The organism is Pseudomonas sp. NPDC086251, assembly GCF_044746405.1.
Classification (GTDB): Bacteria; Pseudomonadota; Gammaproteobacteria; order Pseudomonadales; family Pseudomonadaceae; genus Aquipseudomonas.
On sequence record NZ_JBIVBY010000025.1, the window covers coordinates 62,463 to 105,550 of the forward strand.

General features: G+C 61.6%; 41 protein-coding genes and 1 tRNA gene. 16 read left to right on the top strand and 26 right to left on the bottom strand.

Annotated elements, in window-relative coordinates:
- Positions 1-232: 232 nt before the first annotated feature.
- The 3 genes from uvrA to ACIPL2_RS25345 form a co-directional block, all read right to left on the bottom strand.
- Complete coding sequence (gene uvrA, locus ACIPL2_RS25335) at positions 233-2,857, bottom strand: excinuclease ABC subunit UvrA (protein ID WP_401360920.1); 2,625 nt, start codon at positions 2,855-2,857, stop codon at positions 233-235.
- Positions 2,858-3,017: 160 nt separating this feature from the next.
- Positions 3,018-5,081 (bottom strand): ATP-binding protein, encoded by a 2,064-nt coding sequence (locus tag ACIPL2_RS25340; protein WP_401360997.1) that lies wholly within the window; start codon positions 5,079-5,081, stop codon positions 3,018-3,020.
- A gap of 376 nt (positions 5,082-5,457) precedes the next feature.
- Complete coding sequence (locus tag ACIPL2_RS25345; RefSeq protein ID WP_059405969.1) at positions 5,458-6,147, bottom strand: GntR family transcriptional regulator; 690 nt, start codon at positions 6,145-6,147, stop codon at positions 5,458-5,460.
- A gap of 141 nt (positions 6,148-6,288) precedes the next feature.
- On the opposite strand from ACIPL2_RS25345, the gene ACIPL2_RS25350 reads away from it, so the two are divergent.
- From ACIPL2_RS25350 to ACIPL2_RS25380, 7 genes are all read left to right on the top strand, one after another.
- On the top strand, positions 6,289-7,374 hold the full coding sequence (locus tag ACIPL2_RS25350) for an ABC transporter ATP-binding protein (protein WP_401360922.1): 1,086 nt from the start codon (positions 6,289-6,291) through the stop codon (positions 7,372-7,374).
- 1 nt (position 7,375) lies between these two features.
- Positions 7,376-8,293, top strand: coding sequence for an ABC transporter permease (locus ACIPL2_RS25355; protein WP_401360924.1), 918 nt, complete (start codon positions 7,376-7,378; stop codon positions 8,291-8,293).
- Positions 8,290-9,078 carry an ABC transporter permease gene (locus tag ACIPL2_RS25360; protein WP_128605025.1) on the top strand — a complete coding sequence of 263 codons (789 nt, stop codon included), beginning with the start codon at positions 8,290-8,292 and terminating at the stop codon, positions 9,076-9,078. Before ACIPL2_RS25355 ends, ACIPL2_RS25360 begins: the two co-directional genes overlap by 4 nt.
- Before the next feature lie 14 nt (positions 9,079-9,092).
- Positions 9,093-10,145, top strand: coding sequence for an extracellular solute-binding protein (locus tag ACIPL2_RS25365; RefSeq protein ID WP_401360927.1), 1,053 nt, complete (start codon positions 9,093-9,095; stop codon positions 10,143-10,145).
- 131 nt (positions 10,146-10,276) lie between these two features.
- Entirely contained in the window at positions 10,277-11,473 is a 1,197-nt protein-coding gene (locus ACIPL2_RS25370; protein WP_401360929.1) for an amidohydrolase family protein, read from the top strand.
- Positions 11,470-12,957, top strand: coding sequence for an amidohydrolase family protein (locus ACIPL2_RS25375; protein ID WP_401360931.1), 1,488 nt, complete (start codon positions 11,470-11,472; stop codon positions 12,955-12,957). Before ACIPL2_RS25370 ends, ACIPL2_RS25375 begins: the two co-directional genes overlap by 4 nt.
- 12 nt (positions 12,958-12,969) lie before the next feature.
- On the top strand, positions 12,970-13,632 hold the full coding sequence (locus ACIPL2_RS25380) for a flavin reductase family protein (protein ID WP_401360933.1): 663 nt from the start codon (positions 12,970-12,972) through the stop codon (positions 13,630-13,632).
- 416 nt (positions 13,633-14,048) lie between these two features.
- On the opposite strand, the gene ACIPL2_RS25385 is transcribed toward ACIPL2_RS25380, so the two are convergent.
- The 14 genes from ACIPL2_RS25385 to ACIPL2_RS25450 all read right to left on the bottom strand — a co-directional run bounded on the left by ACIPL2_RS25385 (position 14,049) and on the right by ACIPL2_RS25450 (position 29,455).
- Complete coding sequence (locus ACIPL2_RS25385) at positions 14,049-17,147, bottom strand: error-prone DNA polymerase (RefSeq protein WP_401360935.1); 3,099 nt, start codon at positions 17,145-17,147, stop codon at positions 14,049-14,051.
- The gene (locus tag ACIPL2_RS25390) at positions 17,123-18,538 is read right to left on the bottom strand and encodes a Y-family DNA polymerase (RefSeq protein WP_401360937.1); all 1,416 of its coding nucleotides are present in this window, start codon (positions 18,536-18,538) and stop codon (positions 17,123-17,125) included. The genes ACIPL2_RS25385 and ACIPL2_RS25390 overlap by 25 nt, the downstream gene beginning before the upstream one ends.
- 7 nt (positions 18,539-18,545) lie before the next feature.
- Positions 18,546-19,163, bottom strand: a complete 618-nt coding sequence (imuA, locus tag ACIPL2_RS25395) for a translesion DNA synthesis-associated protein ImuA (protein WP_059405979.1) — start codon at positions 19,161-19,163, stop codon at positions 18,546-18,548.
- A complete protein-coding gene (gene lexA, locus ACIPL2_RS25400) occupies positions 19,163-19,780 on the bottom strand; it encodes a transcriptional repressor LexA (RefSeq protein ID WP_401360939.1) in 618 nt (205 codons plus the stop codon). Before lexA ends, imuA begins: the two co-directional genes overlap by 1 nt.
- Before the next feature lie 155 nt (positions 19,781-19,935).
- A complete protein-coding gene (locus ACIPL2_RS25405; protein WP_401360941.1) occupies positions 19,936-20,211 on the bottom strand; it encodes a DUF971 domain-containing protein in 276 nt (91 codons plus the stop codon).
- Positions 20,208-21,170 carry a HEAT repeat domain-containing protein gene (locus ACIPL2_RS25410; protein WP_401360943.1) on the bottom strand — a complete coding sequence of 321 codons (963 nt, stop codon included), beginning with the start codon at positions 21,168-21,170 and terminating at the stop codon, positions 20,208-20,210. Before ACIPL2_RS25410 ends, ACIPL2_RS25405 begins: the two co-directional genes overlap by 4 nt.
- Complete coding sequence (locus tag ACIPL2_RS25415; protein ID WP_401360945.1) at positions 21,167-22,015, bottom strand: ABC transporter ATP-binding protein; 849 nt, start codon at positions 22,013-22,015, stop codon at positions 21,167-21,169. The genes ACIPL2_RS25410 and ACIPL2_RS25415 overlap by 4 nt, the downstream gene beginning before the upstream one ends.
- Positions 22,015-22,797 carry an ABC transporter permease gene (locus ACIPL2_RS25420; RefSeq protein ID WP_401360947.1) on the bottom strand — a complete coding sequence of 261 codons (783 nt, stop codon included), beginning with the start codon at positions 22,795-22,797 and terminating at the stop codon, positions 22,015-22,017. Before ACIPL2_RS25420 ends, ACIPL2_RS25415 begins: the two co-directional genes overlap by 1 nt.
- Before the next feature lie 137 nt (positions 22,798-22,934).
- Positions 22,935-24,341, bottom strand: a complete 1,407-nt coding sequence (locus tag ACIPL2_RS25425) for an ABC transporter substrate-binding protein (RefSeq protein WP_401360949.1) — start codon at positions 24,339-24,341, stop codon at positions 22,935-22,937.
- 237 nt (positions 24,342-24,578) lie between these two features.
- Complete coding sequence (locus ACIPL2_RS25430; RefSeq protein WP_007946457.1) at positions 24,579-24,824, bottom strand: ferredoxin family protein; 246 nt, start codon at positions 24,822-24,824, stop codon at positions 24,579-24,581.
- 26 nt (positions 24,825-24,850) lie between these two features.
- Positions 24,851-26,581 (bottom strand): fumarate reductase/succinate dehydrogenase flavoprotein subunit, encoded by a 1,731-nt coding sequence (locus ACIPL2_RS25435; RefSeq protein WP_401360951.1) that lies wholly within the window; start codon positions 26,579-26,581, stop codon positions 24,851-24,853.
- Complete coding sequence (locus tag ACIPL2_RS25440; protein WP_401360953.1) at positions 26,578-27,330, bottom strand: GntR family transcriptional regulator; 753 nt, start codon at positions 27,328-27,330, stop codon at positions 26,578-26,580. Before ACIPL2_RS25440 ends, ACIPL2_RS25435 begins: the two co-directional genes overlap by 4 nt.
- Before the next feature lie 255 nt (positions 27,331-27,585).
- Positions 27,586-28,551: a Gfo/Idh/MocA family protein gene (locus ACIPL2_RS25445; protein WP_401360955.1), complete on the bottom strand. Its 966-nt coding sequence runs from the start codon at positions 28,549-28,551 to the stop codon at positions 27,586-27,588.
- Positions 28,552-28,567: 16 nt separating this feature from the next.
- Complete coding sequence (locus ACIPL2_RS25450; RefSeq protein ID WP_401360957.1) at positions 28,568-29,455, bottom strand: Dyp-type peroxidase; 888 nt, start codon at positions 29,453-29,455, stop codon at positions 28,568-28,570.
- 259 nt (positions 29,456-29,714) lie between these two features.
- Between ACIPL2_RS25450 and ACIPL2_RS25455 the strand changes: the two genes are divergently transcribed.
- Positions 29,715-31,340, top strand: a complete 1,626-nt coding sequence (locus tag ACIPL2_RS25455) for an NADP-dependent glyceraldehyde-3-phosphate dehydrogenase (RefSeq protein WP_401360959.1) — start codon at positions 29,715-29,717, stop codon at positions 31,338-31,340.
- Between the two features lie 47 nt (positions 31,341-31,387).
- Entirely contained in the window at positions 31,388-32,428 is a 1,041-nt protein-coding gene (locus ACIPL2_RS25460) for an FUSC family protein (protein WP_401360961.1), read from the top strand.
- Between the two features lie 23 nt (positions 32,429-32,451).
- Here ACIPL2_RS25460 and ACIPL2_RS25465 read toward each other — a convergent pair whose 3' ends face one another.
- Entirely contained in the window at positions 32,452-33,342 is an 891-nt protein-coding gene (locus ACIPL2_RS25465) for a DMT family transporter (RefSeq protein ID WP_401360963.1), read from the bottom strand.
- A 135-nt stretch (positions 33,343-33,477) separates the two neighbouring features.
- Here ACIPL2_RS25465 and ACIPL2_RS25470 point away from each other — a divergent pair, with 135 nt between their 5' ends.
- Positions 33,478-33,915: an Lrp/AsnC family transcriptional regulator gene (locus ACIPL2_RS25470; protein WP_401360965.1), complete on the top strand. Its 438-nt coding sequence runs from the start codon at positions 33,478-33,480 to the stop codon at positions 33,913-33,915.
- 65 nt (positions 33,916-33,980) lie between these two features.
- Here the strand turns inward: ACIPL2_RS25470 and ACIPL2_RS25475 are convergent, their stop codons facing one another.
- Positions 33,981-34,652, bottom strand: a complete 672-nt coding sequence (locus ACIPL2_RS25475; protein ID WP_034147218.1) for a Bax inhibitor-1/YccA family protein — start codon at positions 34,650-34,652, stop codon at positions 33,981-33,983.
- Positions 34,653-34,775: 123 nt separating this feature from the next.
- On the opposite strand from ACIPL2_RS25475, the gene ACIPL2_RS25480 reads away from it, so the two are divergent.
- Together ACIPL2_RS25480 and ACIPL2_RS25485 are read left to right on the top strand one after the other, a co-directional pair.
- Positions 34,776-34,863, top strand: a tRNA-Ser gene (locus ACIPL2_RS25480).
- A gap of 283 nt (positions 34,864-35,146) precedes the next feature.
- The gene (locus ACIPL2_RS25485; protein ID WP_401360967.1) at positions 35,147-35,329 is read left to right on the top strand and encodes a hypothetical protein; all 183 of its coding nucleotides are present in this window, start codon (positions 35,147-35,149) and stop codon (positions 35,327-35,329) included.
- A 98-nt stretch (positions 35,330-35,427) separates the two neighbouring features.
- Here the strand turns inward: ACIPL2_RS25485 and ACIPL2_RS25490 are convergent, their stop codons facing one another.
- From ACIPL2_RS25490 to ACIPL2_RS25515, 6 genes are all read right to left on the bottom strand, one after another.
- Positions 35,428-35,625: a hypothetical protein gene (locus tag ACIPL2_RS25490; RefSeq protein ID WP_401360969.1), complete on the bottom strand. Its 198-nt coding sequence runs from the start codon at positions 35,623-35,625 to the stop codon at positions 35,428-35,430.
- A gap of 128 nt (positions 35,626-35,753) precedes the next feature.
- Entirely contained in the window at positions 35,754-36,536 is a 783-nt protein-coding gene (locus ACIPL2_RS25495; RefSeq protein WP_401360971.1) for an ABC transporter substrate-binding protein, read from the bottom strand.
- 162 nt (positions 36,537-36,698) lie between these two features.
- A complete protein-coding gene (locus ACIPL2_RS25500) occupies positions 36,699-37,052 on the bottom strand; it encodes a RidA family protein (RefSeq protein WP_401360973.1) in 354 nt (117 codons plus the stop codon).
- Positions 37,049-38,449 carry an FAD-dependent oxidoreductase gene (locus tag ACIPL2_RS25505; RefSeq protein ID WP_401360975.1) on the bottom strand — a complete coding sequence of 467 codons (1,401 nt, stop codon included), beginning with the start codon at positions 38,447-38,449 and terminating at the stop codon, positions 37,049-37,051. Before ACIPL2_RS25505 ends, ACIPL2_RS25500 begins: the two co-directional genes overlap by 4 nt.
- Positions 38,442-38,780, bottom strand: a complete 339-nt coding sequence (locus tag ACIPL2_RS25510; protein WP_401360977.1) for a (2Fe-2S)-binding protein — start codon at positions 38,778-38,780, stop codon at positions 38,442-38,444. The genes ACIPL2_RS25505 and ACIPL2_RS25510 overlap by 8 nt, the downstream gene beginning before the upstream one ends.
- The gene (locus ACIPL2_RS25515) at positions 38,770-39,894 is read right to left on the bottom strand and encodes an NAD(P)/FAD-dependent oxidoreductase (RefSeq protein ID WP_401360979.1); all 1,125 of its coding nucleotides are present in this window, start codon (positions 39,892-39,894) and stop codon (positions 38,770-38,772) included. Before ACIPL2_RS25515 ends, ACIPL2_RS25510 begins: the two co-directional genes overlap by 11 nt.
- Before the next feature lie 167 nt (positions 39,895-40,061).
- On the opposite strand from ACIPL2_RS25515, the gene ACIPL2_RS25520 reads away from it, so the two are divergent.
- From ACIPL2_RS25520 to ACIPL2_RS25535, 4 genes are all read left to right on the top strand, one after another.
- Positions 40,062-40,967, top strand: coding sequence for a LysR substrate-binding domain-containing protein (locus ACIPL2_RS25520; protein WP_401360981.1), 906 nt, complete (start codon positions 40,062-40,064; stop codon positions 40,965-40,967).
- 110 nt (positions 40,968-41,077) lie between these two features.
- On the top strand, positions 41,078-41,830 hold the full coding sequence (locus ACIPL2_RS25525; RefSeq protein WP_401360983.1) for a helix-turn-helix transcriptional regulator: 753 nt from the start codon (positions 41,078-41,080) through the stop codon (positions 41,828-41,830).
- A gap of 21 nt (positions 41,831-41,851) precedes the next feature.
- Positions 41,852-42,040, top strand: coding sequence for a hypothetical protein (locus tag ACIPL2_RS25530; RefSeq protein WP_401360985.1), 189 nt, complete (start codon positions 41,852-41,854; stop codon positions 42,038-42,040).
- Positions 42,041-42,126: 86 nt separating this feature from the next.
- Positions 42,127-42,423, top strand: coding sequence for a hypothetical protein (locus ACIPL2_RS25535; RefSeq protein ID WP_401360987.1), 297 nt, complete (start codon positions 42,127-42,129; stop codon positions 42,421-42,423).
- Positions 42,424-42,441: 18 nt separating this feature from the next.
- Here the strand turns inward: ACIPL2_RS25535 and ACIPL2_RS25540 are convergent, their stop codons facing one another.
- The gene (locus ACIPL2_RS25540; protein WP_401360989.1) at positions 42,442-42,663 is read right to left on the bottom strand and encodes a hypothetical protein; all 222 of its coding nucleotides are present in this window, start codon (positions 42,661-42,663) and stop codon (positions 42,442-42,444) included.
- Positions 42,664-43,088: the final 425 nt, after the last annotated feature.

Below are 43,088 nucleotides of genomic sequence, written 5' to 3' on the forward strand. Positions count from 1 at the left end.
TCTTCGTCGTGCACAGATTTTGTGTTCACTGAAGATCAAATGTGGGAGCGGGCTTGCTCGCGAAGAACGTCAACGATGACGCGTTTCAGCAGGATAAACATGGCGCATTCAAGACTTTCGCGAGCAGGCTCGCTCCCACACGGATCTTCGTCGTGCACAGATTTTGTGTTCACTGAAGAACAAATGTGGGAGCGAGCCTGCTCGCGATGGCGCCCGCAGAAACACCGCCCATTCAACCCGAACCAAGCACCCTGGCCAAAAACGCTGCCGTCCGGCTTTTTTTGCTTTTCGCGACTTTCTGCGGCGTTCCACTCACCACAATCCTGCCGCCCTGATCCCCTGCTCCCGGTCCGATATCGATCACCCAGTCACTCTGCGCGACCACGCGCATTTCATGCTCGACGACGATTACCGTGTGCCCCGCCGTGACCAGCGTATTCAATTGTTCGAGCAAGCGGTCGACATCCCGTGGATGCAATCCGGTTGTCGGTTCATCCAACACATAAAGCGTCGCGCCACGCTGGTTGCGTTGCAGCTCCGTGGCCAATTTGATCCGCTGGGCTTCGCCGCCCGACAGCTCGGTCGCCGGTTGGCCGAGGCGCAAGTAGCCCAGGCCGATGTCGCGCAGCACCTCCAGCGAGCGGCGTATTCCCGGTTGCTCAGCGAACACCTCGACCGCTTCATCCACCGTCAGTTGCAACACCTGGGCGATGTTCAAACCTTGCCAGGTGATCGCCAGCGTCTCGGGGTTGTAGCGGGCGCCGTGGCACGTCGGGCATGGCGCGTAGACGCTGGGCATGAACAGCAACTCGACGCTGACAAAGCCCTCGCCTTCGCACGTCGGGCAACGGCCCTTGGCGACGTTGAAGGAGAACTGCCCGGCGTCGTAACCCTCGGCCTGCGCCTGAGGTGTGGCGGCGTAGAGTTTGCGCACGTTGTCGAACAGCCCGGTATAGGTCGCCAGGTTCGAGCGCGGTGTGCGGCCGATGGGTTTCTGATCGACTTGCACCAGGCGTTTGATCGATTCCAGCCCCGCCGTGACCTGACCGCCACTGACCTGCGGCGCATCGTCTTCAAGGCTCAATTCTTCAGCCTCGCTGTCACTCGCCGAACGCCCCAGATGCGCGCCGATCAGCTCCAGCAACGCCTGGCTGACAAGGCTCGATTTACCCGAACCCGACACCCCGGTCACCGCAGTAAAACAACCCAGCGGAAACTCGACGCTCAGGTTGTTCAGGTTGTTACGGGTGATGCCTTCCAGCCGCAACCAGTCCGACGCCTTGCGACTGGCGCGGGGCTGGATGACGTGCTCGGCGAACAGATAGGCGCGCGTCTGCGAATCGCTGACCTGCGCCAAACCTGGCGGCGGTCCACTGTAGAGGATCCGCCCGCCATGCTCGCCCGCCGCCGGCCCGACGTCGATCAGCCAATCGGCGCGGCGCATGGTTTCCAGGTCATGCTCGACCACGAACAGCGTGTTACCAGCCGCCTTCAGCCGTTGCAGTGCTTCGAACAGCGCTTCACCGTCCGCCGGGTGCAGACCGGCCGAGGGTTCATCCAGCACGTAGATCACGCCGAACAATTGCGAACCCAATTGCGTGGCCAGGCGCAGCCGCTGCAACTCACCGGACGACAGCGTTGGCGTGCTGCGTTCCAGCGCAAGGTAACCGAGGCCCAGATCGGTCAAGGTGCTGACCCGCTCCAGCAAATCCTGGGCGATGCGCTGCGCGGCCAGGCGCTTTTCCACCGACAGGTTCGGCGTGTGGCGCACATCCGGCGCGTTGGCGTGGCCACTGGCGCCGTGGGCCACGCGCTGCTCGCGGGCTTCGCGGGTCTGGGTGTGCGTCAACACCTCGCCGGCCTCATCGGCCTGTTCGAGGTAACTGTGGGCCGCCACCGGTTTCAGCACCTGCGCCACTTGCAGCAAGGGCATTTGCGACAGTTCGCCGATGTCGTAACCGGCAAAGGTCACCGACAACGCTTCGCGTTTCAACCGTTTGCCGTCGCACAACGGGCACGGGCTGCCGAGCATGAACTGCGAAACGCGCTTCTTCATCAGCGCGCTTTGCGAGTGTGTGAACGTGTGCAGGATGTAGCGCCGGGCGCCGGTGAAGGTGCCTTGATAACTCGGTTCCATTTTGCGCTTGAGCGCGACTTTGGTTTCTTCCGGCGTGAGCCCGGCATACACCGGAACCGTCGGGGTTTCTTCAGTGAAGAGAATCCAGTCACGCTGCTTTTTCGGCAGATCGCGCCAGGGTTTGTCGACGTCGTAACCCATGGTCACCAGAATGTCGCGCAGGTTCTGCCCCTGCCACGCCGTGGGCCAGGAAGCGACCGCGCGCTGGCGGATGGTCAGGCTCGGGTCCGGGACCATCAATGCTTCAGTGACTTCGTAAACCCGGCCCAAGCCATGGCAGTCGGGGCACGCGCCCTGGGGCGTGTTCGGCGAGAAGTCTTCGGCGTACAGCATCGGTTGCCCCGGCGGGTAACTGCCGGCCCGGGAGTAGAGCATGCGGATCAGGCTCGACAACGTCGTCACGCTGCCCACCGAAGACCGCGTGCTCGGTGTGCCCCGCTGTTGCTGCAAGGCCACGGCGGGTGGCAAGCCTTCGATGGAGTCGACGTCCGGCACGCCGACCTGATCAATCAGGCGCCGCGCATACGGCGCTACGGATTCGAAATAGCGACGTTGCGCCTCGGCGTAGAGGGTCGAGAACGCCAGCGACGACTTCCCTGAACCCGACACGCCGGTGAACACCACCAGGGCATCCCGTGGAATGTCGACATCGATGTTCTTGAGGTTGTGTTCCCGGGCGCCGCGCACCCTGACCATGCCGGAGGAAGGGTTGGAAGTCATGGGCCATGCCTTTATGAGTTAGCGGTAAGAACGATCATGGTGCAGGCACCCCGATCAACTGTGGGAGCGGGCTTGCTCGCGAAAGCGGTCTTTGCGCTGACATCTCTGTCGACTGACACGGCCCCTTCGCGAGCAAGCCCGCTCCCACATTTTGATCGGGTTAGCCATTGAGCACCGTGCGGACCATTTGAGTGAGCGCCTCGGGGCCATAGGGTTTGCTCAGTAAATGAGTGTCAGGGCTGAGCTGATGGTTGCGCGAGATAATGTCACGGGTGTGGCCCGAGGTGAACAGCACGGCCACCGGCGGCGTCTGCACCTTGGCCCAGGCCGCCAGGTCCGAACTCTTGATCAGGCCGGGCATGACCACGTCGGTGAAAATCAGGTCCACCGCCACCCCGTCCAGCAACATCTGCATCGCCACGTCAGCGTTGGCGGCGGTCAGAACCTGATAACCCTCTTCACTGAGTAATTCCACCGCCGACACCCGCACCGCCTCGTTATCCTCGACCACCAGAATGGTTTCGTGTCCGCCCCGCTGCTGCGTGTCCAGATGCGGCGTTTCGCTCGGCATCGCTCGCAGGCTCCGGGGAAAATACAGCTGCACCCGCGTGCCTTCCCCGACGACGCTGGACATCTCGATATGCCCGCCGCTTTGCTTGACGAAACCGAACACCATGCTCAAGCCCAGCCCCGTGCCCTGGCCGTCGGCCTTGGTGGTGAAGAACGGTTCGAACGCCTGGGCCAGCACCTGCGGCGACATGCCAACTCCCGTGTCGGTGACCGATACGCGGATATAGTCGCCCGCCGTTATGCCCTTGCCTGCACAAAATTTGCGATCGAGGACAATGTTCTCGGCGCTGAGGCCAATGGTCCCCTCGCCTTGCATGGCGTCGCGGGCATTGATCGCGAGGTTGAGGATGGCGTTTTCCAGTTGATTGCGGTCGACGTAGATGCGCCAGGAATCTTCCGGTGCACTGACGTTTATCTGGATGGTTTCCCCCAACGCCCGTTGCAGCAATTCAGCCAGGCCGTCGAAAATCTGTCGTGGTTCGCACACCGCTGGCGACAGCGGCTGGCGGCGGGCAAACGCGAGCAATTGCGACGAGAGCTTCGCGCCGCGCTCGACCGCGGCAATCGACGCGCTGACCCGGCGCTGCACATTGACGTTGTCCGGCTCATGCCGCGCCAGCAAGTGCAGGTTGCCAGCGATGACCTGCAACAGGTTATTGAAGTCATGGGCGACGCCACCGGTCAGGCCGCCGATGGCTTCGAGTTTCTGTGATTGACGCAGTTGCTCTTCCGCCGCCAGCCGCGCTTCGACTTCGTCGGCCACGCGCTGCTCCAGGTTACGGGTGAACTTGAGCAAGGATTCTTCGGCGGTCTTGCGTTCGTGGATGTCGATCAATACGCCGGGAAAACGGAATGGCTCGCCTTGTTCGTTGAACTCGCAGCAGCCGCTCGCCTGCACCCATAGGTAACTGCCATCAGGGCGCTGGACCCGGTATTCGGCGTTGAACGGATCGCCGGTTTCCACGGATTTATTGACCTGCTCTTGAACCCAACTGCGGTCGTCGGGATGGATCTGCGCTTCGGCGATGTCCGTCGGCAGGTCGGCCAGGTTTTGTTCGGGCGGATAGGAAAAAGTCCGGGCGAAGCGTTCGTCGCCGGAGAGCACATTGCCCTTGATGTCCCAGACGAACGAGCCGAGCAAGGCACCGGCATTCAGTGCCAGGCGGACTCGCTCGTTGTCGGCGCGATAGGCGTCTTCGGCTTCCTGGCGGCGGCGTTCGGAAATCACGTGTTCAGTGGTTTCAACCACCATCGCCATGACCCCGGCCGGCTTCCCGTCATCATTCGCCACAGGGCTGTAATAGAGGTCCATCCAGACGTCTTCGGGGATCCCGTCCCGCAACAGCACAAGCTCTTTATTGCGATAGGACAACGTGCCGCCCGCCAGGCAGGTATCGACCACATGCCGATTGAACTCGGCAACTTCCGGCCAGCCCATTTCCACCGGAGAACCCAGCAGGTACGGGTGGCGGCCACCGGCGAATACCGAGTAAGCGTCGTTGTAAATCATGTAGCCGAGCCGGCCCCAGAGCATCACCATCGGCAGTGGCGACGCGAGCATCAATTGCACCGCGCTGCACAAGCTTCTGGGCCAGGTGTCGAGGGTTCCCAACTCGGTCCGGCTCCAGTCGAACGCACGGATGCGCCCGGCCATTTCACCGTTCCAGCCGGCACACCCGTGACTATCGTCTAGAAACTGCATCGACTGGCTCTGTGTCCCTGTAAATGACATGGCTTAAGGGATCGCCTCGGCATGACCAACGAGCGCGCCCGTTTGTTTCGAGCATCGCCGTCGTCAATGGTTTCATAGAGGTTAGCTGATTCTTGCCCCGCACATTTTCTGGCACAACGGACAACGTGTAGCAGCTGCCGAGCCTGCGAGGCTGCGTTCGGCGGCGCAGCCGTCGTAAACCCTGAGTGCACGGTCTTCCTGATACACCGCATTGTCTGATTTCACGACGGCTTCGCCGCCGAACGCAGCCTCGCAGGCTCGGCAGCTGCTACAGGTCCCTGCGCCGCCTAACCGACCGTTACACCTCGATCAGGTGCTTGAGCGGGTGGTAGCCGGTTTTGAGGGTGGCGGCGACGTCGAGGATGGCTTTCTCGATGCCGTTCAAATGCATGCAGGTCAGCTCGATCGCGGCGCTCTGATTGCCGGCTTCGATGTACTCGATCAACCGCAGGTGTTCGTTGTCGCGACAGGCTTCGTGGCTGTCGTCATCCAGCGCGGCGGCGTACAGCGAGGCGCGGGAGATCAGTTTGCGGAACCAGTCCAGCAACACCGGGTTGTTCAGGCTTTGCGCGAGTTTGATGTGGAACTCGCCGAGCAAATGAATCAGCCGTTCATGGTCGCCGCTCTTCGCCGCTTCATCCTCCAGCAACAGGTGATCGCGCAGGTCCTGGGTCACCGCCGTATCGCGGCGACGACAGAGTTCGCTGACGATGCCGATCTCGATCAGGCGCCGGGTTTCGAACAGCGAGCGGATCTCCTCGTCACTCGGCAGCGACACCGACGCCCCTTTGTTGGGCTCGGTGGTGACCAGGCCGTCGGCCTCCAATTGCTTGAGCGCGGCACGAACCGACGTCCGGCTGACATTAAACAACTCGGCCAACGATGCCTCACCGAGCTTCATCCCCGGCCGCAACGTGTGTTTGCTGATCGCCTCGTAAACCCCTTGGTAGACGCGGTCGACCGTGGTTTCCAGTTTCTTTTCCGCCATTCGAACACTCCTTTCGCGCCAGGCAACCAACCCCTGGCGGGTGAACAGCCATTGAAAAAGGGGGTTGCACAAGCAGATTAATCCGGTTATTTCTAGATTGCATCCAGATATTGCATACAATAATTAGAGGAATGCACCATTATGGGTCATCCAGTAGCGATTGAAGTGCGTAACGTCTCCAAGCGGTATTCCGACGATCCGGGGCTGGCTCCAGCCCTCGACAACGTTTCAGTCGACATTGCCGACAACGAATTCTTCACCCTGCTCGGCCCTTCCGGCTGCGGCAAAACCACTTTACTGCGGACCATCGCCGGCTTCGAGCATGTCAGCGACGGCGAGATCCGTCTCGCCGGCGAAGCGGTCAATGACCTGCCGCCATTCAAACGTCGGGTCAACACGGTGTTCCAGAGTTACGCGCTGTTTCCGCACATGAGTGTCGCGCAGAATATCGCCTTCGGCCTCGAGATGCAGGGTCTTGATCGCGAGCAGATTGCGCAGCGTGTCGATGAGATGCTGGCGCTGGTGCAAATGCAACACCTGGCCCAGCGCAAACCCGCCGAGTTGTCCGGCGGTCAACAGCAGCGCGTGGCACTGGCACGGGCCTTGGCGCCGAAACCCAAAGTGTTGTTACTGGATGAACCGCTGTCGGCACTCGACCTCAAGCTGCGCAAGGAAATGCAGGTCGAACTCAAGCGCGTGCAGAAGGAAGCCGGGATCACCTTCATTTTCGTCACCCACGATCAGGAAGAAGCGCTGACCCTGTCCGATCGCATCGCGGTGATGTCCGCCGGCAAGATCCTGCAGATCGGCACGCCCAACGAGATCTACGAACGGCCCAAGCATCAGTTTGTCGCGCAGTTCATCGGCGACATCAACTTTCTCCCCGGCCACCTCAAGCGCGGCCAGCAAAACGAAAAACTCTTCGTGCCGAGCGGCATGCCAGTGGAAATCCCCTGCCCGGCCCAAGGCTTCGACGGCGCCAAGGTGCAGCTGGCGTTCCGCCCGGAGCGTTCGCAACTGGTCGACCTTGAGCAACCGCATCACCTGCGCGGCGTCATCGAAGCGGTGTTGTACGTCGGCACCGCGACCCTCTACCAGTGCCGCTTGAACAACGACATCAAAGTCATGCTGCGCGAAAACAATGAAGGCCTGAACCGTGGCCGGGTGGTCGGTGATCGCGTTGCGGTCCATCTGCCGCCCCACGCCTGCCTGTTGATGGAGGCCTGAGATGAGCGTCAGCAGCACTTCTCCCGCCCTCAGCCGCGCGCTGTTGCTCAGCCCGGTGGTTCTGACTCTGCTGGCCCTGATCGCCATTCCGTTGGGCATCATGGGCTACATCAGCCTGTTGCCGCGCAACGTCTATGGTGGTGTCGACTGGCAGGCCAACTGGCAATTGCAAAGCTATGTGCAGCTGTTTTTCCAGGAAGGTTTCGACGGTGAACTGGAGCTGAACTGGGTCTACGCCCAGGCGCTGTTGCGCTCGGTGTTCCAGGCCGGGGGCACCACGGTGTTGTGTTTCCTGTTCGGTTTTCCGGTGGCGCTGTGGATGTCGAGCCTGACGCCACGGCGGCGCAACCTCATGGTGTTGCTGATCACTATTCCGTTCTGGACCAACCTGCTGATCCGCAACTACGCCTGGCTGATCATCCTGCGCGAGCACGGTTGGGTCGCCCAGAGCCTCAACGCGCTGTTCCCCCAGGCCGGTGGCATCACCCTGCTCTACAACGACTTCGCGGTCAGCGTCGGGCTGGTCTACAGCTTCCTGCCATTCATGATTCTGCCGATTTATTCGACCCTGGAAAAACTCGACTGGCGTCTGGTGGAAGCGGCCTACGACCTGGGTGCCAATCGCTGGCATGCGTTGCGGCGGATCATCCTGCCGCTGTCGATGCCGGGGGTGATTGCCGGTGCGTTGCTGGTGTTCGTGCCGAGCCTCGGCGCGTTCATCACGCCGGCGATCCTCGGCGGCGGCAAGACGTTGATGATCGGCAACCTGATCCAGCAACAGTTCGGCACCGCGCGCAACTGGCCGCTGGGCAGCTCGCTGTCGTTTCTGCTGCTGGGGATTCTGCTGCTGTCCCTGGTGCTTTACGCGCTCTATAGCCGCAACGCCGCCAAAACTCTTCGCCGGGGAGCCACCGCATGATCGCCCTGCACCTGAAAAAACTGCCGATGACCCGGGAAGTCAGCCTGCTGATCCTGGCCTATCTGTACCTGCCAATTTTCGTGCTGATTGCCTACAGCTTCAACGCCAACCGCTCGGCGACGGTCTGGACCGAGTTCTCGTTCGCCTGGTACGGACGGATTCTGGCCAACCCGTCGATCCAGACGGCAGCGCTGAACTCGATCATCGTCGCCAGCATCGCCACGGTCTGCGCCACGGCCATCGCGTTGCTCGCGGCGCTGGCCACGTACCGGCCGTTCTACGGACAGAAAATGGTTGAGGGCGGGATCAACCTGCCTTTGATCCTGCCGGAGATCGTCACCGCCGTGGCCACCCTGCTGCTGTTCATGGCGCTGGGGATCAAGCTCGGTTTACTGACGGTGATCGTCGCGCACATCGGCTTCTGCATTCCCTTCGCTTACTTGCCGATCCGTGCGCGGCTCAATGATCTGGACAAGAGCTTGCTGGAAGCGGCGAACGATCTGTACGCGAATCCGTGGCAAGTGTTCCGCCGGGTGACGTTGCCGCTGTTGTGGCCGGCGGTGTTGTCCGGGTCGGTGCTGGCGTTCGTGGTCAGCCTCGACGATTTCATCATGACCTTCTTCGTTGCCGGCCCCGGCTCGACGACGTTGCCGGTGTACATCTTCTCGGCGATCAAGGCCGGCGTGACACCGGAGATCAACGCGATCTCGACCCTGATGCTGGTGATTTCCATCGTGCTGGTGGTGCTGGCCTTCTGGCTGGGACAGCGCGGCAAAAACCAATGAACCTGGAGCGCTCCATGAACAATAAAAACATGCGTTACGGCATCGCCGGTCTGGCCCTCAGTTGCTTCGCTGTTTTCACCGTCCAAGCCGCCGAGCCCAAGGAATTGTTCTTCTATAACTGGACCGATTACTACCCGGTCGACTTGCTGGCCAAGTTCGAAAAGGAGACCGGGATCAAGGTCACCATGGACGGCTACGACAGCAACGAAACCCTGCTGGCCAAGTTGCAGGCCGGTGGCGCCGCGTATGACGTGATCGTGCCGTCGCAGTCGATCATGCGCACCTTGATCAACCAGAATTTGCTGCTGCAAATCGACGCCTCGACCCTGCCCAACTTCCAGTACGTCAAACCGGCGTTCCGCGACCCGAGCTTCGACCCCGGCCGCAAGTTCTCCGCCCCGTACCTGTGGGGCAGCACCGGGTTTTCCTATGACAGTGCGCGAGTGCCGGGCGGCAAGCTCGACGACTCATGGAAAGAGTTCTTCGAACCGCGCAAGGAACTGCAAGGCCAACTCGCCGCCCTCGACACCTCAAGCAGTGTGATCAACGCGGCAAGCCATTACCTGAACGTCGACGAATGCAGCGAAAACCCGCAGGACGCCAAGCGCATTCTGGAGCTGCTGCAAAAACAGAAGCCGTTCCTGAAGATGTACAGCTCGGACAACACCGTCGACCGCATGGCCTCCGGTGAAGTGATCATGATGCAGAACTGGAACGGCTCCACCGCGCGAGCCACGTTGCAGAAGAGCACGATCAAATACGTGTACCCGAAGGAAGGCCTGGCGATGTTCCAGGACAACTTCGCCGTACCGAAAAGCGCACCGCACCCTGGCAACGCGAAGATCTTCATCGACTGGATGATGAAGCCGGAAAACGCCGCGGCCGTCTCCAATGCCATCGCCTACGCCAACGGCATCCAGAGCGACACGCTGATTGACGCCAAATGGCGGGTGATGGATGCGATCAACATGCCCGACGAATTCGCCTCGCGCCTGCGCCCGGAAAAAGAATGCAGCAACAAGGCGCGTGAACTGCAGGACCGGATCTGGGCGAAGCTCAAGGGCTGATTGCCTGGCTTGAGACCGAGGCGCGGCCTTCGCGGGCAAGCCTCGCTCCTACAGGGGAACGCGCATCCTTGTAGGAGCGAGGCTTGCCCGCGAAGAGGCCCTCCCACACAACACAGAATTTGAGGTTCCTGATGACCCAACCCCACTGGCTGCGCAACGTGCGCCCCTACGGCGCCCCCGCCGAAGACTTTCTGATCGAAAACGGCCTGTTCAAACAACGCCGTCCTGCCTCATCGGCGGAGTTGGCCGCCACCGACATCGACGGCCAACACCAGCTCCTCACCCCCACCCTGGTGGAAAGCCACGTCCACCTCGACAAAACCCTCTGGGGTCAACCCTGGCGCCCGAACAGCGCGGGCCCGACGCTCAAGGATTACATCGCCAACGAGCGCCGCGTGCTGCGTGAAGTCGAATCGCCGATCGCCCAACGCGCCGGCGCGCTGCTGGAAAACTGCATCGCCCGTGGCTCGTTGACCCTGCGCTGTCACGTCGACATCGACCCGGACTTCGGCCTGCGCCACGTCGAAGCCATGCAACAGCTGCGCGAGAACTACCGCGACTTGATCGACCTGCAACTGGTGGTGTTCCCGCAAACCGGCCTGATCAGCCGCCCCGGCACCGCCGAACTGATGCGCGAAGCCATGGGCCTGGGCGTGGAAAACGTCGGTGGACTCGACCCCTGCGGTATCGACAACGACCCCATCGCCCAGCTCGATGTCGTGTTCAAACTGGCCAGCGAATTCGACCGTGGCGTGGATATTCACCTGCACGACAAGGGCGAATTGGGCCTGTGGCAGATCGCGCTGATCGCTGACTATACCGAGCGTTTCGGGCGTCAAGGGCGGGTGATGATCAGCCACGCGTATAGCCTGGGCATGTTGCCGTGGCGTCAGGTCAAACCCGTGGCCGAACGTCTGGCCGCATTGGGTATTTCGCTGATGAGTTCGGCACCGGCCGATTGTGCGGTGCCGCCGTTCCTGGCGCTGCGCGAGGCAGGGGTTAATGTCTGCCTCGGTTCGGATGGCATTCGTGATGCCTGGTCGCCCATGGGCAACGGCGACATGCTGGAACGGGCGATGCTGCTGGCGTTCCGGTTTGACTTGAACAAGGACGACGAACTGGCGGCGGCGTTTGAGGCAGCGACGGTGAATGGTGCCCGGGCGTTGGGTTGTGAGGGTTATGGTCTGGAGATCGGCCGGCCAGCGGATTTCCTGTTGATGCCGGTGCAAACCTTGGGTGAGGCCATCGTCTCGCGGCCGGTGCGACAGGTGTATCGCGCTGGTGAGTTGATCGCCGCCGGTGGCCGACTGTTGGAAAGCCGTTTGTGAAGCGCATCGGCCTGAAAAGCAGCTGCGTGGTCGGCTTCGACGGCATGCAGCATGTGCTGTGGCGTGACGGCGAAGTGGTGTTCGAAGGCTCGCGCATTGTGTTTGTCGGGCGCGGTTTTCCGGGGCCGGTGGATCAGTGGGTCGACTACGGTAATGCGCTGATCGGGCCGGGTTTCATTGATCTGGATGCGCTTGGGGATCTTGATTCCACAGTGCTGACGCTGGACAACGGCGACGAACGCGACATGGGCCGGATGTGGTCGGAGGACTATCTGGCCGCCGGTCCACGGGAGAGTTACAGCGCGCAAGAAGAAGTTTTCAAATACCGCTACGCCTTTACTCAGTTGATCCGCAATGGCATCACCACGGCAATGCCGATCACCTCGATGTACTACCGCGAGTGGGCCGAGACTTACGACGAATTTGCGGCGGTGGCCGGTGTGGCGGGCGAGTTGGGGCTGCGCACTTACCTCGGCCCTTGCTACATGAGCGGCATGAGTTACTGGCGCGCCGATGGCCGCCTCGGGCATTACTGGGATGAAGCGCGGGGCATGGCCGGGCTCGATGCGGCTGAACGGTTTTTCCAGGATTTCGACGGTTCACAGGGCGGGCTGATTCGCGGCGCGCTGCTGCCTGACCGCATCCAGACCTGCACCCCGGCGCTGTTGCAACGCACCGCCGCGCTGAGTCGCGAGCTCAACGCGCCGATGCGTTTGCATTGCTGTCAGGGGCTGGGTGAAGTGGCGATGGTTGAACAACTTCGCGGGTGTTCGCCGCTGGGCTGGTTGGAGGAATTGGACCTGCTGACGCCGCGCAGCCTGCTGCCTCACGGCATCTACACCGACGGTGATGACGACCTGCAACGGGTGGTGGATGGCGGCGCCAGTCTGGTGCATTGCCCGGTGGTGTTTGCCCGGGATGGCGAGGCACTGAATTCGTTCGGTCGCTACCGCGCCAAGGGCATCAACTTCGCCCTGGGCACCGACACCTGGCCGGCCGACTTGCTGGAGAACATGCGTCAGGGTCTGAACATCGCTCGACTGACGGAGGGCGGCAGTTCTTTGACCACCACACTGGACTTTTACAACGCCGCCACCCTCGGCGGCGCCAAGGCCCTGGGCCGTGACGACATCGGCCGTTTGGCGCCTGGAGCCAAGGCCGACATCACGGTGTTCAGCCTTCGTGGCCTGCACTTGGGGCCCTTATTCGACCCACTGAAAAACCTGGTACTGGCCGGGCGCGGTGACGATTGCATTGCCAGCTACATCGATGGCCGCTGCGTGATGCTGGACGGTCAGGTTAAAGGCGTCGATTACCCCGATTTGCAACGCCAGGCCCAACGACAATTCGAAAAACTGATGCGCAGCCACGGCGACCGGGCCTTCGGTCAACCGGACTGGAAAAGCCTGTTCAAACCGGCCATCCCGTTCGCCGACGACTACAGCGCACTCGCGCCGCTGAGCGCGATTGATCCACTTCTTTAGAGATGCCTGCCCATGCAAAGCTTCGACTTCAGCCAACTGAGCCCGCGAGACAAGTACAAGATTCTGATCGGCAGCGTGGTGCCACGGCCGATTGCCCTGGTCACCACCATCGACGGCGAAGGCCGGATCAACGCGGCGCCGTTCAGCTTTTTCAATGCGCTGTCGGCTGATCCGCCGATCCTTGCGCTGGGCGTGGAAAACTACGGCGACCAGAGCCCCAAGGACACCACGCGCAACATCCAGCTCAATCAGGAATTCACCGTGAACATCGTCAGCGATGCGCTGGTGGAAGCGATGAACGTCTGCGCCGTGCCCTTCGCCCCCGGTTTCGACGAACTGACCGCCGCCGGCCTCACCGCCATCCCCGGCACCACGGTCAAATGCCCACGGATCGGCGAAGCACCGGTGGCCCTGGAATGCAGACGGATGATGGCGCTGTCCATCGGGCAATCACGGGAGATTATCTTCGGCGAAGTGCTGATGGCGCATGTGCGGGATGAACTGATCGACCCGAAAACCCTGTACATCGATCAACTGGGCCTCGACGCGATCGGGCGGATGGGCGGGCATGGGTATGCCCGTACGCGGGACTATTTCGACTTGCCGACACGGTCGCTGCAAGCGTGGACGGACGCGCCCGGGGGTGGGGAGCGGTTTTGGCCGGAGGCCAAATAATCAACCGTCACCCATTACCTGTGTGGGAGCGAGCCTGCTCGCGATGGACGTCTGGGCGCCGATGTTCGTCAGGTATCCCGCGTTATCGTTGACGTTTTTCGCGAGCAGGCTCGCTCCTACAGTTGATCGTGGTTGTTCACGCAATCCCGGAGCACCCTATAACCCTGTGGGAGCGAGCCTGCTCGCGATGGACGTCGGGACGCCGCTGTTCGTCAGGCATCCCGCGTTATCGTTGACGTTTTTCGCGAGCAGGCTCGCTCCTACAGTTGATCGTGGTTGTTCACGCAATCCCGGGGCACCCTGTAACCCTGTGGGAGCGAGCCTGCTCACGATGGACGTCGGGACGCCGCTGTTTGTCAGGCGTCCGCGTTATCGTTGGCGTTTTTCGCGAGCGAGCTCGCTCCTACAGGGGTATTTCAGCGGAAATCCCGGCTGCGTACGCTGATGCCGTCGAGCAACGGGCTCAGGTCGCTCAGGCGGCCGGCGATCAGGTGTCGCACTTCGCCTTCTTTTTCCCAGCGCCCGTCGACCTTGAGCAATTGTGAGCCGACCAGGACCTGGCGCTGCCGGTCGGCCAGGTCGCGCCAGACGATGACGTTGACGTTGCCGAACTCGTCTTCCAGGGTGACGAAGGTCACGCCACTGGCGGTGCCCGGACGTTGTCGGCCGGTCACCAGCCCGGCGACGCTGACGGGACGGCCATGTTCGACGTCGAGCAATTCCTTCGAGCTACGGCAACGCCGGGCTTTCAATTCACCCCGCAGCAAGGCCAGCGGATGCGGACCGAGGGTGGTGCCGACGCTGTTGTAATCGGCCAGCAGGTCCTCGCCCACGGTGGGGTTGGGTAACGCCACCGCGCCCTCCTCCTGACTCGGCAACCCCGCGAACAAACCCAGCTGCTTCTGCACCCCCGCCACTTCCCAGCGCGCCCGATGACGGTGACCGGCCAACCCGCGCAGCGCCCCGGCATCGGCCAGTTGCTCTTGAGCACGGGCATCGAGTCGCGCCCGTTCGCCGAGGTCGGTCACGTCGACAAACGTCCCCTTCGCCCGCGTCGCCTCAATGCGCCGGGCATCGTCCTCGCGAAAACCCTTGATCATCCGCAACCCCATGCGAATCGCCGGTTGCGCGCCGGTGATCGGTTCAAGGCTGCAATCCCAGTCGCTGGCCCGCACGTCCACCGGGCGAATCTGCAAGTGATGGCGACGCGCGTCCTGCAGAATCTGGTCCGGGCTGTAGAAGCCCATGGGCCAGCTGTTGATCAGCGCACAGGCGAACGCCGCCGGCTCGTGGCATTTGAGCCAGCAACTGGCGTAGGTCAGCAAGGCGAAACTGGCGGCGTGGGACTCGGGAAAACCGTAACTGCCGAAGCCTTTGATCTGCTCGAAAATCTGCGCGGCGAACTCGGCCGTGTAGCCGTTTTTCTTCATCCCGGCCGCCAGTCGATCCTTGTGCGGCTCAAGCCCGCCGTGGCGTTTCCACGCGGCCATGGAGCGGCGCAACTGATCGGCCTCGCCGGGGCTGTAGTCGGCGGCGACGATGGCGATCTGCATCACCTGCTCCTGAAACAGCGGCACACCCAGGGTGCGCTTGAGCACGGCTTCCAGTGCCGGAGACGGATAGACCTCGGGTTCTTCCTTGTTTCGGCGCCGCAGGTACGGATGCACCATGCCGCCCTGAATCGGTCCCGGGCGGACGATGGCTACCTCGATCACCAGATCGTAAAACGTGCGGGGTTTGAGCCTCGGCAGCATCGACATCTGCGCCCGGGACTCGATCTGAAACACGCCGATGGTGTCCGCACGGCCAATCATGTCGTAGGTGAGCGCGTCTTCGGACGGGATCGTCGCCAGGCTGAGATCGAGGTCGCGATGCCGACGCAGCAGGTCGAAACAGCGGCGGATGGCGCTGAGCATGCCCAACGCCAGAATATCCACCTTGAGCAGCCCCACCGCGTCCAGATCGTCCTTGTCCCACTGGATGATGGTGCGCTCGGCCATGGCGGCGTTTTCCACCGGCACCAGACTGTCCAGGGGCTGCTCGGAAATCACGAAGCCGCCAGGGTGCTGGGACAGGTGACGAGGAAAACCGATCAGTTGCCCGGTCAGGCTCAGCACCCGGCGCAGCACCGGGCTCTCGGGATCGAACCCACCTTCAAGCAGGCGCTCCACGGGCGGCGTTGCATCACTCCAGTGACCGCAGCAATCGGCCAGGGCATTGATCTGATCCGGCGGCAAACCCAAGGCCTTGGCCACGTCGCGCACCGCGCCAGCCGCGTGATAGGTGCTGACCACAGCTGTCAGCGCGGCGCGGGTCCGCCCGTAGCGCTGGAACACATACTGCAAGACTTCTTCACGCCGCTCGTGCTCGAAATCGACGTCGATGTCCGGCGGCTCATTACGCTCTTTGGAGAGAAAGCGTTCAAACAGCAGCGTGGTGCGATCCGGATCGATCTCCGTGATGCCCAAGGCAAAACACACCGCCGAGTTGGCCGCCGAACCACGGCCCTGACAGAGAATGTGCTGATCACGAGCGAATCGCACAATGTCGTGGACCGTCAGGAAGTAGCTTTCGTAGCCCAACTCGGCAATCAGCTCCAGCTCCTTGTCGATCTGCTTCAGCACCTTGGCTTGCGGACCTTTTGGCCAGCGCCACTGGATGCCCTTTGCAGTCAGCACCCGCAGCCATGAGGTGGCCGTGTGACCGTCCGGCACCAACTCGCGCGGGTATTGATAACGCAACTGGCCGAGGTCGAACGTGCAACGCCGGGCGATGTTCAGCGTCTCGTCGAGCAAGGCCTTGGGATAAAGACCCGATACCATGTCGAGGCTGCGCAAATGCCGCTCGCCATTGGGGTGCAGGCGCAACCCGGCATCGGCCACCGGCAGGTGATGACGAATCGCGGTCATGGTGTCCTGCAAGGCGCGCCGACCACGGGCGTGCATGTGCACATCGCCGCTGGCCACCGCCGGGATTCGCAGCTCCCCCGCCAGGGTCAGCAGCGCGGCCAGTCGCCGGGTATCGTCCTGGCCGCGATGCAACTGGACCGCCAGCCACAAACGCTCGGCGAAGACCTGTTTCAGCCAGTGGCCCTGCTCAAAGGCGTCGACAGCGTCCGGCACCCACAACGCCAACAGCCCCGGCAACGGTTCGCTGAAGTCTTCCCGGAGCACTTGGTACTGGCCTTTCTGCGTTCGGCGGCGGGCTCGGGTAATCAGTCGGCAGAGGTTCTGATAGCCCTCGAGGTTTTCCACCAGCAGCACCAGTTTCGGGCCGTTCTCGATGCGTATTTCGCTGCCGATGATCAGCGGCAGCTCCACGGATTTGGCCGCTTGCCAGGCGCGAACAATGCCGGCCAACGTGCATTCGTCGGTGATCGCCAGGGCTTGATAGCCCTGCTTTTTCGCCCGCTGAAAAAGCTCAAGCGCACTGGAAGCACCGCGCTGGAAACTGAAGTTCGACAGGCAGTGCAGTTCGGCATATTCGGCGCTCATGCGAACCAGCCTTGCAGCCACAACGGGCCGTCTTCGCCCACCGCACGATAGGCCCAGCCCTGCTGGCCGGAGCGGGTTTCGATCAAGTAGTAATCGCGGCGCACGTCGGCGCCGTCCCACCAGCCGGACTCGATGCGCTCCGGGCCCATGAGAATGCGCGTCGAACATTCGTGTACCGCCAACGGTTCAGTCAGCAGCCAGCCCGGCCGTTGCACGCCTGCCAGCCCGCTGCACAGTTGATGGTCGACGCTGGCCTGCCACGCACACTCGGGCCGATGATCGGCCTGGAACCGCAAGCCATGCACCGCGTCATCCCCCAGCCGTGCGCGCAGGCGTTCGCGCAATTGCTCCCAGGGCAAGGACTGCTGCGGGCGGTCGTCGAACAGTTCCTGATACTGGGGAACGAAGGCCGGCAAATCTTCGGCGCGCAAACGAAAACCGCGCACCGGGGCTGCGACCTGGACCTGTTCCAGCCGCCCCCGGGCCAGTTCGAAAAGCATCGCCGGATCGCGCTCGGCACTGAGCAGGCCGACCTTGATCACAGAATCCGGCAACCCGGCGTGCTCCAGGTGCAGGTCAAAGCGCTGCACGCCGCTGTCGCGACCGCAGAGAAAGGCCGACAGATCGCCGGTCAGCCGGCGCAACGGAAACAGCAGCGCCTGATGGGACTGCACGTCGAAGTTGAGTTCGATGCGTACATCGAAGCGGTCCGGCGGCAGGTAGAACGCCAGCGCCAGTCGTCGCGCGCCGAACAAGGTGTCCAGATGCTTGAGCACGTGCGCTTCGAACCGCCGCGCGAGGCTATGCCGGGGCAGCGCTTGCACCTGGCTCAAGGTGCGCAAGCCCATTCGCGACAATGCCGTGGCCACGCTGGCCTCCAGCCCGATCCGGTCGATCGGCAATTGCCCGAGGTGATGCTGCAAGGCTTGATCGTCGGGTACCACCAGGCCGTCATAGGCATTGGCCAGTACCCGCGCCGCCACCGGATTGGGGGCGGCAACGATCCGATGGCGAAACCCCAGTTCGCCAAGCTCCGCCCGCAACCGCGCTTCGAACTGTGGCCAGGCGCCGAACAAGCCCAGGCTGGATTCGATTTCAAACACCACCGCTCGCGGGTAATGAACGCTGACCTGAGCACTGAACCGATAGGCCCAGGCGGCCAGGAACTGCTGCCAGTGTTCGATCTCGGCAGCGTCGTATTCGGCCGTGACAAAGCTTTTGCTCAGGGACTGGGCGGCGGTCATCGACTGGCCGGGCCGCAAGCCCAGCGCCCGCGCCGGCGCATTGACCGCCTGCAACACCCGACGCTGGGCCGGGCCGGTCAGCAGCGCAAGCGGCGTATCGGGGTCGGAGCGCTGACGCAGTACCGCGTCCAGCGCCAATTGCGGGAAGAGAATGCAGACCCAGCGCATGGCAACCTCAATGCCCCATGGCAAAGGCAATCGGCGCCGAACGCGCCAACCCGCCTCGACACTTGAGCACGCGCAATTGCGCAGGTTTGGCATCGATGGCGATGCGCAGCGCCGCTGGCGAAGGGTTGATCGCCTCATTGATCGAGCGATAGGCAAACGCCAGGGTCGAGCCTGTTTCCGCCGCCACCTGCAAGCGCCGCAACGCACGGTCATCGGCCTTATGCGGCCAGCACAACACCGCACCGCAACTGCCCGAACGCAGGCATTGTTCCGCCGCCCACAGCGCATCGCGCTCGCTGGCCTGGATGATCGACAACTGGCGCAGATCGACCCCGGCGTTCTGCCATGCCTGGGGATACGGCACGTAAGGCGGCGCCACCAGCACGATGCGCTCGCCCGCCGCCGACAACCGCGCCAGCGCCGGCCACACCAGTTGCAACTCGCCCACGCCCTGCCCGGCCAGGAGGATTTCGGTCAGCGCCGCTTCCGGCCAGCCACCGGTCGGCAACGCCGCATCCAGCGCCGCATGCCCGGTGGGTTGCGGGCTGACGGCCGGTGGCGCAGGCCGGCCCTTCCAGACCTGGCCGCCATTGAACAGCGTATCCAGCGCAACGACGGCGCCCATCACCCTTGCCTCACCAGGCCGCAGAACACCCCTTCGATGGCCAGGTCCTGATCGACGCGAACGATGATCGGCTTGTAGGCCGGGTTACGTGGCAACAGGCGGACAGCGTCGCCGACCCGTTCGAAGCGCTTGATGGTGACTTCACCGTCGAGTCGCGCCACGACGATCTGGCCGTTGACTGCCTCGGGGTTGCGGTGCACACCCACCAGGTCGCCGTCGAGAATGCCGTCTTCGATCATCGAGTCACCCTGGACCCGCAGCATGTAATCCGGCACCCGCGAGAAAATCGCCGGATCGAGCATCAAGCGGCTGTGGACCTCGGCATCGGCCCCGATCGGCGCACCGGCCGCCACTCGACCCAGCACGGGAATGTCCAGCAGTTCTGGGCGCGCCGGTTGCCCGAGCAAACGAATGCCCCGGGCCTGATGCGGATTGACCTCGATGAAACCGGCTTCGGTCAGCGCCAGCACGTGCTTGCGCGCCACGCTGCGGGAGGCGAAACCGAACGCCTCGCTGATTTCAGCGAGGCTCGGAGACTGACCGTGCTCGGCGATGCGATCGCGGATAAAGGTCAGGATGGCGGTACGGCGGGGAGTGAGAGTCGTCATGGAGTACATTTGTACTCTTTTGACCCTTTCCTGGCAAGAACTTGTAGGAGCGAGGCTTGCCCGCGAAGGCGGTGTGTCAGGTACAACGCCTTCGCGGGCAAGCCTCGCTCCTACAGGATCAGGTCAGGCCAGAGAGCAGGGTCAGGTCTGGGCAGAGAGCAGGGTCAGGTCAGCCCAGAGAGGTAGGGCCAAGGGTAGATGCCGCGTTCGTGGCCGTCGCTGAAGATCAGTTGCAGGCCGTAGCCTTGGGCGTTGAGTTCGATCACACGCACGCGGGCGTCGACTTTCGGCACCAGCCCTTGCAGGCGAAACGCCCGGCATTGCGAGCACGGGCATTGGCGGCGTAGTTCGGCGTGATTGAGCAATTGCTCGCGACCGTCCGGCCAGTTCAGCCGCAGTTGCTGTTTGCTCTGGGAATTACCGATCGCCAGCGGGTTCATTGCAGCTGGCTCAAGGCAATGCGCACGGCTTTGCGCACTTCCGGGTCGCCGTCATCCTGCGCGGCCTGCAACGGCGCGATGGCGCCTTTATCGTTCAATTCGCCGAGGGCCAGGGCTGCCTCCTTGCGCAAGTTGCTGATGCGATGGCCGAGGGTGTCGATCAGCGCGTCGAGGGCCGGCACGTAACGCAAGCGGCCGAGGCTGCGGGTGGCGCGCAGACGCACTTGCCAGTAATCGTCGCTCAAAGCTTCAACCAGGGCCGGGCCTGCACTGCTGTGGCCGACCTTGCCCAGCGTCGTCGCCGCTTCTTCACGCACTTGCCAGGCGTGGTCCTGCAATGCCTGACGCAATGCCGGCAGCACTTGATCGTCCGACGCCAGACCGAGGGCACCAGTGGCGGCGCGGCGGACTTCGGTGTCCGGGTCGTCACTGGCCAACCGCGCCAAGGCCGGCAAGGCATCAAGTTGCTTGAGCCAGCCGAGTACGCCGACCGCCTCACGGCGAACACCGGCGTCTGCATCGGTCAACGCCACGATTGCCACGTCGGCGGCATCCGGAAAACGCAGCTCGCGCAAGGCCCGGAACGCGGCGATGCGCACGTGGATGTCGGCATGCCCGGTCCACGGCAGAATCACCCGGCCCGCCGCCTCACTCTTGAGCAGGCTCAGGCTCTGCGCGGCGGCGCCTTGCACGGCCGACGATGGATCGGTCAGCGCCTGGCACAGCGCCGCCACCACCGGTTCATCCTCCCAGGCTTCCAGCAGGCGCGCGGCTTCGGCACGCACGTCTTCGGTCGGGTCCCGGGCCAGTCGGTCGACCAGCCAAAGCAGGCCGTCCGGCTCTTCGAGGTCGGCCAGTTCGATCAGCGCAATGCGGCGCACGCCGGGGTCTTCATCGGTCAGGCGCGGTTGCAGGGCAAGAATGTCGTCGTTATCGGTTACATCGAATAGAGAGGTCATAGGGCAAATCGCGGCAGTTTGTTTTCAGGGGGAAGTCCGAGAGGGTTCAGGCGGGGTAACTGCCGACCGTCTTCGTGACGCAGCAGCTCGAGGCAGTGACGCTTCAAGCGGGAGAACTCGTGGCGGGTGACCAGTTCGGTGGTGCGCGGTCGGGGGAAGTCGAGGCGCAGGTCTTCGATGATCCGGCCGGGGCGTGTGCTCATGACCAGCAGGCGATCGGCGAGGAACAGCGCCTCGTCGATGTCATGGGTGACGAACACCACGGTGGTGCGGATCCGCGTCCAGATGTCCAGCAGCAGTTCCTGCATGTTCAAGCGAGTCAGGGCATCGAGGGCGCCGAAGGGTTCGTCCATCAGCAACAGGCGCGGACGGTTGATCAGCACCCGGGCGATTTCTACCCGTTGCTGCATGCCGCCGGACAACTGATCGGGCCAGCGATCGGCAAAACCTTCAAGGCCCACCAGCGCGAGGATTTCGTCGGCGGCCTGATGCCGTTCGGCTTTGCCGATGCCACGCATCTTCAGGCCGAACGCGACGTTGTCGCGCACCGTGCGCCAGGGGAACAGCGTGTGCTGCTGGAACACCATGCCGCGCTGGGGCGATGGACCGGAGACTTGCGTGCCATCGACGTTCAGGCTGCCGGTGCTGGCTTGCAGGTGTCCGGCCAGGGCGCCGAGAAAGGTCGACTTGCCGCAACCGGACGGCCCGAGAATGCACACGAATTGGCCCGGCTCGATCTGACAGTCCAGGCCCTGGACGGCCTCGAACGCCTGCGGGCCTTCACCGAGGACGATGGACAATTGGCGGATGTCGATCCGCCCTTCAGGGGTTTGCATCACGCTCATCAGGCTTTTCCTCGTGGTCGATGCCAAGGCGTGAACAGCCCGCCGAGGCGTTTGATCAGCAGGCTGCTGCCCATCCCGAGGACGCCGATCAGCAACATGCCGACCACAATGTCGGCGTAGTTCTGGATGGTGTAGGACTCCCAGGTGTAATAGCCGATGCCGTACTGGCCGGAGATCATTTCGGCAGTCACCAGGCAGAACCATGAGGTGCCCATGCCGATGGCCAGGCCGGTGATGATGCTCGGCGCGGCGCCCGGCAAAATCACCTCCAGCAGAATCGCCCGGCGCCCTGCCCCGAGGCTTTTCGCCGAGGCGATCAGCCGTGGGTCGACGCCTTCGACGCCGTGCACGGTGTTGAGCAGGATCGGGAACAGCGCGCCGGTGAAGGTGATGAAGACCATCGACAGTTCTGACGAAGGGAACATCAGGATGGCCAAGGGAATCCAGGCCACTGCGGGGATCGGGCGCAGGACTTCCAGAGGTGGCAGCAATAAGTCTTCGGCCCATTTCGAGCGACCGATCGCCAGGCCCAACGCGATGCCGATCACCAGCGCCGCGAGGTAACCGGCGAAGACCCGGCTGAGGCTGCTGCTCAGGTGCTGGGCGAGTTTGCCGGAGTCGCCGAGGCCGAGGGCCGCTTCGATGACCGCCAGTGGCGTCGGGACGTTGGCGAAGGTGACCAGGCCGAGGTTCCAGTGGTGGCTGGCGGCGAGTTGCCAGAACACAAGGCAGAACAGCAACGAGGCGGCTCTTGGGAGCCAGCGTAAATAGGGTCCGTACACAATAATTCCTCTCAACCCGATCCCTTGTGGGAGCGGGCTTGCTCGCGAAAGCGGTGACACAGCCAACTACGATGTTGAATGTCAGTCCGCTTTCGCGAGCAAGCCCGCTCCCACATTTGACCGAGTTGTTTTGGGGGTTAGCGAGCGGCCACGGCCTGGGTGGTGGCGTCGGTGAAGTCGAAGACTTTTCCGCCCTGGGCCGTGGCGAACTGCTGGGCCTGGCCTTTGAGCAGGAACGCGCTGAGGCGGCCTTTCGCATCGCTGGCAAACCACGCTTGATCGGCCAGCAACTTGATCCCGCTGTCAGACGCCTGGGCATACACCGCGCGGATGTTTTTGCCTTCCTGCTTCAGGCTGGCCAATGCGCTGAATGCCGATTCCGCCGAGGCGTACTGACGGACTTTCGGCTCACCGCGCACCCAGATCTCGGCCACATGGCTGACGTCGGTGATGGCTTTGCCGCTGACCGCATCCACCGCGGTGAGCGGCGTCTGTGCGTAGTTGGCCAGTTGCGCGGTGTAGTCCAGGTGCGAGGCCTTGAACGCGGCGCGGATGTACTGGTCGTCGATGAAGGTGTTGAGGTCGAGACCGCGATCAGCCTTCTTCAACAGCTTGAGCGTATCGATGGCCGTGCCGACGGCCTGACGGTATTCCGGTTTCCAGCTCAGGTCGCGGGTCTGCACGCCCAGAGGGCCATGGAACAGGTAATTGACCTCGGCATCGACCCCGGTGACCTTGGCGATCAGCTCGCTGTACTTTTCCGGTTCAGCCGCCAGCAACTGGTTGGCTTCGATACTGGCGCGCAGGTAAGCGACGACAATTTCCGGGTACTTTTTCGCGTAGCTCTGATCCACCAGCGCGCCATGGAACGTCGGCGCACCGGCCTGGGAACCGTCATAAATCTTGCGCGCGAAACCCCGGCTCGGGAACAGCTCGGCGAACGGCACGAAGTCGGCGTGGGCATCGATCTTCCCGGCCTGCAACGCCGAGCCGGCGACTTCCGGTGGCTGGGCGATAATGTTCACGTCTTTCAGCGGGTCCCAGCCCTGGGACGCCACCGCCCGCAACAACATGCCATGGGCCGTGGAGGCGAATGGCACGGAAATGGTCTTGCCCTTCAAATCCGCCAGGGACTGCACGCCCGAGGCACTTGGCACGACGATGCCGTTGCCACTGCCCTTGATGCTGCCCGAGAGCACGCTGATAAACAGGCTGTGCTTGCCGGCGGTTTCGAACGCCACGCCGTTGAACGAACCGGGGAAATCAGCCATGGCGCCAAAGTCGAGTTTGCCGGCGACCATCTCGTTGGTCAGCGGCGCGCCGCTGGTGAAGTTCTTCCACTGCACCTCGTATTTGGCGTCTTTGTATTGGCCGTCGTGTGGCAGGTATTTGTCGAGCAAACCGAGCTCGCGAATCAACAGGCCGCCGGCGGCGCAGTTGATCGTGGTGTCCTGGGTGCCAATGGCCACACGGATGGTTTCGGCTGAGGCCGACAAGGTGAATGAAGCCAGTACCAGACCGGCCAATGCTGCACGCAATAACATGGGTGTATCCCCTCGAATCATTTATTGGATGTTCGTCTCCGCCACGATCAGGGCGTGGTGGGAAACGAGGGGTGTTGGGTGAATCCAGCGTCCGGTGTTTCCGGATGGCTTTGGGTTGTCTGGGTGGGCCTCATCGCTGGCAGGCCAGCTCCCACAAGGTTGTCTATTGCCAGCAAAATCTGTGTCCCACTGCAAATCCCTGTGGGAGCTGGCCTGCCAGCGATGGCGTCCTTTCAGTCACCGCAGTAAATAAGGTATTTCGACTTTCACCGCCCCGGTCGGGCAGTCCTTTTCACACGGCATGCAGTACCAGCATTCGTCGAAGGCCATGTAGGCCTTTTGCGTGGCCGGGTTGATCGCCAGCAAATCCATCGGGCAGACGTCGACGCACACGGTGCAGCCCTTGTGGGCGATGCACAGGTCCTCGTCGACCGTGACGGGGGCGTTGGAACGGAAGAAGATTTCCTGGGGTTGATAGGCCATTTCGCGGTCTCTCTCTTGTGTGTTGCTCAGGCCGCAAAGGCACCGACCCGCAGCCGGTCGTAGGCCTGCATTTCATCGGCATCCAGCGGGATGATGTAAGGCTCGACGGCTTTCTTGAAACTGCTCATCTGGCCGTTTTCGTCCTTCTTCAGGTGGCAATGGCAGAACCAGTCGCTGTCGTTGCGTTGCGGGTGATCGACCCGATAGTGGTAAAGCCCCCAGCGACTTTCGGCGCGGAACAGCGAAGCGCGGGCGGCCATTTCGGCGCAGTCGCGGATCATGCTGACTTCCATGGCGCGCATCAGTTCGTGGGCGTTATGGGCCTTGATCTGATCGAGATCGCGCTGGATATCGCTGAAACGTTGCAGGCCGATTTGCATCTTCTTGGTCACTTTCGGCGGTTGCAGGTAGTCGTTCACGAAGCGGCGCAGTTTGTATTCGACTTGCGCAGGCGGCAGACCGTGTTCGCGATCCAGCGGCGCGTAGACCCTTTGTTTTTCCGTTTCGATCTGTTTGGCATCGACTGCCGAGAACTCACGTCCGACGACGAAATCCGCCGCGTTGGTGCCGGCAAACCAGCCATAGGTGAACGCGCCAAGCATGTAGTTGTGCGGCACGGCGGCCATGTCGCCCGCCGAGTACAAGCCCTTGACCGAGGTTTCAGCCTTTTCGTTGACCCACACCCCCGACGCCGAATGCCCGCTGCAAAAACCGATCTCGGAGATGTGCATCTCGACCATCTGCGTGCGGTAGTCAGTGCCGCGATTGGCGTGGAACTGGCCACGGCTCGGGCGCTCGTTGCTGTGCAGAATCTCCTCGATGTTCTGGATGGTTTCCTCGGCCAGGTGATCGAGCTTGAGGAACACCGGGCCATTGCCGCTTTCGAGTTCCTGGTGGAACTCCCACATCATTTGCCCGCTCCAGTAGTCACATTCGATGAAGCGTTCGCCTTTGTTGTTGGCGGTGTAGCCACCCAATGGACCGGTGACATAGGCGCAGGCCGGGCCGTTGTAGTCCTTGATCAACGGATTGATCTGGAAGCATTCGAGGTTCGCCAGCTCGGCCCCGGCGTGGTAAGCCATGGCGTAACCGTCGCCGGCATTGGTCGGGTTTTCGTAGGTGCCCATCAGGTAACCCGAGGAAGGCAAACCCAGGCGTCCGGCGGCACCGCAGCAGAGGATCACCGCTTTAGCCTTGATCACGTGGAAGTCGGCGGTGCGGCAATCAAAGCCCATCACGCCGTTGACCGCGCCCTCTTCGTCCGTCAGCAAGCGCGTGCAAACCAGCCGATTGGTGATGCTCACCCGCGCCCGCTTCAACTGGCGGTACAGGACTTTCTTGATGTCGTGTCCTTCCGGCATTGGCAGCACGTAGGCGCCCATGTGGTGGACCTTTTTCACCGCGTAGTCGCCGGTTTCGTCCTTCTCGAACTTCACGCCCCAGCGGTCCAGTTGCTCGATGGTCTCGAAACTGTGGGTGGCATAGGCGTAGACCGCCGCCTGATTGACGATGCCGTCGTTGGCGATGGTGATTTCCTTGGTGTACTGCTCCGGCGTCGAGTGGCCGGGAATGATCGCGTTGTTCAGGCCGTCCATGCCCATGCTGATCGCGCCGCTGCGCTTGACGTTGGCCTTGTCGATCAGCAACACGCGCAAATCGCGGTTGCGTTCCTTGGCCTTGATCGCTGCCATGGGACCTGCGGTGCCGCCGCCGATCACGACGATGTCGTATTCCTGCTCCAACGTGCTGTGGGTCATGCCTGATCCCCTTTTTGCCGGTCGATCCGCAAGCGGTACTGGAACGCATCGCCGCGGTAGTAAAGGTGTTCGAAGTCCACAGGCTGGCCACTGGCATCGTGGGTCAGACGCTCGATGCGCATGATCGGCGAGCCGGCTTCGACGTTCAGGGCCTGGGTCAGGTCGCTGTCGGCCAGCACCGCGTCGATGGCCAGGTCGGCATGACCGAGGGTCAGGCCACAGTCGTTTTCCAGGATCAGGAAGATGTCGCGGGTGACCAGATCGGCCTTCTCCAGACGCTCACCGATGTCTTTGGGCAGGTAGGTGATTTCCAGCGAGATCGGCTCGCGATTGATCAGCCGCACGCGTTTGATCTGCGCCACGGTCTCACCTTCGGCGACCTGCAAACGCTCGGCGACGAGTTTGTCGGCGGCGATGAATTTGAAGCTGCGCAGACGGTTGATCACCTCGTAGCCGCGACCGGTCATGGACTCGGCCAGGCCTTGCAGGGTACTGACGTTCTGGAAGGTTTTCGGCTTGGCAACGAAGGTGCCCTTGCCGTGGATCTTGAAGATCAGCCCTTCCTTTTGCAGGTCGCCAAGGGCCTGGCGCACGGTGATGCGGCTGACTTTGAACAGCGCACCCAGTTCGCTTTCCGAAGGCATCTGGCTGCCTTGCGGGTATTCGCCGTCGAGGATACGGGTGCGCAACACATCGCGCAGTTGGGTGTACAGCGGCACGCTGCCAAGGGATAGAACGTTATCGGTCATGGAAGATCACTTGTTATAACGAGTTATGACGTGATCTTAGAGAGACAGTGCGGGGGTTGAGAAATATTGTTTAAGCATAAGGTTAGATTCGAGCGCAGCCGTGTAGCAGCTGTCGAGCTTGCGAGGCTGCGTTCGGCGGCGAAGCCGTCGTGAAATCAGCCACCGCGGTGTGTCAGGTAAAACTCGCGTGCAGGGTTTACGACGGCTTCGCCGCCGAACGCAGCCTCGCAAGCTCGGCAGCTGCTACAGGCCGCGTTAGCGTTTTAGGATCTGGTCCATTATCCGATCGGTTTTCAGCGCTTGTTCCGCCACCGCCGGATGCTGCGCCTCACCCCGAATGTGCGCGTTCATGCCCAGCACGTGATGCCACTGAATGTGCGCGTGATTGTCGATGTGCAGGCTCAGTGTTTCATCGGCTTCCAGCACCACCGGCTGCTCATCGAACACGGCAAAGCTGATCCGCCCTTGGCTGCCAATCACCTCGACCCGATCTTCGCGGCGATCCGCAACGAAGTTCCAGCAGCCCATGCCCAGCGCGCCCGAAGCAAACCGCCAACTGGCGCTGACGGCATCTTCAGCGGCGTACAACCCGGCCTGCTGCGCGGTAAACCCGGCAACCTCGACAATGTCCCCGAGCAAATACTGAAACAGGTCAAAGCCATGGCTGGCCAGGTCGGCGAAATAACCGCCGCCGGCAATCACCGGGTCGGTGCGCCAGTTGTCGGCACCGTTGAGATCATCGGCCGACGGGACTTTGGTCAAGCGCCAGGTCAGGTGCCGGACCTCACCGATCCGCCCTTCCTCAAGCCACTGCCGCACTTGCTGAAAACGCGGCAATGAACGCCGGTAGTAGGAAACGAACAGATGCAGGCCCGCCTCGGCAAAGGCCGTTTGCATCTCCAGGCTTTGCCCGGCGTTCAGCGACATAGGTTTTTCGACGCAGCAATGTTTGCCGGCGGCGGCCACCTTCAAGGCATAAACGTGATGACTGGCGGGTGGCGTGGCGATGTACACCGCGTCGACCTCGGGATCATTGATCAACGCTTCAGCATCGGTGTAGACCCGGGCGATGCCATGGCGCGCGGCATAATCGCTGACCACGTCGAGCCGGCGTCCCATCACTGCCACCAGCGCCGAGCCAGGTGCCTTGTAGAAGGCCGGCCCGCTCTTGCGTTCGGTGACATCCCCGCAACCAATCATGCCCCAGCGCACCACGTTCATAGTCACTCCTTGATCGTTAGCCGACGCGCAATGCGCGCAGGTCCAGGTGACCGTCCTTGATGGGCGGGCACCAGTAGTAGCCGCCAGTGATCGGGCGGCTGATGCGGTACAAACCGTCGGTGATACCGTCTTCCAGACCGCTCATGCGTCGCAGTTGGGCTTCGAAGGCGTCGAGGGAGAAACCGAAAGCCAGGAACATCAGGCCAGCGCGATCACCTTCGATCCACGGCATCGAGCGACGGACCACGAACGCTTCGGGGGCGAAGCTTTCCTGGGCGGTGCGTTTGACGTGGGCGGAGATCGGCGCGTCGTCGATTTCCTCGTTGTCGCTCAAGCGACGGCCCATGATGTTGTCCTTCTCATGGGACGGCATCGCGTGGAAGCCTTTCAGGTCGTGCTGCCATTGCTGGATCGCGGCGAAGCTGCCACCGACCGTGCCATCAGCGCCCTCACGCACCAACGCGGCGGCCACGGCAGCTTCGTCGTACGGGTTTTCGGTGCCGTCTTCGTAGCCGGTCAGGTCGTGGCCGGTGAGGTGGCGGAAGGTTTCGTTCATCTGCACCAGGCGCAGGGCCGGCGCCAGCGCGGCTTCGATGGCGTTGCTGCGATTGAGCAATTCGCCACGGTCGACACCGTGCAACCAGCACCACAGCGCGTGTTGGGTCGACGGGTTGTCGACGCCGACACCGGTCAGCGCCGGAAACGGACGCAGGCCTTCGATGTGGCCCTGAAGGGCTTTTACCAGGGATTCACCGAAACCGACCACCACCGACTTCCCGTCCACCAGCCCCTGCAATGTGTCGAGCGCAGCTGGCAATGCAGCGGCGGATTCGAGGGCGAAGAACATATGACGGGCTTGAGGCGGAACGGGGGTGGCGAGAATGCCCGGCTGGTAATAACTCATATGAACTCCTTCAGAAAGAGCGCGAAGTTTAACCGCAGCGTCGGCCGTTGTGTGTTCCCAGGTCAAAAGATCACGTTTCTACAAGCGGGCAAAGCAGTCTACGCTTGAGGCACAAGATCCAGACCTCCAGCCCTCTACTCTGCCCATCAGCGCTCAATACCAGTTAAAAAGTCGAGCCATTAAGGCGTATAGCCTTTCAAGTCACATTCGCAACTGCAAGCCGCCAATGCATGGCTGACATCACACATGGGGTAGCGACATGACCACAGCACATATCCTTGGCAACCTGTTTCCAGACGCCGGCAGCATCCCGGAAAAATACCGCCTCGACGGCCAGACTGAACAGCGTGAATACCTGGTCGACGGTGAATTGAAAACCTGGAACGGCCCCCTCGCCCAAGTCCGTAGCCCGGTGTACCTGACCGGCGAAAAGGGCGACGAACAAGTGATCCTCGGCAGCACGCCGCTGCTCGATGCCGATACCGCATTGACCGCCCTCGACGCTGCCGTCCGCGCCTACGACCGAGGCCAGGGCCTGTGGCCAACCCTGCGCGTGGCCGAGCGCATCCAGCACGTCGAAGCATTTTTGCGGCGCATGCGCGAACAGCGCGAAGCGGTGGTCAAGCTGCTGATGTGGGAAATCGGCAAGAACCTCAAGGACTCGGAAAAAGAGTTCGACCGCACCTGCGACTACATCGTCGACACCATCAACGCCCTCAAGGAACTCGACCGCCGCTCCAGCCGGTTCGAACTGGAACAGGACACGCTCGGCCAGATCCGCCGCGTACCGCTGGGCGTGGCGTTGTGCATGGGGCCTTACAACTACCCGCTGAACGAAACCTTCACCACGCTGATTCCGGCGTTGATCATGGGCAACACCGTGGTGTTCAAACCGGCCAAGCTCGGCGTGCTGTTGATTCGCCCACTGCTGGAAGCCTTCCGTGACAGCTTCCCGCCCGGCGTCATCAACGTCATCTACGGCAGCGGCCGCGAGACTGTCAGCGCGCTGATGGCCAGCGGCAAGATCGATATTTTTGCTTTCATCGGCACCAACAAGGCCGCCAGCGACCTGAAAAAACTTCATCCAAAACCGCACCGCTTGCGCGCGGCATTGGGGCTGGATGCGAAGAACCCCGGCATCGTGTTGCCGGAGGTCGATCTGGACAACGCGGTCAGCGAAGCGCTCACCGGCTCATTGTCGTTCAACGGTCAACGCTGCACCGCGCTGAAAATCCTCTTCGTCCACGAAGACGTGGTCGACGCCTTCATCGAGAAATTCAACGCCAAACTCGCCGCGCTGAAGCCGGGCATGCCGTGGGACAGTGGCGTGGCCCTGACGCCGCTGCCGGAGTCGAGCAAGGTCGACTACCTGCACTCGCTGGTGGCGGACGCGGTCAGCAAAGGCGCCACCGTGGTCAACCCCAACGGCGGTGAAGCCCGCGCGTCGTTCTTCTACCCCGCCGTGTTGTACCCGGTGACCCCGCAAATGCGCGTTTATCAGGAAGAACAGTTCGGCCCGGTCATTCCGATCGTGCCGTACCGTCATCTGGACACAGTGATCGATTACGTCCTGGAGTCGGACTTCGGCCAGCAGCTGAGTATCTTCGGCACCAACCCGGTGGCCGTTGGCCGGCTGGTGGACACCTTCGCCAACCAGGTCGGCCGGATCAACCTCAACGCGCAGTGCCAGCGCGGCCCGGACACCTTCCCGTTTAACGGTCGCAAAAACTCCGCCGAAGGCACGTTGTCGGTGCATGACGCGCTGCGGGTGTTTTCGATCCGCACACTGGTGGCGACCAAGTTCCAGGAGACCAACAAGGAGCTGATCAGCGAGATCATCAGCGGCCGCAGTTCGAGCTTCCTGACCACTGATTACATCTTCTGAGGAGACCGAGCCTGAGTACATTCAGAGCCAACCGATTGCCACCGCTGATGCGCCGGTTACTGCGTCCGTTGCTGGACCCGTATCGGCGTTATCGCCACGCCCGGGTGATCCATGCGGTCAGAGTGTCGTTGGGGTTGCTGGCCACGATTCTGCTGACCACCGGGATCAACCTGCCCCACGGCGAGTGGGCCTCGGTGACGATGCTGGTGGTGATCGGCGGCTTGCAGCACCACGGCAACATCGGCAAAAAAGCCGCCGAGCGTGCGATCGGCACCTTGATCGGCGCGGGGGTCGGCTTGCTGCTGGTGGCGCAACAAGCGTGGCTTGGGTTGCCATGGCTGACCTATTTCGCGATGGCCGTGGTCTGCGGGTTCTTCTCGTACCACGCCATCGGCAAGGGCGGTTACACCGCGCTGCTGTCGGCGATTACCGTGTTTATTGTCGCCGGGCATGGTGACAACCCGATCACCGACGGGTTGTGGCGCGGGGTCGACATCCTGATCGGCATCGCCCTGGCCCTGGCGTTTTCCTTCGCCCTGCCGCTCTACGCGGTTTATTCGTGGCGCTACAACCTGGCCGATGCCTTGCGCGACTGCGCGACGATTTATGGATGCATCATCAATGGCCAATCGGTCAGCGATGACGAACACCACACACTCATGGGCCGCCTGAACACCGTGATGGTGCAACTGCGCTCGCTGATGCCGTCGGTGTCCAAGGAAGTGCGCATTTCCATGACCGAACTCGACGCCATCCAGCGCCACCTGCGGATGTGCGTCAGCACCCTGGAAATCCTCGGCAACACCCGACCGGACGCCAATGACCCCGAGGCCATGGCCCATCTGCAATCGGTGTTGAAAGCCGAACATCGGCTGGTTCGCGTGCAACTGATCGGTATGGCCCGCGCGCTGAAATCCGGCGTGACCCAGCGGCTTGGTCGGCCCGTTGAATTGGCGCCGGATTCAACGATGAATACACCGGTGTACAGCCCTCTGGACGGCTACCGATTGCTGGTCCGGCAACTGGCGACCAACATCGGCGAGATGCGCCAGCGACTGGCCAAGACAGCACCGCGCTGGAACATCTGACACCCGCCTGCAGGGGTTATGCGTTATACCGCAACTCGTCGAAACTTCAGGCTCCAGCCCTGTTGCATCCCGGCGGCGGCCAGCAGAATCGCGGCGACGCCAATCCATTGCAGCGGCTCCAGGCGATGACCAAAGGCAAACCAGTCAACGAAAATGGCCGCAATCGGGTAGATGAATGACAGCGCACCGGTCAGTGCCGTCGGCAGTTTTTGAATCGCGCCGTAGAGCAGCACGTACATCACGCCCGTGTGCACGATGCCGAGGGTTACCAGGCTGGCCCATGCGCTCGGCGCTTGCGGCAACGCGGAAAAATGTGCAAAGGGGGCGAGCAGCAGGACCCCGGTGGCGACCTGGATCAGCGCGATCAAATGCGGTGGCGTACCGGTCAGGCGCTTGATGATCAACGCGGCAATCGCGTAGAGGAATGCGGCGCCCAGCGCTAGAGCGATACCCATCAGGTAGTCATTGCCGCTTTCGCCCTGCCCGCCATGCGCGCTGACAATCGCCAACATCCCCAGAAACGAGATGCCCAGCCAGAACAGTTTCTGCAGGGTGATTTTCTCGTTGAGGAACAAGGCGGCCAAGCCCACCAACATGAACGGCTGAACGTTGTACACCGCCGTGCCGATGGCAATCGAGGCGCGGGAATACGACGCGAACAACAGCACCCAGTTGCCGACAATCGCCACACCGCTGAGCACCGCCAGCAGGAACGTGGTGCGGGTCAAAATGCCGGGGCGCAGGAAGCCGAATGCCGCGCAAATCAGCAACAAGGTGCCGGCGCCAAACACGCAGCGCCAGAACACCACGTCCAGCACCGGTTGCCCGGACACCAGCACAAACCAGCCGATGGTCCCGGAGATCAGCATGGCGGCGGTCATTTCGAATGACCCGTGACGAAGTGTTTTGTCCATCATCAGACTCCTGTGTTTGAGGCCAAAGTATGCCAATCCGCCGAGGGCCTTCTCCAGCGCAAAAATCAGGCTAAACTCGATTTCTGCCTTTTTTATCAAGGCGGTTTCAATGAACGGCCTAATAGAGGATTTGCCATGACCGACGACATCGACCAAGTGCTGATCAGCGCATTGATGGAAGACTCGCGGCGCTCGCTCAAGGCCCTGGCGAACATCAGCGGCCTGTCTTCGCCCAGCGTCGCCGAGCGTTTGCGCCGTCTGGAAGAGCGCGGCGTGCTCAAGGGCTACACCGTCGAGATTGATCCCAAGTGCTTCGGCTATCAACTACAGGCCATCGTGCGCATCCGCCCGCTGCCGGGCCAGCTGCAGGAAGTGGAACGGCAGATCCAGGCCATCGCGGAATTTACCGAATGCGACAAGGTGACCGGCGACGACTGCTTCATCGCTCGCCTGCATGTGCGCTCGATGGAACAACTGGACACCCTGCTCGACCGCCTCAACACCCACGCCGAAACCAACACGGCGATCGTCAAGAAAACCCCGGTCAAACGCCGGTTGCCACCGATGGCGTAGCCCGCCAGCCAAATCGCCGGCAATAAAAAACCCGCCGTAGCGGGTTTTTTACTCAAGGCTGACGATTAATCATCGCGGCTCATGATGCCGAACAGCTGCAACAAGCTGATGAACAGGTTGTAGATCGATACATACAGGCTGATGGTCGCCATGATGTAGTTGCGCTCGCCGCCGTGAATGATGGCGCTGGTCTGGAACAGAATGCAAACCGAGGAGAACAGCACGAAACCTGCGCTGATCGCCAGTTGCAGACCACTGATCTGGAAGAAGAAGCTCGCCAGCGTCGCACCCAGCAGCACGAAGAAGCCAGCGGTGATGAAACCACCGAGGAAGCTCATGTCCTTGCGAGTGATCAGCACATAGGCCGACAGGCCGCCGAACACCAGCGCCGTCATCGCGAAGGCCGAACTCACGACTTCAGCACCGCCCTGCATGCCCAGGTAACGGTTGAGGATCGGGCCGAGCAGGAAACCCATGAAACCGGTCAGGGCAAATGCCGACACCAGGCCCCAGGCCGAATCACGGAGTTTGTTGGTGAGGAAGAAAAGGCCGTAGAAGCCGATCAGCACCACGAAAATATTCGGGTAACCGACACGCATCTGCTGAGCGACAAACGCCATCACGCCGCTGAATGCGAGAGTGAGTGCGAGTAAGCCGTAAGTGTTGCGCAGGACGCGGCTAACCTCTAGCTGCTCAGCCTGCACGCTGTTATTAACTGCGTAATCCTGTTCGCGCATGGCGACACTCCTGTTGGTTTGAAACGTTCAGTCGCAAAGATCATAACAGACGCCCTGTAACAAGCTATGCAGAGAGTTTGACAGTGTGTTTCATTCAGGTATTATGGCGCCCGCAACGCAAACGGAGGTGTGGCCGAGTGGTTTAAGGCAACGGTCTTGAAAACCGTCGACTGTAACAGGTCCATGAGTTCGAATCCCATCGCCTCCGCCATCTTTATACGACAAAGCCCTGATTATTCAGGGCTTTGTCGTTTCTGGGGTTTGGCCAACGCCTCGCCGCTCCCTAGGCGCTCCATCACGATTGTGGCCCGTTTCCCCCTCTTCTTCGACGGCCGCAGTGGATACCCGTCACCTCTCGAATGGAAAGCAAATTGGCCCCCAAAGACGCGTCCGATCGCCTCCCAGTCGAGTCGCCTGGTTGTCATCGTTTCCCCCGGTACTAAAATTGATAGTGAGTGAAGGTGTCAGGAAGACTCATCTTCGAGGGCATAGCCATGCGCAAAACCGAAGAGTCGATCATTGCAGCCGCACGATTGCGTGCCGCCTACCGGGGAGAAAACGAGGCTGTTGCGGCGGCCACAGCCTTGGAAAATCTGGCGGTTCTGAAAAAGTCATTATCGGAAGACAAGTACGAGGCGGCGCTTGAAAAGCTCTACCTCGAATACACCGCTTTCTGATAGGCCGGTGGTCGACGGCAACGGATCAGTCAGCCAGGAACGCCACGCAATCAAAAAACCCGACGCTGAAGGCCGGGTTCATTAGCTGAAAACGATCGTCAGGGTTCGGGATACTCGCTCGACACCGAATTGTTGGCGTTCACATCGGCCATTTCTTCGTCGACAGGTGCTTCGTCGTCGGGTGGCAGCGGAACCTCGGGTTCTTTGCCCTTGGGATCATGGCCTGTTTCGTTATCAGTGCCGCCCGTTACGCCCTGCTGGGATTTGTTTCCAGGGGCATTCTCGTCAATGTCCATGCTGGTTCTCCGTTCTGATGCGCGGGATCTCCGTGCTTGTACATGAGAAACGTCGATGCATTGCAAGTGCCAGGCGTTGGACGAACGGCCGCATGCCCAGGCATGCGCGCCGACAGAACGCCCGGTCATTACTCGCCGTAGATATCGAAGTCGAAGTACTTCTGGCGAATTCTGTCGTAGGTGCCGTTGGCGCGAATCGTTGCCAGTGCCTGGTTGAAACGCCCCGCCAGTGGATCGCTCTTGCGCACGGCTATGCCGATACCGGTGCCGAAGAATTGCTCTTCGGTAAAACTCGGGCCGACGAACTCGTAGTCACGCCCTTCCGGCCGTTTCAACAGGCTTTCATCGATCACCACCGAACTGGCCATGGTGGCGTCGATGCGCCCGCCTAGAAGGTCGAGGAACACTTCATTCTGCGAGCCGTAGCGAATCACTTCGGCACCCGCCGGGGCGAATTTTTCGGTGACATAGCGATCGAAGTTGGTCGCCCGTTGCACGCCGATTCGCTTGCCCTTGAGTTGCGCTGGAATGTCGCTGATGCCACTGCCCTTCTTGAACACCAGGCGCGCCGGGATGCGGTAATAGCGATCGGTGAAGTCGACCGATTTCAGTCGTTCGGGAGTGATCGATACCGAAGAGATCACCGCGTCGACTTTCTTCACTTTGAGTGCCGGAATCAGCCCGTCGAATTCCTGCTCTTGCCATTGGCATTTGACGTTCATCTCGGCGCACAGCGCCTGGCCGATGTCGTAGTCAAAACCCACAATCGTGTTGTCCGGGGTTTTCGACGCGAACGGTGGATAGGCCGCTTCGATGCCGATGCGCAAGGGCTGCTCTGCCGCGTGCAAGCCGACACCAAACGCCAACAGCGAGACAAGACTGACTTTCAAGACAACGCTTTTTACGTTCATTCATAGCTCCAGATGCGATGTTGTTTATGTCGGGCGCTCCGCAAAGGAAGGCGTCCGTTATGGCAGCAGCAATGTGAACACGCGGGAGCGGCGACTCTGTCGGCCGCCTGCTCCACCGATGCGCCAGGTTTGAACAAGCGCAGCGGCTGATACAGGGTTGGCTCAGACAGCGGCCGTCACGATCAACTCCAGCAGGATCTGCGGGTCATCGAACATCACTTGAGCCGTCGCCCGCGCAGGTGTCTGCTCGGCATCGACCCAGGCGCTCCAGGTTTCATTCATGCCGGCGAAATCGCCGCCCATGTCCTTCATCCAGATCTGCACACTGAGCAGTCGGCTCTTGTCACTGCCAGACGCCTCGAGCAACTCATCAACTCGTTGCAGCACCTGGCGCGTCTGACCCCGGATGTCCTGACTGCAATCGGCGGCGACGATGCCGCTGAGCCAGGCCACGCCGTTATGCACGACACTGCGGCTCAGGCGTGGGTTGCTTTCGATGCGTTGAATACGGCTCATAAATGCTCCTGGGTGAGAGGTGTCTCAGTGGACAACTGGGCAAGGGTGATGGGTTTCAGCGGCGACCGGATGCGGTAGTAGCCGACCTCTGCGGCAGGTACCTGGCGATGTTCGGCAATGATTTCAGTGACACTCAAACCGCACAGACGGCCCTGACAAGGCCCCATGCCGCAGCGACTGAAAGCCTTGGCCTGATTGGGTCCCAGGCAGCCCAGTTCGACATGCTGACGAATCTCACCGGCGCTGACGTCTTCGCAACGACAGACGATGACGTCGTCGGCGGGGATGCGGTTTTGCTGTTGCGGGCGATACAACGCATCGATCAGTGACCGCGCCGCACGCTGGCGACGCAGCGACTTTCGATAAGCGCTGGCGAGTGGCTGCAGCGGTTGCGCATCGACGTTCCCCGACCTGGCGGCAATCGCCAGCCCGGCCAGTCGACCTTCCAGCAGCGCCACCTGAGCACCGCCTATAGCACCACCGTCACCTGCGACAAATATCCCCGGCCCACTGGTTTCACCCCAACTGTCGCGGCGGACAATCCAGCACAGTTGCTGTTCGTTCCAGTCGTGTTCGAGGCGCAACGACCAACTGATCTGCGTATTCGGCACGACGCCTTGGTGCAACAAAATCAGCGAGGCGGGAAGTGTCCGGCGACGACCGTTACTGTCGAAACTCAAGGCGCTAGCCTGCGTCGAGCCTTCGATCCGCAGAGCCCGGGCATCACGAAAATGCCGGACCCCGGCGCGCTTTAATTCGACCAGTAAACGCACACCCTTGAGTAAGTCACGCCAGCCACGCAATGCGCCGGGGAGTTTGCGCCAGGCCCGCAGCAGATCGCCCCGCCCGCTGGTGTCCACCAGCGCTTTGATTGCTATGCCGGCACGCAGGTATTGCACCGCGAGCAGGTACAACAACGGGCCGCAGCCGGCCAGCACGACAGGCCCTTGTGGCACCAGCGCGGCGCTTTTCAGTAGAATCTGCCCTGCCCCGGCCGTCATGACACCGGGCAGGGTCCAGCCGGGAACGGGCATCGGTCGTTCGAACGCACCGGTGGCAATCAGGACCTGTCGCCCGTGCAAGACTTCAGCACGGCCATCGATCAGGTAATGCACGTGGCGCTGCGGTGTCACCTGCCAGATCGCCGCGTTGGCCAGGTAACGGGCGCCGCACTGCTGGAATTGCATCGCGAGCGGCGCACCCGCTTCATAGTCGTCGCCCAGCACGCGGCGGCTGTGCGCATCGGCCTGCTGGATGTTGCGATAGATTTGCCCGCCGGGGCTGGCCTGTTCGTCCAGTACCACCACCGAAAGCCCATGTCGTCTGGCCTCAAGCGCTGCGCTCATGCCCGCCGGGCCGGCGCCGATCACAATCAGGTCGACCGTTTGATCATTCATCAGCGCTGTCCTCACCTGGGTCTACGGCCAGGAAGTCGCGAGCGCCGCGTTGCCTGAGGACACGCATGCCCGCTCGAACCGGCAGCAGGCACGCCTGGCAATTGGCTTGCCCGTCGACCTCGACCAGGCATTCGAAGCACACACCCATCATGCAGTAGGGTGCGCCGGGCCGGCCGCTGACGGCGCTCTCACGGGTGTGCGTGACGCCGCTGACCAGCAATGCGGCGGCCAGGGACATGCCCGCTGGCACCGACAATGCCGCGCCTTCGAATTCAATCTGCACGGTGTGTTGCGCGGGCCCCAGCGCCCGAAACAAGCGGTCAGCCGGCATGACGCACCTCCTGTTCGGGACTGAAACGCTTCAGGCTGAAAGGCTTGACAGCCCAATCGTCGAACTCACTGCCAATCCATGGCGCCAGGCGCAAGGCGTGGATCGCCGCCAGGGTCACGCCGCTGTGGCAACTGACCACAAAAGCGCCCGGGCAGCCCTGCGACGCTTCATAAATGGGAAAACCATCGGCACTCAGCACCCGCAACGCACCCCAGGCCCGAACCAGCCGTACCTGCCCCAACAGCGGAAAACACTGCACGGCGCGTCGGGCGATGGTGGCTATCACTTCACCGCTGGTGCCATCGTCATAGCCCAGCGATTCATGAGAGTCGCCCAATTGCACTGTACCTTCGTCGGTCTGCCGCACATACGTGGTGGGGTAATGCAGAAAAGGCTTGAGCCGCTCGGTGACCAGGATCTGCCCACGATTGGGACTCACCGGCACGTTCATGCCCAACTGCGCGCCGAGCTCGGCATTACCGAGTCCGGCCGCCAGCACGATTTGATCGGAGAACCAGCGCTGATCGCCGGCCTGCAACTCGAAGCTCGAGGATCGCTGCTCAATGGCACTGACCCGGTGACCGTTGATGATCGTGACCCCACGCATCCGGCAGGCGGCGTACAGGGCACGCAATAATTTCAATGGATTGACGTGACCGTCCATGGGCGAGTAACAGCCGCCGACGACCGTCGGCCCGACGCCCGGCAAGCGCGCACGCAGTTGTGCCGGATCCAGCAGCTCGAACGGATAGTCACCGTCCATGGCGTCGTGCAACCAGCGCAGACGGCAGGTTTCTTCAGCCATCTCCTCGTCACTCAGGCACAACTGGAATCCGCCCGCCTGGCGCAGATGGAGGTTGATGCCGGTGTCGGCCTGCAAGTACGCGGCGAACCGAGGCCACAGCGCCACCGATTCGCGGGTCCATTGCGCATAGGGACTCATCCCGTAGCCCTTGCCCTGAACCCACAACAAACCGAAGTTGCCGCGCGCCGCCCGAAAGGCATCGTCGCCCTCATCCAGGACGCTGACCCGTCGACCCAGCATGGCCATCCCATAGGCAATCGACAGGCCGACCAAACCACCGCCAACGATCACTACATCAGTTTTTTGCATGAGTCAGACGATCGCTCTTTCAATGCTGAAGAGTCAGCTACAGCCCAGACTCTGCAACCGGATAAACTCGATAGAGAAGAGCCTAGACAGCTGCCATCGCCTTGAAAAATGCTTTATTTTGGCAAGCCCATGTCTTTTTGTTATGGATTTTTCGCAGGGATACCGCCATGAACCTCCGTCAGCTGGAAGCCTTTCGCGCCGTGATTCTTGGCCAGACAGTGACCCGCGCCGCCGAGATGCTGCACATCTCACAACCGGCTGCGACGCGGCTGATTGCCAGCCTTGAGGAGGACATCGGTTTCAGCTTGTTCGACCGGATCAAAGGCCGACTGCAACCCACCCCCGAGGCCCTGACGCTGTATCAGGAAGTGCAACGCTCACTGATCGGGGTTGAGCGCATTGCCCGAACGGCACAAGACATCCGCAGCCTGAAACGCGGCTCGTTGCATATCGCCTGCGCGCCGGCCATGGGGCTGTCTTTCCTGCCGCGAGCCATTGCTGCGTTCATGGCTGAACATGAGCAAGTGCAGATTTCGCTGGTGGTGCATTCATCGCGCGAAGTCGTGGACCTGGTGGTCGGCCAGCGCTGCGACCTGGGCATCATCGTCCTGCCCAACACCTACCCCAGCCCGCGCGCGGAAAAACTCCTGGCCACACGGATGCTGTGCGCACTGCCGGCGAACCATCGCCTGCAAGAAAAGACCACGATCCGGCCGGAAGACTTGCAGGGTGAAGCGTTTATTTCTTATCCCCACTCCATCGGTTCGCGGCAGCACATCGACGCGATATTTGCCGCTCACGGGGTTGAGCGTGAACTGCGCCTGGAGACTCAGCTGTCGCTGCCGATGTGTGCATTTGTCGAACAAGGGCTGGGAATAGCGTTGGTCGATGCCATCAGCGCGATCGAGTACCGAGGCAATGGCATCGTGTTCAGAGCATTCGAACCGGCCATCGAAATGGACTTCAGCATGCTGCTGCCGGTTCACGGACCGACGTCGAAACTGCAAAACCGCTTTCTCGAACACATGCAGCGGTTCATCGCTCGGGAAATTCCAGTGGAGTATCGGTTTTAGATCTCCAATTTCCGGTTAAGCGTATGGCGCTCGGATATTTACCAACAGGTAACCCTTAAAAATACCGATAAAGGATTTACCTTTTGGTAACAGGAAGGGATGATTTGCCGATGGAAATTTCAGATATTCGCCGCGAAAACTTGCGGTCGCTCATGAAGCAGCACTTTGAGGGAAAGCAGGCTCGCCTGGCTGACGCCCTTGGCAAAAGCGCTAATTACATTTCGCGATGCCTTTCGACCTCGATGCCCGCATCGAGCCGGAAAAATATCGGCGAGGACTTTGCTCGGGAAATCGAGCAGGCCCTCGGCCTGGACCGCTATCGGCTCGACAAGGCGGAAATGGCTGCGGACGTCGCCGGCTCACCCCTCAATCCGTCCTTTCGACTGTCCGCTATCGAGACCTGGGATGACGACACCCCGCTCTATGACGATGAGGTCTACGTGCCTTTTCTCCAGGAAGTGGAGCTGGCCGCGGGTTCCGGCCGATTCGCGATCAGCGAAAGCAGCCGTTCGCGGCTACGCTTTTTCAAGAAAGACCTGCGTCACAACAACGTGCAGTTCAACAACGCAAAATGCGTGGCGGTGAGCGGCAACAGCATGCTGCCGGTCCTGCGCGACGGCGCCACGGTCGGCGTGAACGTCGGCAAGAACTCGTTGGGCGATATCATCGACGGCGACATGTACGCGATCAATCACAATGGCCAGCTCCGCGTGAAGCAGCTCTATCGCCTGCCCAGCGGTCTTCGGCTGCGCAGTTTCAATCGTGACGAACACCCGGACGAGGACTACCCCTTCGCCCACCTCCAAGAGCAGCAACTATCGATCATCGGGCACGTGTTCTGGTGGGCGATGTACTCGCGCTGATCTGGAACGAGGGTTAATGGCATGGCGCACTCACTGCAATACCAGATAACCGAATCCGTTCGCGTCGTCGAGATCGAGGTTGGCAAGCTGCTCGATTTGGCGGGGATGCTGAAAGAGTCAGGAAATGACGTCTTGTCGACGGCGGTCTCGAACCAGGCGAATAAGCTGCTTGAGGCGGCGGTTGCGCTGAGAATTGCCATGGCAGGCTGAAACACACTGCCGCTCGTCAGGCGCCCAGCACACTCGCTCTCCCCGGCCTTCCAATGCTGTACATCCCTTGCGCGGAAGGCTCAAAAATGAATATCCATATCGCGGCGCTTACGCTTGCCGGGCTCTTGTCGACTTGCTCATTTGGCGCGCTGGCTGCCGAGAAAACGACTTCAGGAGAGGCCGTTCCGCCCGCGGCGCTTCCGGGGCTCAACCAGGCGCAGGGATCTGAATCCAACGAAGACAAGGCCAGTAAAAAAGGCGAGGAAGCGTCTGGATCAAACTCTGGCGCCGATTCAGAAACGTTGGAGAAAGATGCAGGTTCTTCGAACACCCCGACGACGGAAGACGGAAAAAAACAGGGCGGCTCGGGCACCGGTAGCTAGGTGTCATTTTAGTCTTTGCTAACCGGCCCCACCCATGCATTCCGACGTGTTGGCAAGTGAAACGCCGGCCTGCTGGACGAGCTTGCGCCACTCGTCACTGCTGATCAGGTCGGCGCGCTCCATTTCGTCGGCCGCCCTCAATAGTCGGAAGTACCTGTCCTCCGCGTCTATGTGGGTGTCGGGCAGCGTGAAAAGCTTCCGCCAGGCGGTCATGGCCAACCTTCTTTGCGCTTCTTTCATCGAACCCCCTAATGGTCGTCTAGGCGGTAGAGGCCTCGCCGTTGAAAGCGTTCAGCGCAATGACGGGTTGCGCCGACCAATGGTGGCAGTGCGCCATAAAAGCGACAGTATGGATGCTGCAAGCTAATCGATCTGCATCTGGAGCGTGCCTTGAGGGTGACGCTGTTTACTTAAGAAAAGCTTGGCGGGATGGGGGGACATATCCGTTTCTGCGGTAACGGCTGATATTGGTTTCGCTCTTACAGCGAGTCACTTTGAAAAGCGCAAAGTAACCAAACGCTTTTGCCCCGCCATTCGGTGCCTCGCTTAGGCTCGGCATGCCGTAACGAAGGCATTGCTCCGGGGGCCCGCCGCCATCGGCCATCCATGGCCGGGGGCGGCTACCGCGGCATCCTTGCCGCGGTACCCCCTGCGCAACGCCTGCG

Excerpts from the sequence above, each read along its gene's own strand:
- uvrA (WP_401360920.1), bottom strand. The coding sequence starts at position 2,857 with ATGACTTCCAACCCTTCCTCCGGCATGGTCAGGGTGCGCGGCGCCCGG.
- ACIPL2_RS25340 (WP_401360997.1), bottom strand. The coding sequence starts at position 5,081 with ATGGCCGGGCGCATCCGTGCGTTCGACTGGAGCCGGACCGAGTTGGGA.
- ACIPL2_RS25345 (WP_059405969.1), bottom strand. The coding sequence starts at position 6,147 with ATGGCGGAAAAGAAACTGGAAACCACGGTCGACCGCGTCTACCAAGGG.
- ACIPL2_RS25350 (WP_401360922.1), top strand. The coding sequence starts at position 6,289 with ATGGGTCATCCAGTAGCGATTGAAGTGCGTAACGTCTCCAAGCGGTAT.
- ACIPL2_RS25355 (WP_401360924.1), top strand. The coding sequence starts at position 7,376 with ATGAGCGTCAGCAGCACTTCTCCCGCCCTCAGCCGCGCGCTGTTGCTC.
- ACIPL2_RS25360 (WP_128605025.1), top strand. The coding sequence starts at position 8,290 with ATGATCGCCCTGCACCTGAAAAAACTGCCGATGACCCGGGAAGTCAGC.
- ACIPL2_RS25365 (WP_401360927.1), top strand. The coding sequence starts at position 9,093 with ATGAACAATAAAAACATGCGTTACGGCATCGCCGGTCTGGCCCTCAGT.
- ACIPL2_RS25370 (WP_401360929.1), top strand. The coding sequence starts at position 10,277 with ATGACCCAACCCCACTGGCTGCGCAACGTGCGCCCCTACGGCGCCCCC.
- ACIPL2_RS25380 (WP_401360933.1), top strand. The coding sequence starts at position 12,970 with ATGCAAAGCTTCGACTTCAGCCAACTGAGCCCGCGAGACAAGTACAAG.
- ACIPL2_RS25390 (WP_401360937.1), bottom strand. The coding sequence starts at position 18,538 with ATGCGCTGGGTCTGCATTCTCTTCCCGCAATTGGCGCTGGACGCGGTA.
- imuA (WP_059405979.1), bottom strand. The coding sequence starts at position 19,163 with ATGGGCGCCGTCGTTGCGCTGGATACGCTGTTCAATGGCGGCCAGGTC.
- lexA (WP_401360939.1), bottom strand. The coding sequence starts at position 19,780 with ATGTACTCCATGACGACTCTCACTCCCCGCCGTACCGCCATCCTGACC.
- ACIPL2_RS25405 (WP_401360941.1), bottom strand. The coding sequence starts at position 20,211 with ATGAACCCGCTGGCGATCGGTAATTCCCAGAGCAAACAGCAACTGCGG.
- ACIPL2_RS25410 (WP_401360943.1), bottom strand. The coding sequence starts at position 21,170 with ATGACCTCTCTATTCGATGTAACCGATAACGACGACATTCTTGCCCTG.
- ACIPL2_RS25415 (WP_401360945.1), bottom strand. The coding sequence starts at position 22,015 with ATGAGCGTGATGCAAACCCCTGAAGGGCGGATCGACATCCGCCAATTG.
- ACIPL2_RS25425 (WP_401360949.1), bottom strand. The coding sequence starts at position 24,341 with ATGTTATTGCGTGCAGCATTGGCCGGTCTGGTACTGGCTTCATTCACC.
- ACIPL2_RS25430 (WP_007946457.1), bottom strand. The coding sequence starts at position 24,824 with ATGGCCTATCAACCCCAGGAAATCTTCTTCCGTTCCAACGCCCCCGTC.
- ACIPL2_RS25435 (WP_401360951.1), bottom strand. The coding sequence starts at position 26,581 with ATGACCCACAGCACGTTGGAGCAGGAATACGACATCGTCGTGATCGGC.
- ACIPL2_RS25440 (WP_401360953.1), bottom strand. The coding sequence starts at position 27,330 with ATGACCGATAACGTTCTATCCCTTGGCAGCGTGCCGCTGTACACCCAA.
- ACIPL2_RS25445 (WP_401360955.1), bottom strand. The coding sequence starts at position 28,551 with ATGAACGTGGTGCGCTGGGGCATGATTGGTTGCGGGGATGTCACCGAA.
- ACIPL2_RS25450 (WP_401360957.1), bottom strand. The coding sequence starts at position 29,455 with ATGAGTTATTACCAGCCGGGCATTCTCGCCACCCCCGTTCCGCCTCAA.
- ACIPL2_RS25455 (WP_401360959.1), top strand. The coding sequence starts at position 29,715 with ATGACCACAGCACATATCCTTGGCAACCTGTTTCCAGACGCCGGCAGC.
- ACIPL2_RS25460 (WP_401360961.1), top strand. The coding sequence starts at position 31,388 with ATGCGCCGGTTACTGCGTCCGTTGCTGGACCCGTATCGGCGTTATCGC.
- ACIPL2_RS25465 (WP_401360963.1), bottom strand. The coding sequence starts at position 33,342 with ATGGACAAAACACTTCGTCACGGGTCATTCGAAATGACCGCCGCCATG.
- ACIPL2_RS25470 (WP_401360965.1), top strand. The coding sequence starts at position 33,478 with ATGACCGACGACATCGACCAAGTGCTGATCAGCGCATTGATGGAAGAC.
- ACIPL2_RS25475 (WP_034147218.1), bottom strand. The coding sequence starts at position 34,652 with ATGCGCGAACAGGATTACGCAGTTAATAACAGCGTGCAGGCTGAGCAG.
- ACIPL2_RS25485 (WP_401360967.1), top strand. The coding sequence starts at position 35,147 with ATGCGCAAAACCGAAGAGTCGATCATTGCAGCCGCACGATTGCGTGCC.
- ACIPL2_RS25490 (WP_401360969.1), bottom strand. The coding sequence starts at position 35,625 with ATGGACATTGACGAGAATGCCCCTGGAAACAAATCCCAGCAGGGCGTA.
- ACIPL2_RS25495 (WP_401360971.1), bottom strand. The coding sequence starts at position 36,536 with ATGAACGTAAAAAGCGTTGTCTTGAAAGTCAGTCTTGTCTCGCTGTTG.
- ACIPL2_RS25500 (WP_401360973.1), bottom strand. The coding sequence starts at position 37,052 with ATGAGCCGTATTCAACGCATCGAAAGCAACCCACGCCTGAGCCGCAGT.
- ACIPL2_RS25505 (WP_401360975.1), bottom strand. The coding sequence starts at position 38,449 with ATGAATGATCAAACGGTCGACCTGATTGTGATCGGCGCCGGCCCGGCG.
- ACIPL2_RS25510 (WP_401360977.1), bottom strand. The coding sequence starts at position 38,780 with ATGCCGGCTGACCGCTTGTTTCGGGCGCTGGGGCCCGCGCAACACACC.
- ACIPL2_RS25515 (WP_401360979.1), bottom strand. The coding sequence starts at position 39,894 with ATGCAAAAAACTGATGTAGTGATCGTTGGCGGTGGTTTGGTCGGCCTG.
- ACIPL2_RS25520 (WP_401360981.1), top strand. The coding sequence starts at position 40,062 with ATGAACCTCCGTCAGCTGGAAGCCTTTCGCGCCGTGATTCTTGGCCAG.
- ACIPL2_RS25525 (WP_401360983.1), top strand. The coding sequence starts at position 41,078 with ATGGAAATTTCAGATATTCGCCGCGAAAACTTGCGGTCGCTCATGAAG.
- ACIPL2_RS25530 (WP_401360985.1), top strand. The coding sequence starts at position 41,852 with ATGGCGCACTCACTGCAATACCAGATAACCGAATCCGTTCGCGTCGTC.
- ACIPL2_RS25535 (WP_401360987.1), top strand. The coding sequence starts at position 42,127 with ATGAATATCCATATCGCGGCGCTTACGCTTGCCGGGCTCTTGTCGACT.
- ACIPL2_RS25540 (WP_401360989.1), bottom strand. The coding sequence starts at position 42,663 with ATGAAAGAAGCGCAAAGAAGGTTGGCCATGACCGCCTGGCGGAAGCTT.